Below are 57017 nucleotides of genomic sequence, written 5' to 3' on the forward strand. Positions count from 1 at the left end.
CGAGTTGTGCCAAATGTTCTGACGACGGACATAAAGGATCTGAGTATGTCAACCGCAATTGTAACAAACGTTAAGCATTTTGGGGGAATGGGGTCTGCACTTCGTCTCTCGGAAGCAGGACATACAGTGGCTTGCCACGATGAAAGCTTCAAACAAAAGGACGAACTTGAAGCCTTTGCCGAAACCTATCCACAACTCAAACCAATGTCGGAACAAGAACCAGCGGAACTCATCGAGGCAGTTACCTCCGCTTATGGTCAAGTTGATGTACTTGTGAGCAACGACATATTCGCACCAGAGTTCCAACCCATAGATAAATACGCTGTAGAGGACTATCGCGGTGCGGTCGAGGCGCTACAAATTAGACCATTTGCACTGGTCAACGCCGTTGCAAGTCAAATGAAGAAGCGCAAAAGCGGACATATTATCTTTATTACCTCTGCAACGCCCTTCGGGCCTTGGAAGGAACTTTCTACCTACACGTCAGCCCGAGCAGGTGCATGCACCTTGGCAAATGCCCTTTCGAAGGAACTCGGTGAATACAACATTCCGGTGTTCGCAATAGGACCCAATTATCTTCACAGTGAAGATAGTCCCTACTTCTACCCCACAGAACCGTGGAAAACGAATCCAGAACACGTTGCCCATGTCAAAAAAGTCACTGCGCTCCAGCGGTTAGGTACACAGAAAGAATTGGGAGAACTCGTCGCGTTTCTCGCGTCTGGTAGTTGTGACTATCTGACCGGCCAGGTGTTCTGGTTGGCCGGCGGATTCCCAATGATCGAGCGTTTTCCTGGTATGCCCGAGTAGGACCGGAGTGAGAACTCTCTTCAAGACTGCTTGCAGTTTTGGATTGCCGCGGGACAGACGTTTTGCGGTCGATCCGAGCTGAAACCACAACAAGTGAAATAGGGCCGTGTCTATCCGGTTACCATCCGAAGTCTCTGCAGCGGTGTTGATGGATCAGCGAATCCAAGAATTCTGCACTGTGGGTAGTGAATTAGGGCGCAAGCCGGATAGCCGTGGTTCGTGGGTACGTTGGGAACTTTTATAGGTAAAGGAGCTAACCCGCTATGGTAGTGGAGCCCAAGCCGTTTGTCATCGACATCCCGGATGAAGTCCTAGTAGATCTCGACAAACGTCTCGCCGCAACACGGTTTCCCTCGTCAATATCAGGGTCTGGATGGTCTTACGGCACGGATGTCGATTATCTTCGTGAACTCGTTAGCTACTGGCGGACCACCTAGGCCCAGTCGGCCCGAAGCTGCGATTTTGGTCATCTTGGAGAACACGTCGGGAACGGGCTGGTTGTTGTTGACGATCGCCCATGCGAGGAACGACGTTCCGCTCCGATAAGGGAGCGGCGTTATGAGCCTTGGCGTTTCGAGTGGGGATCTGATCGGCTCCTGGAGCCTGAGTTTTTCGGACATCGCGTTCGTGACCGGCAAAGCGGAGACGGCACGACTGGGATTGGCGGTTCAGCTTAGATTTTTCGCCGGGCATGGCTTCTTTGTGCCGGATCATGCGTCGATACCCTCCGACGGTGTCTTGTATCTGGCGGAGCAACTTGGTCTCGATGCCAAATCCGTGAACCACTATGATTTTTCCGGGCGCACCGCCCGCCGGCATTGCGCGGAGATTTTGCGGCATCTCGGGTTCCGCCGTATGACGCAGACGGATCGCAGGGCGTTGTCGAGGTGGATTTCCGACGATCTTTGTGCGGGCGGGCAGCCGATCAATGCCATGCTCGAGCATGTTTTCCTGTGGTGCCGCGACCGCCGTATCTATGGGCCGTCGCGCAAGGAGCTGGAACGCCTCGTCCGTTCGCAACGACACCTCTATCTGGAGGCCCTGTTGGCCCGAGTCCGCGATCGGCTTGCGCCGGATGCGGTCGCCTTGCTGGAAGCCTCGCTCGCCGATCCCGATGGCCCGACCGGCTTCAACACGATGAAGGGGGATGCAGGTCAGGCGACGCTCGAAAACATTCTTGGCGTGACCGCCAAACTCGCCTTTATCCAACGGCTTGCTCTTCCCCGAGATTTCCTATCGGTCACGGGCAAGGCATGGGTCGATCAGATCGTTCGCCGGGTTGCCGGCGAGAAAGCCTCGGAGATGCGCCGGCATGTACCGGCGCGCCAGCTCGGGCTCTATGCCGTTTATCTGATGGCGCGGGAAGCTCAGCTTACGGATGCGATGGTCGACCTGCTGATCGAGACGGTCCATAAGATCGGATCGCGCTCGAAACGCAAGGTGGTGGGCGATATCGCGAAAGACATCGAGCGGGTCTATGGCAAGGAGCGACTCCTGGTCGAGATTGCCAGCGCTTCGATCGACGATCCATCCGGGCGCATCTGCGATGTCATTTTCCCAATCGCCGGCAAGGACAAACTGGCGGCGATCATCAAGGAAAGCCAGGCAAAGGGCGCCTTGGATCGGCGGATCTACAAGGTGATGCGGAGGTCATGGGCCAATCATTATCGCCGTATGCTGCCAAGCCTGCTTTCGGCACTGGAGTTCCGGTCGAACAACGCCGTGTGGCGTCCGGTGCTGGCGGCCCTGGACTGGATCAGAAGCAAAGTGGATGATGGATGCCGCTACGTGCCGCCGCACGCAGTGCCGGTCGACGAGGTCATTCCGGCGAGATGGCGCAGTTCCGTCATTGATGAAGAGGGGCGCGTAAACCGGATCAGTTATGAGCTTTGTGTCCTCGCGCAACTGCGCGATCGCATCCGTTCTAAGGAAATCTGGGTTGTCGGGGCGGACCGATACCGCAATCCCGATGACGATCTTCCCAAGGACTTCGATGCGCGGCGAGAAGCATATTACACAGGATTGAACCTGACGGCGGATGCGCGTGCATTTTCAAGCGCCATCCGGGAAGAGCTTGCTCAGGAACTGTTGCTCCTCAATGCCAATATTCCCCGGAACGACAAGGTTCGGCTGCTGTGGCGCGGCGAGAACCGTATATCTCTCACCCCGTTCAAACCCTTGCCCGAACCCAGGGGTCTCGCCTCGATCAAGACCGAGATCGGCCAACGCTGGCCGATGACCGGGCTGCTCGACGTACTGAAGGAGGCTGCCCTTGATACGGGACTTCTCGAAGCGTTCGAAACATCGGCCTCGCGTGTTGCACTGCCGAAAACCGCGCTGGATCAACGTCTCCTGCTATGCCTCTACGGCCTGGGAACGAATGCCGGGCTCAAGCGGATCGCCGGCGCCACCCCCGATGTCAGCTATGAAGAGCTGCTGCATGTCCATCGCCGCTTCGTTCATGCCGCGGCGCTCAAGGAGGCGTGTGCCAGGGTTGCGAATGCGACCCTGGCAATCCGCAATGCTGCAGTCTGGGGGGACGCCGGCACGGCCTGTGCGTCAGATTCCACAAAGTTCGGAGCCTGGGATCGCAACCTGATGACGGAATGGCATGCGCGTTATGGTGGACGGGGCGTCATGATCTACTGGCATGTCGAACGACGCGCGACATGCGTCTATTCCCAGCTCAAGCGCTGCTCTTCCTCCGAGGTCGCCTCCATGATCGAGGGCGTGCTGCGCCATTGCACCGACATGGAAATCCAGCGACAATATGTTGATAGTCATGGCCAAAGCGCGGTTGGCTTTGCATTTTGCCGGCTTCTCGGATTTGAGCTTGCACCCCGCCTGAAAGCGATCGCTCGCCAGAAGCTGGCTCTTCCCGATGTCGGCATGCGAACGCGGCTTCCCCACTTGCAGCCGATCCTCTCCAGTCCGATCAACTGGGATGAGATCGAGCAGCAATATGACGAGATGGTCAAATATGCAGCCGCGATGCAGACAAAAACCGCCGACCCGGAGGCGATCCTGCGCCGGTTTAGCCGCTCCGAGGTGATGCACCCGACCTACAAGGCGTTGAGTGAGCTGGGCCGCGCGGTCAAGACGATCTTCCTGTGCCGGTATCTGCGCGAGGAGTCCTTCCGCCGCGAAATTCATGAAGGCCTGAATGTCGTTGAAAACTGGAACAGTGCCAATGGGTTCGTTTTCTTCGGCAAGGGCGGCGAGATCGCCACTAACCGCATCGATGAGCAGCAGCTCTCGGTCCTGGCGCTACATTTGCTGCAAGCGTCGCTTGTCTATGTGAACACCCGAATGCTTCAGAGCGTGCTGGTGGAACCGAAATGGACGGGCCGGATGACGCCGGATGATTATCGCGGCCTCACACCGCTGATTTACAGCCACGTCAATCCTTATGGCCGCTTCGACCTCGATCTGAATAGCCGGATCGATTTTGGGCGGCTTGCTGCCTGACCGGGGCCTTTCCGCTCGCACCATTTGGGTGCACCCGAACGTGACGATCGGAAGTGACATATACGACATGTCACAAAAGGGTGGTTCCGTCACCAATGTTACTGTACGAGGGCAAAGCCACCCTAATGTGACGGATTTGCCCATGACCCGCGTCGGCTACGCCCGCGTCAGCACCATCGACCAGGATCTCGACATCCAGGTTGCCCGGTTGAAGGCAGCGGGCTGTGAAATCCTCCGCTCCGAAACAGGCTCGGGCGCATCGCGCACTGGACGCACGGAGCTTGAGACGATCATGCAGTTCCTGCGCGCCGATGACGAACTCGTCGTCCTGCGTCTCGATCGGCTCGGTCGCTCCACACGCGATGTTCTCAATCTGGTTCATGAACTCGACCAGAAGGGAGCCTCATTGCGGGTGCTTGAGCCGGAGGTGACGACGGCCGGAAGCATGGGGCGGATGGTGATCACCATTCTGGGCATGGTCGCGGACATGGAACTGACGTTCATCAAGGACCGGCAGCGCGCCGGGATCGAGGCGGCGCGCGCCGAAGGCGTCTACAAAGGCCGGAAGAAAAACATCGATGACGATGAAATCCGACGCCGGATCACCGCCGGCGCGAGCAAGGCCAGCGTCGCGCGCGACCTCAAGATCTCAAGAATGACCGTCTATCGGGCGCTTGACGTCATTCCTTCAAGGATCGGGCTGCCGGAAAAGCCGCCTTCTGTCACCATCGCCCTGCATCTGACCATCGAGAACTTCAACAAGCATGGTCGTGGCAGAAAGCCCGCTCGCGAGCGCATTGAGGCGATGCTGGAGCGGGATTACCAGATGCAAAAGACCGGGAACTGCGATTACACGCTGACCGTCGCCTATGATCAGGGTGCCGATGGCGTCAGCCTCGATGATGAGATCGCATCTCTCCAGACAGAGATGTTCAACATCGCAGAGAGCTACAGGTGCTCGATCGAGACCGATGTTTACGAGATTGGAGGACAAGAGCGAGCCTGGTAGATCGCCATGTTCAATCTTTGTTCTTCAACATGGCCAAAATCGCAGCTTCGGGCCGACTGGGCCTTCTACCTGGGCGGGCCGGGCGAAGCCGGCGGAGCGGTCAACGCCCATTATGGTCGCGACCCAGTGGTCAAGATCTACACCACCATCACCGACCGCTACGCGCCGCTGCACCAGACGGTGATCGCCGGCACGGCAGGAGAAGCCATCCATGCGCTCGATGGGCTCCTCGGCCATGACAGCAACGCCGATCTGACCGCGCTGCACGTCGATGGAGGCGGCGTTTCCGACATCGTGTTCGCAACGATGCATCTCCTCGGGCTCGATTTCGAGCCGCGCATTCCTCGCCTGTCCGACCGGCGCCTCTACGCATTCGAACCTTCGAAGCGCTATGGCAGGCTTGCGCCACTGTTCGGTCACAGGCTCAACCGGGATCTGATCGTCAGCCACTGGCCGGATATCGAACGCGTCATCGGCGCGATGCGTGATCGCACCGTTACGCCCTCGCTGATCCTCAAAAAGCTATCCGCCTACCGCCAGCAGAACAGCCTCGCCGCGGCGCTCCGCGAGGTAGGACGGATCGAGCGCACGCTGTTCACGTTGCGCTGGTTCGACGATCCGGCGCTACGCCGCACGGTCACCGCCGAGTTGAACAAGGGCGAGGCGCGCAACAGCCTGGCGCGAGCGGTCGCCTTCCATCGGCTCGGTCGCTTTCGCGACCGTGGCTTGGAGAACCAGCAAACCCGCGCGGCTGCCCTCAACCTCGTCACCGCAGCGATCATCCTGTTCAACTGTCGCTATCTTGGGCACGCCGTCGAAGAAATGCGCCGCCGCGGAAGCCAGATCGATCCGGCTATGCTGTCTCGGCTCTCACCATTGGGTTGGGATCGCATCAATCTCACCGGCGATTATGTCTGGTCCGATCACCTCGATCTCGACGCCAATGGCCTCATGCCGCTGCTCATCAAACCGCTACCGTGAATCTGTGTCCGCATAATGCACAGGGGCCGAATTGCAGAAGATCGCGGCCATGCCCTGGCCGCCACCGGCCAACGGCGAGAGTTCTGGATGAACGCCCTGCGGCTAGCCGGGCACTGCCAATTTATGAACCTAGCACGAGAAGTCGCATGAAAGCTTCCGCAAGCCGACCACGACCGATCTGGACTATGCGATCCAAACGGTTGCCGAGCGGCCCGGGATTGATGCCAATGGGGCAAAGTCGCCAGCGCGCACCAGCGTAACCTTCCCAATCTTTCGCTGCTAACCCGGCCCGATTTGCGGAACCATCATCATCAATGTCGTCTCATTGTGATTGTGCACACCAAGAAGCGCAGCGAAGCACCGTCAACGTAGGATTACTCTAGTCCTGATTGCGCAGCTTCCGAAAGCCTCATACTGCGTCAATTCTTTCGCCTAACCGCACGCACAATTCGTCGAGCGATCTGACGACGAAATCTGCCTGCTCATCGGCATGTGCGCCAAAGTCGGTTGCATCTGAGAGACCAGTCGTCACACCAATGCTCGCGGCGGACGCGGCCCGCGCCATTCTCATTTCTAGCCCTGGGTCGTCACCCACGACGATCAATTTATGCGTCGCATCAGTCGGCAGACCCATCAAAGATCGGGCGCAATGCAGTGCTGCGAGCGATGGCTTGCCGAGTATGACAGGCTCGATCCCCGTCATCGCGGTGATGGCCGCATTAATCGCGAAGCTAGTTCCGATCTTGCGCCCGCCCTCCGAAGCGAAAAAGGGAACATTGGACGCCGTTGTGAGCTGCGCGCCGTCTTCGAGGTCCGCGAGCACCGCCTCCAGATCGTCGAACGTGAATGCGCGGTGATAGGCGACATAGACAGCCTCAACCGCGCAAGAAGGAGCGGCATTTTCGACGACTTCGATACCAGCGGCACGCAGCGGCACGAATGATTCGCTACGCCCCAGCGCCCTGACTTTGCGGATCCCCCGTTCAGAAAACCAATATGCAGCGGCCGTCGTCGGCGTCATCACAGCACTGTCAGGCACCTTCAACCCGGCAACGCGCAGGTTATACGCATATTGAGCCGGGGCTATGGCAGACCCATTGGTGAAAATCCTAAAGGGCATGCCGCGCGCTGTAAGTTCTTCCAGCAGCACTTCTGCGCCCGGAAGCGGGCGATATCCAGAACTGGCGCTGTCGCCAAGTACAAGCGTGCCGTCCATGTCGAAAATGAAACCCGATGCACCAGCAAGCCGGGCAGCCAAGCCGTCAAGCGATTCACTGACCATTACATTTTGCCCGCGGAAGCGCCAGAATGAAGTGCCAATCGTAAACCTTTTCTGTCGATTACGACATCTTTCAGGGTCGGGTTAGCAATAAGTTCTCGTAGCAATTTCATCAACGGCGCAGCCTCCGGAGTATAGGTTGCGCGGCTGGGTCCCATCGCAAGCATTGCGTCGACCTGATCCGCCGGCATCACGGCGCGCAACAGAAATTCCTCATCGTCCAGATGCGCGCCAAACTTGCGACGGAGATCCGAATAGTCAGGGAAATCCGGTTCACCAGCTATCTCCTTTGCCCGCGGTCGATCCATGATGACATCCAGGATCACCGGATCGATTGGGCTCGTCGGACGCCCAAGCTTGCCCATTGCATAGCGCAAAATCTGATCCGATACCTGAACGTACCGCTGGCCGCTGACGATATTTGTTGTCGCCTGCGTCATCACCATCTGGGGAAAGGGCGTTACCATGATAGGATATCCAAGTTCAGCACGAACACGCTCCGTCTCTTCGACTACCGCGCCAAAAAGGTGCTCGAGCTTCAGTTCACTCAGTTGTCGACGAGTGGTGGTCATCACCCCTCCCGCGATCTGGTGACGCAGAAAACTGGCATCGAAGGCTTGAGGCGTGCCCGGTTGGAGGCCTTCCGCCTTAGCCAGACGCCACCAATAATCGGTAACGTTTGCTAGAGCCCTGTCATCGATCGGCACACTATGGCCTGCTTCCCGCAAATTCGCGACAAGCCTACCGGCCTCGGGCAACGAACTGCCATCCCCGAGGGGGCCGATACCGACATGAATGCCATCGACAGCTCCGCAATCGGCGGCCGCCAAAGCGGTAAGTGGACCATAACCGATCGTGCAGTGCGGGTGGACTTCCAGCGATTTCCCGCCGATCACCGCCTTGATCGCCGGTGCGAGTGTCTTCACGCGATCTGGAGATAGCAGGCCGCCCGGATCTTTGATGTAGAACAGGTCGATATGGGGCGATCTGGCGAGTTTCGCTGCGAAATCTGCATAGAATGCATCATCGTGCACGGCAGAGAGGGTGAATGTCAGCGCCGCCATAACTTGCGCATCACCCTCTTCTTTGATGAGCTGAGCTGCTTCAAGAACCGCATCTATGTCATGCATGGGATCAAGAACAATGAAGCGGCCGATGCCATTATGTTGGAGCCGGCGATAGACGATTCGCATAAATTCGGGACCAGCCTGCTGCCAAGCAATGAATCGTAGGCCGGTGGTGATAAATTGAAGCGGTGTGTTGGGCATGGCAGCCCGGACACGCCTGATACGCTCCCAGGGATTGTTACGGAAATAACGCACTGCTACGGCCATGTGGGTCGATGATGTGAAATCGATTGCTCTAAAGCCTACGCGATCCATCTGGCCGGCGACCTGGAGGATCTTTGCTGTATCGAGGCCTGTCGCGCCCCACAGCGACTGGTTGCCATCGCGCACCGAAACGTCGACGAGATTTATTTCAGCCATTGTTCAAATTTCCGAAGAAGCGGGTGTCGACGTCGCCGGCACGGAATCGCGGATCAGCCGCGATAATGGCGTGAAGCCCAGCTGTTGAATCCATGCCTTCTAGCTCGAATACCGATAAGGCAGCAGTCAGGCGCTCAATAGCCTCGGCTCGGTCGTTGCCATGGACAATGAGCTTCCCGGCGAGGGAGTCGTAAAAGGGCGGGACGAGGCCGCCATTGAATATATGGGTATCGACGCGTATGCCTTCGCCCGCCGGCCACTTGGCCGATGCGGCGCGCCCGGGCGAGGGCTGGAAATCTTCGCGCCAGTTTTCGGCGTTGATGCGCACCTCAATGGCATGACCGCGAGGCCGTATCATCTCCTGTGTCAGCGCCAATTTGCTACCGGCTGCTACTAACAGCTGTTGCTCAATCAGATCGACGCCGGTGATCGCTTCCGTTACGGGATGCTCTACCTGGATACGCGCATTCATCTCTAGGAAATAAAAATCGAAAGTAACGGCATCTACCAGAAATTCGACCGTACCTGCTCCTCGATATGCCAGAAACTTGGCCAAATCGACCGCCGCCTGCTCGATAGCCGTGCGCTTGTCATCGGGAAGAAGGGCTGCTGGAGCTTCCTCGACCAGCTTCTGGAAGCGGCGCTGTATCGAACAGTCGCGCGTGCCCAGATGAATCGCATTCACACCATCGCCAAGCACCTGCACTTCGATATGCCGGCCGCTCGTGATAAAGCGCTCGACGTAGATGCGTGGATCCCCGAAGGAAGCCTGCGCTTCAGCCATGGCAAGATCGATCTGACCATCTAGCTGCGATTCATTATCGACTCTTTTCATTCCCTTACCGCCGCCCCCGGACACAGCTTTGAGCAATAGCGGATAGCCCGTTTCCTGCGCGCGCCTTCGCGCTTCCTCCTTATCGCCTGCCTCACCGCCCGGGACCACCGGGAGGCCCGCTTCGATGCCGACCTTACGCGCCATCAGCTTGTCACCCATTGCCTCGAGGCTGGATGAGGAAGGGCCGACGAAAGCGATCCCCGCTTCCGCGCAAGCACGGGCAAGGCCCACATTTTCGGAGAGAAAGCCATAGCCGGGGTGCAGCGCATCCGCCCCACTTAGTTTGGTCGCGGCGATCACCTTGGCAACGTCGAGATAGCTTTGCGCCGAGGGAGCCGGACCGACCTTTACGATATGATCCGCCAGCCATGCGGCCGCGCTATTCAGATCCGCTTCGGACGCCCCAAGGACAGTCTCGATGCCCAGACGCTTTGCTGTGCGAATAACTCTAAAAGCGATTTCGCCGCGATTGGCAATGAGGAGACGCCTGATCATTTGACGAGCATCAAAATGGCGCCGGCATCTACCATCGCGCCATTCTCGACTAAGATTTCCGCGATCTCGCCTGCACAAGCTGCGGGGACGGGATTGAAGAGCTTCATGGTCTCGATGATACCGACATTGGATTCTGCCTCGACGCTGCTGCCGACCTCAACGAAGTATGCAGTTCCAGGAGCTGGGGAGCGGTAAAAGACGCCAGGCAAAGGTGCGCGAATGGCATGCATGCCTTCGGGAACCGGGATTTCTTCCTGACCCGACTGGGCAGTCGCCCCGGCAGGCGACGCTTCGTCTTCGAGCGACCACGCCTGGCTCCAGCCTTCCCCTTGACCTTCTCCTGCATCGGCCCTGCTGACGCGAAGCCGATAGCGATCGGTTCGGATGTCCAACCGATCATATTGACTGCCTTTCAGGATTGTGACGATTTCGTTCACATCCTCAGGACTTAGAGGCAGATCACCTTTCACGCATGCACTCCGATCTTGAGATAATCGCGGGCCGCGAGAATGATGCGGTCAGCAAACACTTCATCATTAAAGTGAGCATCCACCGCTTCGACCGGAATAGCGCTGGGAATGACTTTGCGAAGATATTCGGCGAAGGGGCCGGGCACATTGATATCGTGGAGATGCCCTTCCGGGCTGTCATGGCTGGAAAAGCCGCCCAACGGTACGAAAAAGCGTACAGGTCCTTTCGCTTCAATGACCATTTTGGCATAGTGATCGGCCAGATTTCGTAGCTCCTGCATCTGTGTGCGAACAGCAGTCAGCGCAGCATTATGCATGTGATAGCGCGTGCCTGGGAACCGCTTCTTAGCCTCCGCTAACGGCCCGCCGATGATGAAATCGGCATTGCCGGGAGCCAAGATCGTCGGAATGCCCTTTCGCAGCGCCGCCATCGCACGCTCAGGACCACCATCTGTAAGGCCGCCGTGAAGATGGTCGACGATTTCTGTTGCCGACAAATCGAGCACTAGAGCGACATCACGTCCTTCAACGATCGCATCGAGGGTTCCGCCGCCGCCGCCAGCACAATGGAACACCATGACTTCGTTGCCGTCGTCCTGAAGCGCTTCCCTTACACGTCGAACTGATGCTTCGGTAGTACCCAATGTGGTCATAAGAACGAGAGGTCGATCTTCCCTCTGTGCGGCAGGGTCATAACCCTTCGCCATGCCAGCAATAGCGAGCGCGGCGTTGCGATAGACATCGCGGCTGATCGAATTGATGCCTGAGACATCCGTGACGGCATTGGACATTATGATGTCCTTCGCCCCTACGAATGGTGCAGTGAACCCCGACGCCATGGTGGAGACCATCAACTTGGGAAGACCATAGGGAAAGGCCTTCATGACCGCTGTGCCAAGCGTTGTTCCCATCGACCCGCCGATAGAGATAATGCCGGAGAAGGGTTGCGCCTCATGATGATGAAGGGCAACTCGGATAGCACCCTCGATCATCACAGCCTGGCATTTGCCCTCATGACCAAGCGCACGCACTCTCTCAATGCTCCACCCCGCCGCTTCAGCAACCTCTTCGGGTGGAATCTCGGGGCTTCCGACCGTACGCCGCACGCTTGGATCGAGATGGACTATTTCGCATCCAGCTTCTTCAAGGCAGGTTCTGAGAAAACGTCCCTCGAATTCTTTCGTGTCGTGGGTGACGATCATCAGAACAAGTGGCTTCTTTCCAACCATCCTCTTCTCCATTATAGCCCGCTGATTTGCGCACGCTGATAGACCGGCTCCATCATTCAAGAATTCGGGGTACTCAGGCCGAGGATCTCACGCGCCTCTGCGGAAGATGCGATGTCAATCCCCAGTTCCGTCGCGATGCGGCGGGTTCGAGCCACGAGCTGTTCATTGGTCGCTAACTGCCCGCGGCTATAGTAAAGATTGTCCTCTAGGCCGACGCGCACGTGTCCGCCCAACAGCATAGCCTGTGTGGTCGCGGGCAGCTGCGCCGCCCCAATCGCCGACACACAGAAAATCGACTGCGGCGGCAAAGCCGCGATCATTGCCGCTAGGATATCGTGACTATAGGGCATGGCGCCTTGAAAGCCCTTGTCTGCGCCCAGGACCATATTGATGTAGTAGGGAGGCTTGTCATAGCCTTTCTGAATGAGTCGTGTTACATCCTGCAATATATGGGTTGGTGAAAATACCTCCCATTCAGGCTTGATGCCCCTGTCCGTCATACGCTGCACCAGCGTTTCGCAGCGGCTGGGCGGCGTGATTACGCATATTTCCCGTCCGCCATGGACGTCGACGAAGGTCATGCCATCGAAGGTCGCCATCTCCGCACCGGCTTCGCAGCCCTTTAGTCGTTCCTCGAAGCTTGATTCGAACAATCCGTCCGGCCTCTCGACAAGCATGTCACCGCTTGATCCGCCCCCGGTGGAATTGTTTATAATGATGTCGCAGCAATCGCGAATACGTCCGTTAATATCACGGTAAATATCCGCGTTACAAGTTGCGCCATCATCCGGCCTACGAGCGTGAAGCGCAGCAACTGCTGCCCCTTCCTTGTAAGATGCGTATACGGAAGCTGCAATTTCATCGGGTTGCGTGGGAAGAAGCGAACTCTGCTTCTTGGATGCCATGCCGCCCGTAGGAGCAACGGTGATAATCAGCTTGCTCACGACGAAACACCTTCATGGATGGAGGGAGTGGAAAGCGCGGACACGATTTCAGGGGGCAATGGAATGCCTCGCAATCTTCCGCTCTCCTGGTCGATGGCAGACCAAACGCGCTTTTCGAATGCCTCGATCGCCAGATCCTCACCTCTGAAGACGCGATGTGACACCTCAAAACTACTACGGCCAATCTTGGGAACGGAGGTATGCACCTGAATTTCTTCACCAAACCGACTGGGAATATAAAAACGGGCTCCGGTATCCACCATCGGAAAACCAACAATCCCGTACCTCTCAATCATAGCGCGCTTGTCAATACCGGTCACCATGCGAAAAATCGCGGCGGTGCAGCTGTCAAACATTCGGAAATACTGGGGATAATAAACTATCCCGGCGGGATCGCAATCACCCCAACTTATCTCAACGGAGATTTTATTTACAAACATGAGGGCATGTCTCACGCTATGCCGGACGCCGGACGTGTCGGCGCCGAATTAAACCAGTTCGAATTGAGATATTAGACCGTTTTGCAGGCCTAGTCTCATCAGACGCCCGCCTGCATCTAGCAACAGTTCATCGTCCCTCGCGTCCTTCAACGTCGCCGTGGCCACGCCAGCCTCTCTAAGCGAGCCAATCGCGTCTTCATGCGAACTGGAACGCGTCCCACCGGTGCTGCCCATTTGCAATTGAGCGGCAAGATACTGCCTTGCATTTGCGCCATGCTCATGGGCCAGCGCTGCTTGGAAAGCCTGAAACGCGGCTCGCTGAGTAACGTGAGCGCCCAAGCGCGGTAATTTACTCGTTCCATAGTTGACAGGCCAAGTCGCTGCTTTCAGGCGACGAATCCGATTACCTTCACACTCATATATGATAAAGAACTTCACCGTCATCATGTCGCCTGGCGCCAACGGTCCAAACGGAAAGTCTGGCCGCGACTTTAGTGCATGAAAATCCATGTCGATCTCACGAAAATGACCCGACGGGCCATCAAAGCCTGTGATAGGCCGAAATATCTCACGGATACCATTTCGAACGAAATGGAACAAATTCAACCATTCATCGCGGCCCGTCACCGTTTGACCGCCATCCTCCCAGACCACATCCTCCGTAAACCATTGATCCACGAGATTAACGTAATCCCCGGAATTGAATGCATCTATATATGTGGTGAAATCCATTGTTTTAATTCCCAACTGGTAAGTTTGATTAGACTTGGTTTAAATCGGAAACTGTCCTGGCAGGGTTTCAACTGTAATCCAGCGAGTTTCAGTAAAACTATCGATCCCCTGTTTGCCTCCGAACCGGCCATAGCCAGACGCTCCGGTACCCCCGAAAGGCATCTGCGGCTCGTCATGAACCGTGGGCCCATTGATATGACAGATGCCTGATTTGATCCTCTTCGCGAGCATCAACCCCTTTGCGATATCGCGTGTGAAGATAGCCGCAGAAAGCCCGTATTGGCTGTCATTGGCAATCTCCACCGCTTGGTCGGCATCGCGAGCACGGATTAAGGCCACGACCGGGCCGAAGCTCTCGTCGCGATAGAGATCCATTGCGGGAGTTACGCCATCAAGCACGATGGCAGACATCACCACATTGTCCCCTTTTCCGCCCGTCAAGATCTTGGCACCTTTCTCGATCGCATCGTCAACCAACTCGTTGACGCGGTTCACAGTGCTCATGTCGACCACCGAACCCAGCGGCGCCTTCCCTTCACGCGGGTCGCTCGCGACAAGGGTCGCCGTCTTTGATGCAAACTTTTCCGCAAAAGCCTCTGCGACTGCGTCAACCACGATAATTCGCTCGGTGCTCATGCAAATTTGGCCTTGGTTCATAAACGCACCAAAAGCTGCCGCCTTGACGGCTTCGTCGAGATCGGCATCTTCCAGAATCAGGAGCGGCGCCTTACCGCCAAGCTCGAGCAGGCAAGGTTTAAGATTTTCCGCCGCCCGACGAGCGATAATCCGACCGACATGGGTGCTGCCAGTAAAGTTGATACGCTTGATCTCTGGCGCGTCGATCAGCGCGCCGACTACTTCTGCAGCATCTTCTGGCGCATTAGTCACGATATTTACTACCGACTCGGGAAACCCCGCGTCAGCGAAGGCCTCGACGATAAGCGCGTGGGTATTTGGACATAATTCACTAGCTTTGAGGATCACCGAGTTCCCACAGGCAAGCGGCACCGCGATAGCACGAACGCCGAGAATAATCGGTGCGTTCCAAGGTGCTATCCCAAGCACGACCCCGACAGGTTCCTTCATCACAAGGGCCAGACAGCCGGGCTTGTCCGAAGGAATTACTTCACCGCATATTTGAGTAGTCAGCGCTGCCGCTTCTCGGACTATACCGGCAGCAAGTTCCAGATTGAACAATGCCCAACCACGTGTGGACCCAGTCTCTTGCATCATCGAAGCAACAAACTGGTCCTTGCGGGCCTCCAAGGCCGATGCCGCCCGCAGCAGAACCATGCGACGAGTGTTGGGACCCAGCGCTGCCCAGACCTTTTGACCTTCGGCAGCCCTATTGCCTAAGTTCGGAATGTCAGCGGCCTGCATAGCCTCAGCCGAGGATGCTACTTCGCCAGTGAGTGGATTGATTCGTTCAAACCGCATGTTTCCACCTCTTTAGTGGTAAATAGAAGATCAATGGAGAAAGCAGGCCGTCCCTACGAATCAGAAATTAAATCTAGCTCGAATTCCGTAAGTCCGAGGAGCTTCAAGTGTAACTACAGGAAGACCGACGATTGGTTGTACAAACGAGGTCGCCTTTAACGTCTCGTTCTCGATATTATCGATATACACAGCAACAGAGTAGCGGTTTTCAGGGCCGCGCCATGTCAAACTCGCATTCGACATCATATATCCTTGCTGAGCGAGATCGTCCAGCGGGTAGGCGTCGTTATAGGCTGTCAGTCGTTCGTTTTCGGGACCAAAGAACCATTCGTTCCCGACGATCGCGGAAAATTCCGTGAGTGCTGCGCGCATTGACGCCTCAGTCACGCCGTTAGGCAATATCATGGTCATACTCCCGGAACCCAAGTCGTGTGAAAGGCGCTCCTGAGACGAATCGGCAATCGGGCCGTTGCAAGCGGCCCCTCGGAGATGGCGCGCGCGTCGAAGATCAGCAGATCGGAACGGTTTTGGTCATGTCGATCGGCGATATTGATATACCAACCTTCATCTTCGCCAGGCCCGCGCGGGATGAACGCGCCCTCCTGGAAGCTAGTCTCGTCAGTCCCGTGATAGGTTTGGACTTCGCCGGTCGTCAGATCGATTTTGCCGATCATGTTAGCGCCCATGTAGGTAGGGCCGGCCATCAATATCCGCCTCTCCGGATCCACCATTGAGATATAGGCGTAGCGATAATCCCGACCGACGCATCGCGGATCGATGAGCGGCAGCTCACCGCCATATGGGGCCAAACTCTTCGATGAGAATCCTCCATCGACGGCGTTCGACGTCATGTCGAAAGACCAACGCGTGGGATAGGGGACGCCATCCTGAGGATCCGCGGCCGATCCTGCGATGTCGCCGATGTAGGGGAAGCCATTCCGCTTGGAGATCATCATATCGAGATGGACTATTGTGCCTTCGTTAAAGCCGTTGATGACGTGAAAGCCACACGACGTAGGCACTTTGAACCATCGGATATCGGTCGTACTGCCGGCTCGCGGCATAATGCCAACCCAACTAGGCAAACTCCCGTCCCACTTCCAATGATCCCCACCTGCCTTCAAGCGCTCGGGATCCATTGTCGTCGGAAAGATTGGAAAGATCACGTAATCAGTCGTGATCGCGAAGTCATGGACCATCCCGACATATGGGGGATCGAACCACTCTTCTTTAACAAGATTCCCACTTTTGTCCTCGATCAGGAAGCACATTGGCGACGAACCATCACCTTCACATTCATAGCTAAACAGAAGAAGCTCACCCGTAACGGGGTCTATCTTCGGGTGGGCTGTAACTGTTTTACTTTTAAGCTGCCCATTCCAAGTGAAATCGCCCAAGGTGGCTAGAGTGTCCGGATCGACAGCCATCGGCACATGGTCCTCCTTGAGCACCAGGAGACGGCCAGCGTGCCAAATTGGCGCGGTATTTGCGGTCCCTCGGCTTTTCCCGGCGACTTCAGGTTTATCAGTCCACGGATTGCGATATTTCCCATAGAGAGAACGTCGGGCAGCCCGCTCAGCTTTCCATCTTTCGGTCTGAATATAGCGCATCTTGAAATCGACATGGCCGTTCTCGAAGTTAAACATCGAGATCATCCCGTCCCCATTCACGTAAATGTCGTCTCCCAGATATGGCGGATATTGGGGATCCGGGCCGGAGCGATACCATCTACCATTAAGATCCGGGGGAACATCACCCTCCACCTCAAGATCATATATATCGCATTCAATTCTACTTGGAGTGTTGTATCCACTGAAAGAGAGACCGTCAGGAAATAGCTTAGTCATGAACGCATGCCTTTTTAAGTGTTACGCGCCTGCGCTTTGCTGCAGGAACATATTCAGCGAATAAAACATTATGAAGTTTGACTAGCGGCGCGAATAATCGTGTATCGGTTGGGATTGAGGACTCGCCTATATTCGATGGCCGCCCGTCGCTCCCACTATGAGGCACCTTCAGACGAGATCGGCACGAGTCCGCCATTTCACGACGCGTACGCGTAGCGTTGCCGCGTTCGCATCGCGGCGCTCCTATCACCATACATCCTCTCCTAACTTCCCAAACCGCTGCGTCCCTTCATCGGGATCATGCAAGCTATGAGCGATGTTGTCGGCGCATACATTGCAGGCGAGATTTACGATGTCAAGTGGAGAAGCGAGGCGGGTAGCCGTAGTTCGTGAGACCTCAATCGAACGCGCCACCTTCGGCTTCCAGATTGGGGAAGGGCCTGAAATAAAGTTTCGCGCAGTTCAGCGGCCAACTAAGTCGTGATCTGTAATTTGCGATCGCTTGGCGGTTGTCCCTTGAGGGTCTCAAGGATCTGCCCGCACTCGCCGACCCTGAGGCCGGTGGTGCTGTATCGGGTCTCACAAGGCCGGACGTTGCATTGACTTGAAGCGAGCTCGGCGGCCCATCCCTCGACCTTCGCAGATCATCCGACCCTGCGTTCCCTCGCGGGACACCGAAGTCGACAAGCTTTCTCACCGCAATCGGGAGGCAGGGGCGCAGATGCTCGCGAATGTCCGACAGATCGACAAAACCGGTCAATCGAGCGCAGCAGATGATCCGCCGGCACATGCCGCTCCAGGCTGAAGGTGTAGAACAGCGCCTCCTGCGCCACTGTCAGCTCGCCCATCATCGACCCGTCTCCGCCACTCGCGCAGACTGAATCAGGACACCGGCGCTACTTCAAGGCCGAGTCTTTTTAACGGATAGGGACGATAGCCGAATGTGGCGCACAGGCCGCGGATCGTGTTGTCGAGAAGCCGGTGTACGCCAGTTGGGCAAGGCTGGCCGCATCATGCGGATCGGTCTTGTTCGCCTTCATCGCCTTCAGGCTCTGGTGGGCCTGACGCGCGTCGATGCAGATGATCGCGACACCAAGTTCGCGCAGCCCGAGCGCAACCGACGGACTCATCCGGCCCGTTTCGATCACAGCGCGCTCAATGGGACCATAGCGCTCCAGCACCGCGGCGATCGCCTCTGACGTGCTGTCTACGCATTGCATTCCAACCTTGCGCCCATCGGCATCGACGACGCAGACGTGCGACGTTTCCATCGACAGGTCCAATCCGGCATAATTTCGGATCGAACGGTTCCGCAGCATAGCCACCTACTACGACAGGTACCCCAAGAACAATCTCGTCGCCATCAAGCTCGTCTGTACCCACATCTGCGCTGTGAAATCCGCAGCCCAGGCGGAGATACGACCTTTGAAATTTATGAATATGCCTGCGCACCTCCAATCTGACCCATACACATTCGATCGGGTATTTGGCTGCTGCGGATTTATCGACCGCTTGTCCGTAATCATTGAGAATACCCGAGGTTTCTGCCAAACTCCTCGCATGAGCAAAGATCGTCCCTACCACCATGGAGAGCTTCAGAGTGCGCTCCTTGACCTTGCCGTTGTTGAAATCGAACGGGTTGGCTACGGTAACCTTTCCCTTCGGGAAATGGCCGCCGCAACCGGGGTGTCTCGGGGAGCGCCTTATCGACATTTTGCTAACAGACGCCGTTTCCTGGAAGCCCTGATCTCTCATGGATTAAGGATGATTAATGACGGCTTGGCCCAAGCAGCCGAGCCTTATGAAGCGCCTATCGAAAAGGTACGTTCCGTATTTGATAGATACCTTCGGTTTTCCGAGGAGCATCCGCAATTATATCAACTATGTTTTGCAGCAGATATATTTATAGATCTCCCGGCGAGCGACGATTATATGCGAGACGTACAGAATAAGTTTAATATATTTTCTAATTATATATCTCTTTTGGTGCCGAAACATGATGAGCATTATTTAGAGGCTCTTGCAATTTCTTGCTGGTCTCTCCTGCACGGATTTGCGATGCTTTCGACCACCCGCCGCCTTCAACACATTTTGCACGATAAAAAGTACGATACTCTATGCAGATCATTTGTGATTGAAAAATGCCTTTCTTTGCCAAATGTTATGCCACGAGTGCGGCATGGAACTATGGTTATCGGCGCCGATTAGACCCCGATTACGAAGTACGCCTAGAAAGTTATGTAGATTATATATGGTGAGTTCCGCTATTCGTGATTTGGATAATTAGGCGTGCAATTTTCGACTTGATCATCTGTCATCCAACTCTGGATAAGTCATAGGAATTTAATGACATACAAGTCATATGCATTTTTGAGGGGAATAAAACTGACGAAGCCGTGATGACGCGCTATGACGAACGAGAGCTACGGAAGTCCGTTGGAGACAGCCCCACATGGCGGCTAAAGAACCGGGAAAAATAGGCCGGGTCCGGAAACCCGAGCGAGTAGCCGACTTCAGCGACCGTTAGATTTGTATAAAGTAGCGAGCGCCGTGCTTCGAGCAGAGCGCGCTGATTAAGCACTTGGGTCGGGGACATGCCGGCAACTTTCGAGCAGGCCAGGCGTAGGGTCGTTTCGCTCACCCCCAGCGTTTCGGCGTAGACAGAGACGGGCTCTCGTTCCCGGAACCTGTGCTCGATCCTCTCCCTAAGACGCGCGACGATTCCGGCATAATAGCCTGGTCTTCTAATCGGCCTGTCGTCTAGCGTAGCGTTGCGCAGAACAACGACGAGAAGCGAGAGAAGAGTTGCATCGACGGCTGCCCGGTGGCCCGGTGCCGACCATGCCAGTTCGCGCATAAGTTCCTGCACAAGACGCTCAGCTGTCTCCTTTTCGAAATGCGACAACGTTAGCGCTCTTGCGGCGTCAAATATCCGTGCAAGCGCGTGATCATGGCGCGCGAGGTCGCTAATGTATCGCGTCGCCATCGTGACGACCGTTCCCGATGAATCCTCATCCCAGGAAAAGCCATGCACCACCGTCGCCGGTACGACCAGAAGGGATGGCGCTATAAAACGCAGCACCTGGCCATCGGCACGCATACTCCCTCCACCGGCCCAGATCAGGAAAATATGGCAAAGCTCGGCGTGAGCATGTGGCTTGATCGTCCACTCACTTGGCCGGGATCGATCGTCTAACGACTCGACATGTGTAAAGCAATCTTCGACGAGTCTATGTGGCTCCCCATAGAGGTAAAAGGTTGGGATCTGCTGCCGTGCGGTCATGGTCCGACTATAATTTTTGCCGTTGAATCGTCCAATCTTTTTATCGGCCGTGACATGGTGCGTAGCGTATTGCCAGCTAATTTGGGGCGTGGGGTGGCCATGCGAGCCCGCCGTACCAATAAGAGGATTAGATGCGAACCCAAGTCGCAATCATTGGCGCCGGTCCGGCCGGCATGCTCCTTGCACATCTGCTTGCCGCTGAAAACATTGAAGCGATAGTCCTCGAGCGGCGTGATCGCCATTATGTGGAAGGGCGCGTTCGCGCCGGCGTGCTGGAGCAGGTGACCGTGGACTTGATGCGTCGCCTCAAATTGTCGTCTCGACTGGACCAGGACGGCTTAGTTCATAGCGGGACCAATCTGTCATTGGACGGTCAAATCATTCATATCGATTTGGCGAATTTGACCGGTGGCTCCACCGTAACCGTCTACGGACAACAGGAGGTAATGCGGGATCTGTTCGACGCGGCCGAGCCACGCGGAGTGCATGTGATCTGGGATGCGGATGAGACCATGTTGCATGATGTCGATAGCGAACGGCCCTTCCTGACTTGGAAAAAGAATGGAACTGAGCATAGGCTCGATTGCGATTTTGTGGCGGGGTGCGATGGTTTTCACGGCCCTAGTCGGATGGCAATTCCCAACAACGTGCTTAAGACCTTTGAGCGCGTTTATCCCTTTGGGTGGCTGGGAATTCTGGCGGACGTACCGCCTGCCGGACATGAGCTGATTTATGCCAACCATGAGCGTGGTTTTGCACTCGCCTCCATGCGCTCGGCCACACGTAGCCGTTATTATATCCAATGTTCGCTGAACGACCGGGTAGAGGATTGGCCCGATGAGCGGTTCTGGGATGAAGCGTGCCTACGGCTCGGACGAGATGTTGCCACCAAAGTGACGCGAGGTCCATCATTCGAAAAAAGCATCGCGCCGCTGCGCTCCTTTGTATCCGAGCCGATGCGTTGGGGCCGTTTGTTTCTGGCGGGCGATGCAGCGCATATCGTGCCTCCCACCGGCGCCAAGGGCTTAAATCTGGCAGCGTCGGATGTGATCATGCTTAGTCAAGCCCTGCGCGAATTTTATCGCGACCATTCTTCCGCAGGCATCGACAGCTACTCTGAACGCGCACTGTCGAGGGTCTGGAAGGCGGAGCGCTTTTCGTGGTGGTTTACGTCTATCACGCACCGCTTTCCCAACATGGATGGGTTCGATCGTCGCATCCAGATGGCGGAGCTGGATTACATCCGCGGCTCGATAACAGCGCAGCGATCGTTGGCCGAAAATTATGTCGGCCTACCTTTGGAGACGATATAAGCACTAAGATTTACGATAACCGCACGTCGGCGCTAAGGGGCGAGTTGTTCGACAGAATGACTATTATGTGGGCGTCTTCGGTTTATCCGGCATGACGTGCTTCCCTGATTGTTACCAGTCCGAGGCAGCGTCCGGCTCCTTCATAAACTACACCCGATCATAATTGGAATTTTCCAGCTCAAAACGGTCCAGAATTCGGGATGCAGTCACCGCTCTCTTCTATCGCAGGGAAACGCCATCTCAAACGGGACTCAGCGCATCTGCCGTCACTCGAGGCGCCCGCAGCGCTGCCGTCCGCGCTCAGAAGCTTCGTACTGCCGGAGCCCGATGAAAAGGCTACCACTCGAGGCTGGCCTGCTCAATCGTCGTCGTGTTTTGGGCGACGAATGGGTGGACCGCTCGCTCGCCAATTGCACATCGTGCAATAGCGATTTCTAGGCGATGATTACACGTATCGCCTGGAATGAAATCCAGGCCGCACCGGGCTCGATGACCATATCCGGCGCCTACTTGTGCTGGCGTTTGCCGCCAGCCTCGGCCGTTGGGAAGAGTCTGCACTCCATGTCCGCGCCGGCTTGACCGGTGGCGGCTTCACGCGCGACGAGTTGACGTAAGTGCCCATGCAAATCGCTATCTAAGCCAGCGTGCCCGCCGCCAATACTGCCTTTGCAGAAGCCGGGAAAATCATTTCTGATATCGATGCAAACCAGTAATCGACGTGAAACGAACACCTTCCATAGCTCGCTATCCAGCGGCGCTCTGGTATCAAATATCTCCGATCGCCAGAATGAACCGAACCGTCATTCGGATAGTCCAGCTAGATGTGTCCAAACCCAACCAACACCCTGAGCATGGCGGATTTCTATGCAGTCGCAAAGCGCTTCGCCATGCGGGCGCCTGCTCCACCTTTTGCGGCAAGCTTCGCGCCATATCGCATGACGGTCTTGGGATCACGCCAGCGATAGGCCTGCATGATCGCCGGCAGACTTTCAGCGGCAGCAAAGTTGTCCTGTGCCACCCCGACCCGGATCGAATGCGACGACACCGCCGTCACCCAGCGCTCAAGCTCGGCGTTCGACATCTCGCCGAGCAGCTTCTTCGCATGGGCCGCGCGGATCAACCGCCTGTAAATGAGCGTGATGCTGTTGGGATGCAGCGCCCTGCGCCCGATCGCCGCGACCGTCCCGTCAAAATGCGTCTCGACGCGCCGGAACAACGGCCCCTTGTCGATATGCGCGGCCGCGCGCCAGCGCGCGATCGCCTGCATCGTCGGGGGCGCAAGATAGGCCCAGGCCCCCTCCCCTTCGCGATCTGTCTTGCTTGTCGGAATGAACAAGGCCCCTGCCCCGTCCGCATCCGGCCCGTGGATATGGTCGACGGCGATCGCCACCAACTCCGAGCGGCGCCCAGCGCTGTCATAGGCCACGCGCAGCAGCGCCGCGTCGCGATAGCCCAGCAGATCGCGCCGGACAGCCTTGAGAAGATGGGCGAGGCACACGCCGGAGGGCGGTGAATCAAAATCGGCAATGTCGCCCTTGAAGCGGATCGCGCGGGCCTGCTTCTGGCGCACGCCCACTGTCTTGCGCGCCGCTTTCATTTCGAGCGTGACCAGCTCCCCGGCGGTGGGATCGGGCAGGCCCGCCATACGATAGGCCCAGCCAATGTTGACGATGTAGCGTTCGATCGTCGCCATCGCGCGGACCTTTTCGGCCGAGGCGTCAATCCCGGCGATCTGGCGGATATAGGCCGCCACGGCGCTGACCTCCGCCTTCGGCGGATCGAGACGCCGGCGACGGCACCACGCTCCCCAAATTTTCAGATCCGAGCGGAAGGCGCGACGCGTGTTGTGCGACCAGGCCCGCACGGCCGCCTCGATCAGCTCAGCCTTGATCTCCCGCACGGTTCCGGCGAGCGCGCGCACATCGTCGACAACCTCCCCGACATCGGCCGAGGGGGGCGGCAAGGCCGCTGGCGGCCCGGAAGGAAGAGTTTCAGGCGGGAGCGCGCTCATGCGCCGAGGGATAGCGCGCCCACTTTCCAATGTATAGGGTGTTGATAACGATCCATTATCAACACTATGCGTCCGGGCATGCTTTACCGAGAGGTCGTTTCAGTTCACTATTGGCTATGGAAAACCGGCCCTCGCCCATCCGATACGGTCCCGACTATACCCCAAAAATGGTCACGGCGATAGCGGCCGCGACAGCCGCGATTGCCCGTCTCGATGCCCGGATTATCGTCAGTCCGGTGGCCAAAGCATGGTCCACGCGCGCCGCGTGGAGCGGCTATGCGCGGGCCTTGCAATTGCAGTCGGCCGAGGTTGAGGAAATTGACGTATTTTCGTGGGGCTGCGACCTCAAAATCCCTGGTCGTCCTCCCCTCCCCAGCCATCTCGACCTGTTCGACCGCTTCGCGGAATGGCGAGCAGCGTTGCAGGATGACGATCGGCTTCGCTGGCGCGACCGCCTGCCGACCGCGATCGGAGATCCAGCAACGGCGACCGAGCACGCCCCCCTTGTCCGCGCGCTCGATACCGTCCGCCAGCTCGCGCGGATCGACCACAGCATCATGGCCTGGCTGTCCTTGCCATTCGCGTTGCGCGACCGCGGCCTTGTGGCTAGCCCCCTCCCCTGCCTTGCCGGCGGCGCCAAGGCGTTCCGGCTGAAGCCCCGGCCCAATGACGATGATTGGCTGGCCGTGCTGCGCGCCCTCGAAAGCGCGGCGACGATCGCGCTGCAGCGGCTGCACAGCCTCGAGCGGCACTATCGCGACGCTCAGCGCGCGATCGCCGCCGAATACCGCCCTGGCGCCCTCCCTGCGCTGCTGGCGCTGATCCAATATCGCCCTTTGCTCTCCCCGCAATCGGCTGCAGAGTTACTTTGCATGAGTATCGCCGGAGCGAGCAAGCTGTTCGAGCGCGCCGCGACGGCCGGTCTGCTCGTGGAAATTACGCAGCGGCGAAGCTGGCGCCAATTTCTGACGCCGGACCTGGCCGCAGATTTTGGCTATGTGCGGCCAAAGCGGGGACGGCCTGCTAAAGAGCCCCCTCCCCTTCCCGTCGATCGCGATCTGGCTGCGGTATTCGATGCGTTCGACACCGAAATGGCTGCATTAGACAATCTCCTCGCTAGGAAATGCGAGCTCAATTAATTCCAAAGCGCGCTTCTCCCTTCCAGGAAATATGCGTTTTATCAGCCACTTATATTTGTGCAGCGTTATGTGCCGCATATCGTGCGGCGTCTTGTAGCGCAATGTATAACGCGCTGTGTGCTGCGCGGGCGTATTCGCATGTGCGTGCGACTGCGCGGCTACGCGCGCGCTCTAACGCGCCGCTACAGTGTGATGGTGATGTGCATGCAGCATCGCGTGGCCCAGCACGTTCGAGTGCGGACGCGCGGCATACTTGCACAGCGCCTATACCCGCGTTATCACATCCGCATACGGTTGGTGCTGCGCATCCTTACGCACGGTCGGCCTGTGCCGCGCAGGTGAACGCGCGGCCTTATATTAGAGGAGCTAACGAATGCCGGTCATCACCATCGCGCAGAGCAAAGGAGGCGCGGGTAAAACCACACTCGCTCTCGCGCTCGCGTCTGAATTCGAGGCACTAGGCGGCTCCGTATTCATGCTCGATGCTGACCGCCAGAACAGCCTGCTAAACTGGCACCGCGATCGCCGCGAAGAGGGAAGGGGAGGTGACTCCCTCATCACTGTGGAGGATGCCTCCCAGATCCGCGACGCCGAGATCGGCGCAGCTATCAAAAGGGCGAGGGAAAGTGCACAACTGGTGATCGTGGATTCTGAAGGGACGTCCAACTTCAAGACCGCATATGCCGCGATGGACTCTGACTTTGTCGTGATACCAACCCGCTCCTCGCGCCTCGACCTCGAAAGAACCGTGGAAACCAGCGAAATGCTGCAGAAGATGGGTGGCGGGGTGCCATACCGAGTCCTCATTACCCAAACCGGACAGGTCGCGCGCTCGCGCGCCGAGTGGGAAATCGATGCCCAAATCAGCAGTGCATTGCCGATATTCAAGGAGCAAATGCACACACTCGATGCATTCCGCGCCATGTCGAATTTCCGCATGACCCTCGCGGAAGTGGAGCAAGCTGGTCTCGCCAAAACGGAGAAAGCCCGGCGCATAGCCCAGAGCATCCTCGCCGACGTCCTCGGCGAAATTCAGAACAAGGAAGCATCCAATGGCTGAACCCAAACCCGCAACTCCGGCCATGGGTGACATCATCGGCAAAACCCGGCAGCGCCTCGAAACGAATGACGATCCAACCGCTCGCCTCAAAAGCCTGATCGCGTCTACACCGCCGGCGGGTGCCGCGGTCGACCCATCCCCAACCCGGGAACCGCTCCGGCCAACGCCCCCGGCGAATTATTTTCCGCAGGTCCAAGCCGAAACCGCCGCAATTCCCAAGCGCAAACCAATGCGCGGGCCAGCGCGGACCAAACATATCACTATGCGCCTGTCGCAGCCCGAGCGTGACCGACTAGTCCTCTGGTGCGAGGCCAGAAACCTCAGCCTACCCGACGGCATCATCGCCTTGCTCGATCTCGCCGAAGGGGAGGGGCCGGTCTGACGCCCAGGATGCGTTTATGTGAGTAATTGGGGGCAGGGGCCTATGCACGCCCACGTTGCTGCACGAAGGATTTACAAAACCCCTCCCACGACTTGTAAAGTGCATCCCCAACCAGGTTATCCAATCGAGACCCCATCGTCTTGCGATACCCGCTCGCAATGAGATCCTTGTCCCAACCACCGCCATAATCCGCAACGATCGTCAACAAACGCGTGTCGGGGCAGAAGTGCAGGGAATCGCGGGGAAACGGCTTACGCTCGATAATCTTCGGCCGATCCGCGATCGCGATCGTCTCCACCGTGCCCTCACGCCGCGCGCGCCGACCAACCCTAGGACGATCCAATTCGCGCGCGGTTTCCTTCTGATCCTCAAGATCCTTGGGGTGAAACATCAGTTTCACGGCCTCGACCGGCCGACCGCGGCCCGATCCCCGGATTTCCTCCCATTCAACCGTGAAATCCGCCAGTTGATCGATCTCCGCCTTCGACTTCGCCAGCACATCGCGCCGGAACTCGGCAAAGTTCTTAAAGCTGCCGTCAGGAACTCCAAGCTTCCGCCGCAGTTCATCGACCTTCATTTTGTACACCCGGTTCTGCCGATTGATGATCAGACACCCCAGATCGTAAAGGGAGAGAGCATAGCGAGACTGCAGCGCAAGCATCACACCGAGATTGACGCGCGCATAATAGTCCGAACGCTGCAACACCCGCTTGAAATTATCCGAGAACTGAAATTCGACGACGCTCATCCCGTCTTCGGAAATTTCCTCGACACAGCTCGCCAGCAACGCCTGGGACATCACCGCAGGTTTACCCTTCGACGTCGTCGTCCGAATACGAACAATGACCCGAAGCAATTCATCCATCACGGTCTGAATACGCTCATTACCCTTGTGGGAGCCTCGAAGCTCCTTCTTCGTAATAACGAACGTCTTGTCTTCATAGGCTTCCGGACCAGCCTTGCGCAGCATCAACGCAAAAGCTTTGCGCGCAGCAGCGCCAAGCGAGCCGGTCTCGAACTCGGACTCGACCAATTCGCCGGGTTTGCTTACAAAATCGAGATCACGGCGGCGAATCACATCCGCAACGCGCAGCGTCCGGCTCAGACTCTCCAGCCCTGATGTTACCTCGATTTCCGATATGTCCGAATCGAGCTTCATATGAGTTGCATACCATCAACGTGTCATAAAGAGAACCCGCCCCCGTTTACTCACATAGACGAACCCCCGCCGCCTCATGAAAGAGGGCAGGGCGCTCTGTCACCAGCCCCCTAGTCCTCACATGAACGCGCCGCGAAACCCGCAGAAATACACGGGTTTAGGAGCGCCCCCGATTCCTCACATAAACACGATCGGTTGGCCTAGATCATTCAGCTGCCGAAAGACCAAACAATGTGCGCCCCCAGCGACTCACAATAACGCGGCGCCAAGCTGCTGATCCGAATCGGTTTTCCGGGGCTCCCCCGTCCACTCATATAAACGCCGATCCAAAGGACTGACCGCTTACCACTGCAAGCCCAGACGCCCCCGATCACTCATATAAAGAACCGCACGACCGGCGTCAGCCAATCCCGACCGCCACCATCGCCCTCAAAATCGACCCCAAATCCAGCACAGTCGGCCAACAAAACGATTCATTGGGCTGAATCAAGCCCTTCCAAAGGCCACTTCATATCGAATCCCGGCCACCCCCAATCGCTCACATTAACCCCCGGACGCTCATTTAGTTGCCCCCTTCCGCTCGCATTAAAGCCCCCTCGCGCTCACGCTAAAGCCCCCACCGGCTCATATAGAGGCATATCAACGCATTGAGTTTCAACGACTAAATGGCCCTGAATCTTAGAATCCTGAATCTATAGAAGCTCCCGCGCTCCGCTTGGGCGTTTTTATAAGATGATTCTTTAAGAGGGATGCAACCGCGAGGTTCGTTCCAGACACCACCGGCCTGCCCAATCGGACACCGTAACCCACAGCGCATCAAACAACGGCCCTGGCACTTTGATTATGCTAGAGGCAGCAAACTGTCGACCATCGCAGCGTACATTGCCTCCACCTCCGTTTGCGACGTAACGCGGCTATCAGGGCTATCAGCTGGCGCTGTCCGCCACGGTATTCCTCTCATAACGCGCTTCGAGCGACGTCAAGGTCCAAGTAGGGGAGGGGGGAGGGCGATTCACTGCCCAACGCAGGGTTTGCGACAATCCCTCACCCCTTACTCTGATGAAAGGCCCCTGCTATGCCGACCACGTCGGAAACCTCCGCCGAGCGCAAACTCAACAGCTTCCAGCGCGCCTGGGAATATGCCTGCCGTCGGAGCGAGCGGGCCGGCTATCCCCAGACCATCGTACGAACCGGTCTTGTCGAACAGCCATTCCTGGTCACCGCAACCCCAGACAAAAACGCCGAGATTGCTGCACAGGTCATGCCGTGACAAAATACCCCGCCCGGAAACCCTCTATTCTCTCAACCAGCTGGCGCCCGAAATGTCCGCCACGATCGACCAAGTGGAAAAGACGGTGTGAACAGGCCGACCGGGCCATCCGGTTCCGGCGATACATAGGGTGAGATCGGATCGCTCACGGGATGGTGACGGGCTACACTGCCCCGTGTCTTGAGTATCCCGGCAAGCCAGTCGAGATCGTCGAGCATATGGGACGCACCGCGTCCGGCGAGCGCATAATAGATCGAACGCTGGTAATCATCGCCTCGCTCTCCCAGAATCCGGCCCAGCTTTCGCCGACCATCTGGATGGCGGGTACCGACAAGATGCACAGCCTCGAGCAGCTCCACCACAGAGTAATACGCGTCGTTCGCTTCGACACCGATCGACAGCGCCGCAATCGCCCGGCGCTCCGGACGCTGCACATGATCCAGCGACGCATCGACAAGCGTGATGTCGATATCGATCCGGCCAGGCAGTTTCTTCGGGCTGCTCATGTGACATCTCCTAGACAAGCAAAAATAGGAACATATCACGAACAGGGCCAATCGACCAGAGCAACTTCCTCCAGACCGTTATCAGGCGATACGCCATGTGCTATGCTCCTCACCGAACGCCAGTGGACAGGAGAATGTGCATGCTGACAGGATCAGCGGCATGCCCCCGATGTCGCCCTGGATCGTTCCATGTGGCTGGTTGATCGCGGGGGCAGGGGGCACCAACGTATCCCGATCGATCCGATCGTGCGCAACGCGCTCGTGCGATGGTACGTCGGAAAGGGCAATCACGACGACGAAGAAGCCGGCGTGGTGCTCGTCGAACAGGCTAGGCTCGGCGACATGTGGATCGCTTGCGACTGCCTGGGCGCGCAAGTCGCTCCGCCGCTGATGACCCCGGCCTATCTCAGCGAAGCGGAAACTTTCTACCTCAGACGTCTGACGGGTCCGGGAAGACCCGAACATCGCCTCGATTGTCCATTCTTCCATGCCCAGGCCGCTCCCGGACACATGGCGGCTGCCGATCCGGTTCGGCCAGTCGACCGTCTCGATGGCTATTTCTCGGTGCTGAAGAGGGCTCCGGTTCGTCTCGCGCGCGCACCCGACGACAGCGCGAGCGGACGTATTCGCCAACCACATATCCCGCGGCTTGCCCGGTTGATGTGGCGACTACTCGATCTTGCAGGTCGCAACCAGGCCATGCTGTCGCCCAGTGACGAACGGGGCATCGCCAGCGAATTTGCCGCAATCCAGCAGGTCGCCGCTCATATCGAAGTTGCCCCAGGCGTCGAGTTGGCGAGGGTGCTATGGACGCACGGTTCGGCCTTCCGGCACCGGCGCGTCTATGCCGGTATTCGCGCGCTTGCTCCCCGTTGGCCACGCGGACACGCGCCGCAAGGTTTCCTCCTGCTGTTTGCCAACAGCATCGAGGGCAATATCATCCATGCCGCCGGCTGCGATCCGATCGAGATCGCGACCCGCATCCAGCACCCATCGATCCATGGCACACCCGTCGCCGGCCCCTATCTGGCACTGATCGTCATCGGCGAGCTGCCGCAGGTGAAAGGCTACGCGCCGCTGCGCGCTTACGCCCAGCCCATCTATTCCGGCCAGCGCTTCATACCGGTCGATTCCGATTTCGAACGCACCGTCTTGCGCGATCTCCTGCGGATCCAGCACCGGCTCGACGAACATTATTACGACAGCGCGATCACCAAGCCCTTGTTCGATATCCAGACACCCGTTGGGAACTGCCGGCCCGACTTCATCATCGAAACATACTCTCGTGAAACCGGCGAGAACCGTATCGCCATAGTCGAGGCGATGGGCTTCGACACAGACGCCTACCGCGACGCCAAGGCGATCACGCATCCGCGCATGGAAAAGATCGGCCCAGTCATCGATATCAATGACGCTGAACTTCGCAACGGCTTACTGCACGCACGTCTGCTGGATTTGATCACCAGCGGCTGAAGCCGCGGCCTGGCTCGCCATCATTTTTTCCAAACACACGAAAACGACCAACCTGGCCTGAGGCCCGATGGGCCACGAAAGGCAAGGGGGAGGGGAGCGGAATGGACTCGCCGGAATGAAGGCGCACGGCCGTGAAGGACGGGTCCGCGACATTCCGCAAGGAGACGTGTCTTGGACGCACTAGAACCCAGTCCCGAAATCACCCTGCCGCTTTCCAAAATCGTCAAAGGAGATAATCCGCGCCGCTATTTCGACCGAGCCAAGCATGAGGAACTCGTGGCGTCGATCCGTCGGCGCGGCGTCTTGCAGCCCATCCTGCTCCGACCAAAGGAAGGGTTCTTCGCTATCGTTGCCGGCGAGCGGCGTTATCGGGCCTCACTCGAGGTTTACGGCCCGGAAGGCGAAATCCCGGTCGTCATTCGCGACATGACCGATCAGGAAGCCCTCGAAGCGGCAATCGCAGAGAACCACGATCGCGACAACGCATCGGAGACCGAACAGGCCGATGCCGCCGTGCGCGTCCTTGCCGCATGTCATGGTGACCGCGCGGAAGCCGCAAAGCGTCTGGGATGGTCACGCACCATGTTCGATCGCCGGCTTGCCCTCGCGGAACTATCCGAACCGGTCAAAACCGCGCTGGATGAACGCCGGATCAAGGTCGGCCATGCCGAACTGCTCGCCGCGGTGCCGAAGGACAAGCAGGACAAGGCTCTCGAAACCATCCTTACGGCCCAGCTCGACGTCGCCAAGACACAGGAGCTTCTCAAGCGTGTGACACAGGACCTTGCGTCCGCCTGTTTTGACAAAAGTGAATGCACCAGGTGCCCCTATAATTCCGCAACCCAGCGCGCGCTCTTCGAGACCCATGTCGACGACGGCTATTGCACCAATGCCGGATGCTTCCAGCTCAAGACCGAAGCCGCCGAGGTGATCCGGTTTGAGAAAGAAGCGCAGGCTGAAGCCGCGGCAAGGGCTGCGCTCGCAAGATCGCCTAATGATGACGGGGCGCCGCCCGCCGATACGGATACCGATACCGTGCCGTCCGCGACTTCGCAGCATGGGGAAGGGGAGGGCGAGCCACCTTCGGCACAGTCCGAAGCCAATCCATCGCCGACGCTTGCTCCGGCCACTCCGGTGAAAGCGACGCAAAGCTCCCCGAAGCCCGGTGTGACCGCCAAATCGATCGCCGCACGCACGAAGGAATTTCGAGAAGCGACATGGCGAACCGCCCTTGCGCGCGCGCTTGCCGGCAATACCGATCACGCCCGGACGACCATCCTTGTTGCGGCGATGTCGGGCAGCCTTGCACAGATCAAGGCCGAAACGCTGACATCGCGCGCAGGTTTCCTGGTCGGCGAGACTTTCCCGGATCTCGATTATGCGGAAAAGATCGCTCAGATCCAGGCGCTGAACGATGCCCGCTCGGCGAACGTCTTGTCCGTCATTGGCGCCGCTTATGCCAAGGACGTCCTCAGCTTCAGCCACGTCGCCGATCTCGCACGCGTGTTCCAGGTCGATCTGCGCGACAGCTGGCAGGCCGATCAATCCTTTCTCGAGCGGTACACCAAGGACGAACTCAGCTTCATCGCCCAGGAATGCGGCCTCGTTGCCCACATCGGCGCGAAGGCTTTCGCCAAGCTTCTCGCCTCCAAGAAGACCGAACTCATCACCGGTATGCTCAACCGCAGTGGGTTCGACTGGGCCGGACGACTGCCCGGCGCAATGACTCTCGACAGCATCTATGGCCCGCCGCCGGCCCCAACACCCGTTCCCGAGGAAGCCCCCGCGCGCGTCGCCGAATTCGTCGCCTGATTACCCTCCCGATCCCCACACGAAAGGACTGAACACCATGCTTGTCACAAGCCTGCTGCCGCTGCTCGCCCGCTATTCGCTCAGCTTCGATCTTGTCGCAGGACCTGACGACACCGTCACCCTGACCATCATCCCCCGCAAGGCTGAAGGCGCCAGCGACACTCTCGACAAAAGCGAGACACGCCCGATCGCCATTACGGCAAGCGCGACCGAGATCGATGCCGAACTCGCCAGGGGATCCGAAGGAGCACTCGGTCAGCTCATCGCCGCGCGCAAGACGCTCGCTGACCAGCTGGCAGGACAGCGCGAGGTCGCCGAAGCCGCCAAGACGGCCGCGATCGAAGCAGCGAAGGCGAAATCAGCCTCGACCCCCAAGATCCCGGCATCCAGCCCCGCGGCCAAAGCCCCGGCTCCGGCCTCTCCGCCCGCGGACGCGAAAGCGGACGAGCCTGCGAGCCTGTTCTGATCCCTCACCATCCGTTTCGACAACCAGCAGTCAGGAGACCCTAATGCAGATCAATCATCTCGAACGCGCCTACCGCTACGATGGCATTGACCTCCCCGTGCCTCCGCACCTCGCGGCCGAGCCGAACGCCCTGCGCACCTACCATGCGACACTCTATCCCGCGATTATCAACGCAGAGATCGTCGATGCCGGCGTGGTCGGAGGCGTCCATGTCACCGAATATCGCCGCGCCGTCGGGACAAAGGGCTGAGTATGGCGCGCCGCAAGCCCGCACCCATACCGCCCGCGCCCCGCAAATCCCTGCTCGAATGGATCGAATGCGATGACGGCAATCCTCCTGGAACCCAGCTCCCCGCCTGCAGCATCAAGGCCCAGACCCTCCATGCGCGGGTCGCCACCAATCCAGCCCTGGCCGGGCATGGTATCTCCGAACCGATCCCCGCCCCCACGGGACTTGCACTCCCGCCGCTCGGCTAATCTTGTCGGGCGGTCACCCGCGGTGTCGAACAATATCCCCGTCCTGTTCGATGGACCGCTGGCGCCGCACCACAAGCTGATCGGTCAATGGGTCGCGGCGCGCACTGCGGAGACGCAAAGCTTCACGCGTCCGGAAGCGCGCCGCCATATCGAACGGGTCTTCAGCAAGGCGGTTCACGAAATCCTCGGCCCCGTCGACATGGTCGAGCTACGCACGGTTGTTCTTCACGGTGACGATCACGGACCGCCTGCAATCGCAGTCGTCTGCGATAGCCTGGGCCAGATTGACCTTGGCTGGATCGAAACCGGTGATGCCCCGATCCGTTGGCGCGCCACTGTCTACAAGGCGCTTGGGCAGACGCTGGGCCGCGCTCTTCCGATCTTCGGATACGACGACCTCTTCGAAGAAGTCTCGATGTACTATTGGGAAGGCGAGACCGACGATGAAGCCGCCCGCCAGAGCATGATCGACATGTACGGCGCCGACGAAATCGAAAACAGCGAGATGACATTGCCGTCGACGATGAACGCGCGGCGCCCCGAATGGATGATCGCGGACAATGCCGCGCGGCCCTCACGTCTCCCGGCACGCTTGCGCCAGCTCCTCGCCGAACTTCACGACGCCCATGCAGCGCTCGGCAAATGCGATCCGAAACGCAGCGCCTGGCATTTCGACTTCGAGACGGTCTGCGAATATGTCCCCGGCATCGAGGAATGCGCAACCCTGCCGCCGCTGACCCTCGTACCCTTCGACCAGTTCGCGCGAGAACTCGACGATATCGGCCGCCATGGCATGGAAATGGGCTTCATGGACTTTTGCGGCCTGTGCCCTCTGCCGGACGCCAAGCGTATCGACGACTGGTTCGCCACTTTGCGCGCCGGCGCGCGCTTCCTCGACTGCGCCCAGGCCCTGCTCAAATACGACCCGACAAGAAGGTGAGACTTTCATGTCCGATTATTCGACCCATTTCGAAGCCGTTGACGGCCGTCTCGTCCTGGCCAACGCGATCCTGCTCTACCGCAGCGATACACGGGGATTGTCCCGTTCCTCTGGCGATGACAGCTTCGCCTTCGCCAGCATGCACCCGGTCACGCTCGACAGCGAGGATCGCCCCACTATCGAAGCGGGAACACCGCTGACCCGCGCGCATCTGCGCCAGTGGACCGAGGCACTCGGCCGCACCGCCATCCCCCATATCCTCCCCGAGAATGTGCTTGTCTCGAACCCTGACGTCCTCGTCTGGTGGGTGGCCGAGCAGGTACGTCCTGCCTATTTCGCCTTATCCTCCCCACCGGACGACCTGCGGGTACTTGGCGCACGGACCATCGTCCCCGTTCCCTATCCGGCACACCTCTTCGTCGCCACCCGGTCAGGCCTCGGAATCTTCGCCCTGCCGGCCAACCAAAGGCCCACGGCGGATACCAGGCTGCTGCATTCGCCGATCCTCAACGTCTTTGTCGAAGGACATTTGTGCTGGGGTAACATCGCGCGGCCCAAACAACTCTCTCCCGCCGCCATCCCCGAGTTCGAGCGCGCCGTGTTCGACAGCTGGTCCACCCATCCCAATCCCGGTCAGGAGTTTACGGTGAAGGGGAAGGGCGGTCTGATCGCGCTTTGGGACGATCTCGCCGCACGTCGGGCACGCCGGTTTCCGGTGAGCCGCCTCAAGCCGTTCATCGCCGGCGCCCGCCGAAGGACCGGACAAAAGCAGCGCGCCAACCCAGGCGATCCGTTCACCCTCGAGCGCCTGATCGCCGCAATCGCAAGGAAATGACCATGATCGCAGACGATCCGACGGCCGCGGCTATTCTCGCCGCCGTGCCTTGTTACCCCATTCCGCCATCCGGCAAGTCGCCCGCAATCGATGCTCTGCGATCCGCGCCTGCCGGTCATGGCATCGCGGTGGGATGCGACGCTGTCATGCTGATCCTGCGCCGGCCTTGGCTCGCGCTCGATGTTCCAATCACTTCCGCGATCGCCGGCTATCTTCCCTATGGCTCTGCAGGAGTGCCCCGTGCCGACCTCCTTTGCGGCCTGATTCCGCAAGAATTTCGAACCTCCATGCTCGATCACTTTCGCGCCGCACTCCCCAATGAGGCAGCGGTATTCGTGCTATGGAACGAGGTCACCCGGCAATTCTCGCTCAGTTACCCGACGATCGACGAAGCGACGCCCTCGCGCCTCGTCTACCGTACACCCGTCCTCCCGCCTGGCTGCTATATGGTCGCGGATGTTCACAGCCATGGGCGAGCGCGCGCCTTCTTCAGCGCCACCGATGATGCGGACGATGCCGATACGACCAAACTGGCGCTCGTGTTCGGCAGGATCGATGATCCCACCGGCCCCGAAATGGTCTCGCGCCTGTGCGCCGGCGGCATGTTCCTCCCCCTGCCACGCAGCCCATTCGCAGGAGAACGTCATGCACAATGACATGCCACAGCGCCATTTCCTCCCCGCCGCCTTCAGCCATCGACCAATCCGGATCCTCCTTGTCGGGTGCGGCGGCTCAGGCTCGCAGATGCTCATGGGATTGACGGCTCTCGATACCGCCCTACGCGCCATCTCCTCGCGCTCTCTCGATGTGACGACGGTCGATGACGACATCGTCACCCAGGCCAATCTTGGCCGTCAACCCTTCTACCCATGCGATGTCGGAACCTCGAAGGCGCGCACGCTAACCGAACGGATCAATCTCGCGCACGGCCTCGACTGGAAGGCCATCCATGGCCGCGCTCCTGACGCCGCTAGGCTTGATGCCACCGATCTCCTCATCACCTGTGTCGACACCGCGTCCGCGCGTCGCGCGATCGGCGCGGCGATGGAAGAGGAACGCAACAAGCCCGACTATTGGATGGACCTTGGAAACCGCGCAAATGACGGGCAGTTCATCATCGGCTGCCCAGCGCCTGAGCGAGGCGAGGAAGAAGCACGCCTGCCCACCGTTCTCGAAGCCTTTCCCGAACTCAGCCATGAAACACTGCCCGATAACGACGCGCCCTCCTGCTCGATCGCCGAGGCGCTGGAACGGCAATCGCTGTTCATCAACCGCGTCGTCGCGAGCCACGCACTCGCGCTTCTGTTCGACCTCTTTGGCCGCGGTTCCATCGGCCACGCTGGTGCGTTCATCAACCTTGGCTCGGGTCAGACCGTGCCAATCCCGCTCCCACGAATCTGCTGAAACTTGCAAAAATTGCCATATTTGCTATTTTGGGAGGATCATTTAGCCAAAGAGAGTCGCATGGCCGATCCCGCAATCGCCGCACCCCCGAAAAAGAAGGTTCCGCTGACCACCTTCCACAACCACACGGGACAATATCTCGATCTCGGGCGCCGGACACCTGTCACCATCACCAAGCATGGAAGACCTGACATCACGTTGGCCGAAGCTTCCTACTTCGAGCGGCTTGAACGAATTGCGGCCGGTCAAATTCTCTCGGTTCTGGATCTGGTTGCCGTCGACGCCGCCGACATGACCAGTGAGCATGCGGCCCTCTTCGAAGCGGCCCGTCCGACGAGAGAGGAAATCGCGTCAGATCGTTGGAACGATGACCCCGCTTCCTAAGGTCGGTGACATACTCCACTACGTCTACCTGTTCACCCACGAACAGCAAGCTGGTCGCGACGAGGGCGTCAAAACACGCCCTGTCATGGTAATCGCCACACAGGGACAGCGGGTGTTTACAGTCGCGATCACGACGAAGGCCGACAGGCAAGCCTCAACCCTGGCAATACCCGATCAGGTAGCGGACGCTGCGGGGATCGCCCGCGGCACCTCAGTCGTCGTCGACCAGTATAATCACTTCACCTGGATTGGTTACGATATCCGACCTGTGTCACCGGAACCTTCCTATGTTGCCGGTCGCATGCCTCCAGGCTTCACCAATGCAGTTATTTCCGCTCTCAAAGCCAACGCGACCGGAATCAATCGAGATTGAGTCCTCACATTACTCACGCTCAAGCATAAGCATTTGAGGTGATCAATGCCTCCAAATCAGCAAACCCAGACGGTTCTCAGGCCCTACGGGCCGCGTTAGGGAAGGGGGAGGGGCAATGGTGATCCAAAGGAGATCACCATCATGCTCACCACACGCAGCCAGCGCTGGCGCGACCGGCGCTGCCACTGGATACCAGACGCGACGGAAATCGATCCGAAACAGCTTGCCGTCGATGTCATAAGCACGAAGAACCAGGCGGCCCCATTCGTGCGGGCACATCACTACACCGCCTCGATGCCTGTCGCGCGCCTGTCGGCCGGCCTTTTCGCCAATGCGGGAGGCGGCCGCTCGGAACTGGTCGGCGTTTGCGTCTTCTCGCACCCGGTCAACAACGCCAGCGTTCCCAAGAGCGCGGGCCTTGCCGATCCGCGCACCGCCTGCGATCTCGGTCGTCTTGTCATAGACGATTCTCAGGGTGGCAATGCCGAGACCTTCCTGATCGCCCGCGCGTTTCGGCTCCTGCGCCGCGAGAAACCCGAAATCCTCTCCGTCATCTCCTATGCCGATCCGGTCCGCCGCGTTGATCCCGACGGGCGGGTGATACTCCCCGGACATTGCGGCCTCATTTATCGCGCCGCAAACAGCCAATATTCCGGCAGATCGAGCCCGCGCACCGACCTCATCCTGCCCGACGGGCAGCCGATCTCTTCACGCGCGCTGTCCAAGATCCGCAACGCCGAATGCGGACAACGCTATGCGATCGATGCGCTCCTCAGTGCCGGGGCACGCCCACCCCGCTTCGGCGAAGACCGCGCGGACTGGCTCGCCGATCTTGAGCGCACGGGCTTCCTGCGCCGACGACGCCATCCCGGATGTCATACCTATCTCTTCCCCCTCACAAAAGCGGCACGGATCGCGGCGCGCAAGGTTCCGAGCCTGCCCTATCCGGTACTCGATCGAAGCGCGACGCTGGGCGATGTAACCGCATTGCCGCTGCTCCACCATGCAGCGTGAGCCCTCGCGCGAGGACCAGTCGACATGACCGACGCCTTCGATCCCGCCGATGCGGCGTGCTGGATAGCGCATGGCCGTGCCCCGCATCATGCTCATGCCATAGCCAATGCCTGGCGCGCCTTTCCTGACCTGCCAAACGATACGCCGCTCGAAGCGCGCATGGCCCGCACCCGCGAGCGCACCGCGATGCTCAAGCCACTCCACGAACGAATAGTGCAAGAAGGCGAGCAACAACGCCAGGCGGCAAACTTCGCCCATGTCGAGCGGAAGGTTGCCGGGGGCAGCACCGACAGCCGGGATAGGGGCATTCTCCATGCCCGTGCCGTCTATGGCTATGACTGGGACGAAGCGGTAGCCTGGGCCGATGGCAATTACGCAGCGAAGGCAGGATGGGAGGCCCGGCCACCATCCCTTACTCGCCAGGGCAAACCCGATCGCCGCCGCGGCGCCTACGACCAGGGATTTCTCGATGGGGGAGGGCGGCCCGATGACATTTTCGACGTCGCCCGCCGATCCCTTGCCGCAGTCACCCCCGAACCTGCCACAGCCACCAGCCCGCCCTCCTCACGGCCTCTGCCTAGCCAGTGGCCCGCGCCCACCGATCTGCCGACACCCGTCTCATGGCACCGGCGTTTACTGCTTCTCGGCGCGACTGAACACGCCGCGGGGACAATCGGCATCCTCGCCATGCTCCATGAGCGGATAGGCCATGACGAAACCACAGTTTGTCTGATCGACGCCCAGACCGGCCTTTACGCCCTTTCTGGCGCGACCGGGCTGCCACCCGGGGATGACGAAGCACTCCGGGCGCATCTTCGTCAGCGTGATTATGCCGACATACTCGCGGTTGCGGAAGAAGCTGAACTCGCACGACTCGATACCGACTCTCATATCTTGCCACTTGCGCGAACAATGGAGCGCACGCGCAACTCGCTGCTCCAACAACGGACGCAGTTTCGTCTCTGGCTTGCCCGCGGTCGGGCTCGAGGCGAGCAGTTTGCAGCCGGCCATATTCGCTGGAGCAAAATGGCAGCAGGGCTCTCCGGACGTCTCGGCGATTTCACTGTCCGCTACGCCGGCCCCGCGCATCCGCGGGGACACCGGATCATCGTCGAAGACGCCTATGGCGAGACCGCAACAGGTTACCGCACTGCGCGCGGCCATGATCTCAATCCCGAAATCGTTATCGGCAACAAGAGCCATCTGCGATCCGCGATGACCGAGCTGCTGCGCCAATATGCCGCGGCCCTGCGCCTGGGATGATCCGATGCGCGATCAGCTCCAATCCGACCGCCCCGCTTCGCGCTGACAGGAAAGGGAAGGGGGAGAGGGGCGGGTGCTTGCCATTGGAGCATCACAGGAGTCCCCCTATGAAAATCGAACTGCGACGTATCACCCACAGCGCCGCGCTATCCCAAGAAACCACTGCCTATCGCGCGGAAATCTGGATCGATGGCGAATTGGCCTTCCATGCCCATAACCAGGGGCACGGGTCCGCCGATTTCTTCGACAAGGTCGGTTGCTGGGATCTGGCTGAGGTCGATACGTGGCTGAAGGCCAACCGGGCGCCAACCGTTCTGGGCGACATAACCCTCGATCATGATCTCGAAGCCGAAGTGAGCGATCTGCTGACACGCGCACTCGAAGGCCGACGGCTGAAACGTCTGCTGCGCACCAATCTGGTCACCATCGAGAAGGACCAGATCTTCCAACATCCACTGCGCAAGCGCCCGATCGCTACCATCTCTAGCGCCGTGCTCGCCACCAATCCCAAGGCTGTCGTCGTCAATGGCGCCGGAGACGAGGTCTTCGAGCACGCCCTCGACCTGCTGATGACCCGTTAGTGACGCTCCAGGTCGGGCCGTGGGCCTGACCGCGATCTTTGCCATGCCCGCGCTGCGACGCCCTTAGCGTCACTCCCGTTCCCGCATGGACTGCTCGCCCCGACGTGCCCCGCACCCCCAGGGCAGGCCGAGCCCTCAACATCGCCTGAAAAGGAAGCTTCCATGCGAAACAGTGCATCCGCGCTGGCGCTCCAGCTGTGCCTGGACTTCGACCAGCCCATCAAGCCCTCGCCAGAACCGCCGAAGACATCCCCTATCGCCTCCGACCTGTTCGAGGTGAAGGCAAAGCCGCCGCACGTGCTGCCGGTCGATTTCTCGTTCGCTGGCGGAAGGACACTCGCCCCGTCGTGGAAGGGCCGCGCCCATGACAATATCGAGGCGATCCGCCTGCTGAACCTGATCGATCGCGAAAATCGAACTGCGACGCGTGCGGAACAGGAAGCGATCGCGAAGTTCATCGGCTTCGGCGCGTCCGAGCTTGCCAACAACATCTTCGCCCGCCGTGGCGATGAATACCGGCAGGGCTGGGAAGAACTCGGGCAAAGCCTTGTCGCTGAAACCACCGAAACCGAACTTCAGTCGCTCAAGCGTGCCACGCAATATGCGCACTATACGCCTGAATACATCATCCGGGCCATGTGGGAGGCCGCCCGCATCCTCGGCTTCACCGGCGGCCAGATCCTCGAACCCGGTTGCGGCAGCGGGTTGTTCATGGGGCTGCGGCCGGACTTCCTCTCCAGCGACACGCTCTTCGTCGGTATCGAGAACGACCCAGTCACCGCACGCGTTACCGGTGCCCTCTATCCCAGCCAGCTCATCCGTTGCATCGATTTCGACAAGGCATCGCTGCCCGGCGATTTCGATCTCGCGATCGGGAATCCGCCCTTCTCGAACGTAACGGTGCAGAACCGTTCGGCTCCCGGACGCCTGGGACTCTCGCTCCATGATTTCTTCATCGCCCGGTCCATCGAGCAGCTTCGCCCCGGCGGCATCGCCATGTTCGTCACGTCGCGATATTCACTCGACAAGAGCGATCCTAAAGCGCGGCAACATATTGATGCCATGGCCGATTTCCTCGGAGCGGTGCGCCTGCCGGGGAAAGCCATGCGCGACGAGGCGGGCACCGACGTCGTCGTCGACATCCTCCTCTTCCAGAAACATCAGCCCGATGCCTCCCGTCCCCGGCGCCACTGGCTCGACCTTGCCGACATAGAAGGCAGCGACGAGGGTAGTGGTCCGCTGCGGATCAACAGCTACTTCCTCGATCATCCCGATCATGTGCTCGGCACTCATGAATGGCGCAGCGGCCAATATGGCATGGAATATGGCTGCGCCGCCGCACCTGACGCCGACATTCCCGCCCTGCTGGCTGCTACGCTGACGGAAATCGCGTCCCGCGAGGCCGGTTCCTTCAGGCCAATCGAGCGGACGACTTCGCTCCGCGACAGAACGGACGTCTCGCTTGACCTCTCGATCGGCACTGCGGCCGACGAGGCCGATTTCAAGGAAGGCAGCTATCTCGTATCCGGCGGCGCACTGCACCAGATCGTCGATGGCATACCCACGACCGTCGCGGTCAAATCCGGCCGGGGCGAACCGGGTCTCTTCGCCAAACATGCCAACGTCATCCGCGCGCTCATCCCGATCCGAGACACCGTCCGGACCATTCTGCGCGCCCAGCTAAACGACGAACCCTACACCATCCTGCAGGAGCGGCTGCTCACGCACTACCGGGCCTTCGTCAAGAAGAACGGCCCGATCAACCGCACCGTCACCACGATCCGTACCGACCCGGACACGGGAGCCGAGAAGGAATATCAGCGGCGCCCCAATCTTCAGCCCTTCCTCGACGACCCCGATGTCTGGCTGGTCGCCTCGATCGAAACCTATGACGAGGCGAACGACGTCGGCACGCCGGGTCCGATCTTCACCGAGCGCGTCGTCAAGCCCCCCGTTACTCATGAAATCCACTCCGCGCAGGATGCCCTCGCGCTCTCCCTCCATGAACGCGGACGGGTCGATATAACCCTGATAGCCGAGTTGCTCGGCACCAGCGAGGCACAGGCGCTGAGCGACCTGGCTGAAGACGTCTATCTCGACCCCATCCGCAGCACGCCGCATTTCAACAACTGGGTTCCCGCAGACGAGGCGCTTTCCGGCCCGGTCCGCACCAAGCTCGCCCTAGCGCGAGAAAAGGCCGATCTCGATCCCCGTTTCCTCGCCACCGCCGCGGCGCTGGAGGACGTGCAGCCGGTCGATCTCAAGCCGAGCGAGATCACCGCGCGGCTGGGAGCTCCCTGGATACCGACCGATGTCATCGAGACCTTCATCGCCGAAACGATGGAGATCGAGACCCGCATCTTTCACACCGTGAACATCGCGAGCTGGACCGTCGACAAGTCTCCCTTCGAGGGACATGTTAGCTCGACCTCGACCTGGGGAACCCCGCGCCGCAGCGCCGCCGACCTCATCGAGGACGCGCTCAACTCCCACATTCCCAAAATTTACGACGTCATCCGTGAGGCCGACGGATCAGAGCGGCGCGAACTCAACACGATCGACACCGAGGCTGCCAAGGAGAAGCTGACGGCCATCAAATCGACCTTCGAGACATGGGTCTGGCAGGAAAGCGACCGCGCTGACCGCCTCGTTCGCATCTATAACGACGCCTACAACAATCTCGTGCCCCGCGCCTTCAACGGCAAGCACCTGAAGCTGCCGGGCGCATCGGACGCCATCCGGATGCGCGATCACCAGAAGCGTGTCGTCTGGCGGATCATCGCGGCCGGCTCCACCTACGTCGCGCACTCGGTCGGCGCCGGCAAGACGTTCAGCCTCTGCGCCGCCGTGATGGAGCAGCGCCGGCTCGGTCTCGCCAACAAGCCAATGGTCGCAGTGCCCAATCACTGCCTCGCCCAGATCGCCCGCGAGTTCCTGATGCTCTACCCGACCGCACGGATCCTCGTCGCCGACGACACCAACTTCGTGAAGGAAAAACGCCAGCGATTCCTCGCGCGCGCGGCCACCGGCAACTGGGATGCGATCATCATCACCCATGATGCCTTCAAGTTCATCCCGACTCCGGCGACGTTCGAGAAGGAGTTCATCGAAGACCAACTCGCGAGCTACGAAGCCCTCGTCGACAACATCGACAGTAATGACCGCGTCTCCCGCAAACGCGTCGAGCGCCTCAAGGAAGGGCTTCAGCGTCGCCTCGAGAACCTGCGTTCCCGCAAGGACGATCTCGTCCATATCGGCGAGATCGGCATCGATCAGATCATCGTCGATGAAGCCCAGCAGTTCCGCAAGCTCACTTTCGCGACGAACCTCGGCGACCTCAAGGGCGTCGATCCTGTCGGTTCACAGCGCGCGTGGGATCTCTATGTCAAATCCCGCTACCTTTCCGGTATCAATCCCGGACGCGAACTGATCCTCTCATCCGGCACGCCAATCACCAACACGCTCGGCGAAATGTACACGCTGCAGCGGTTCATGCAGCACGACGAGCTTTACTCGAAGGGTTTGCACGAGTTCGACGCCTGGGCCGCCAATTTCGGCGACACGCGCACCGAACTCGAACTGCAGCCCAGCGGTAGCTACAAGCCGGTCACCCGCTTCTGCGAATTCGTCAACGTCGCCGACCTGATGGCGATGTACCGCAGCGTCGCCGATGTCGTGCTGAAGGACGACCTGCGCCAATATGTGCAGCTCCCCACCATCCGGGGCGGCAAGCGGCAGATCGTTGTCGCCCAGTCCGCCGCGCCCTTCAAAGCCTATCAGCGGGTGCTCGCCAAGCGCATCAAAGCCATCGAAAGCCGTAGCGGTCGCCCGCAGAAGGGCGATGACATCATCCTGTCGGTCATCACCGACGGCAGGCACTCGGCGATCGACCTGCGCTTCGTCGATGCCGGGATCGGCAACGAAGAGGGCAACAAGCTCAATCTCCTGATCGAGAACGTCCACCGCATCTGGCGGGAGACCAGCGAGAACCGCTACACCGACCCGGAAACCGGCAAGCCCTATCAGCTGCCCGGCGCCGTACAGATGATCTTTTCGGATCTCGGAACCGAGGCCGCCATCGAGACGCGCGGCTTCTCCGCCTATGTCTGGATTCGTGACCGGCTGATCGCGATGGGCATCCCTGCCGATCAGATCGCCTTCATGCAGCATTACAAGAAGAACAGCGCCAAGCAGCGCCTGTTCAATGACCTCAACCAGGGGCGCAAGCGGATCGTCCTCGGTTCGACAGCGACAATGGGAACCGGCGTCAACGCACAGCAGCGCCTGAAAGCCCTGCATCATCTCGATGTGCCGTGGATTCCCTCCGATATCGAGCAGCGCGAAGGCCGGATCGAGCGCCAGGGCAACCAGAACGACGAAATCGAACTCTATGGCTATGCCACAAGCGGCTCGATGGACGCGACCAACTGGCAGATGCTCGAGCGCAAGGCCCGCTTTATCGCCATGGCCATGTCGGGCGACCGCTCCATTCGCCGGATCGAAGATGTCGGTTCGAACGTCAGCCAGTTCGCCCTCGCGAAAGCCCTTGCGTCCGGCGATGACCGTTTGATGAGAAAAGCCGGGCTGGATGCCGAAGTCGCCCGGCTGGAGCGGCTGCGCGATGCCCATGTCGACGACCAGTTCAATATCCGCAGAACCATCAGGCGCACGATCGACGCGATCGATGAGGGCAGGGCGCGGATCGTCAGGCTCGAACAGGATATAGCCCAGCGTATACCAGCGAGGGAGGATGAGGTCATATTGGCGTTGGAAGGCCAAATCATCTCCGACCGCAAGGCTGCCGGCGAGCGGATCATCCGGAAAGCCCTCGACCTGCGCAAGAGTGGCGCCGACACCCTTATCATCGGATCACTGAGCGGCATCGACCTCAAGGTCACCAGCCACCCCGCCCTGAGTGACGACGGCAGGCGCTACCTGCGCGTGATGATCGCACCGGTACATCACGGCCAGGACCGTGCGTTCGAGATCAGCGAGAAGACCCGGTGGAGCACAGCACTTGGCCGACTGGAATCCTCTCTCGCCAATCTCGATGCCGACCTGGCCGAAGCGAGAGGAAGTCTTGAAGCCAATGAGCGGCGCCTGCCCGCGTTCCAGGCACGCCTTGGTCAGGAATTCCCCGAAACCGCGTTGCTGGAGGAAAAACAGCGCGAACTGGCAGAACTCGAAGCCGAACTGGCCGCGACCAGGGGTGAGTTCGATTCCGACAATGACGATGAGGCACGGGCTGACCGGGGCGATGGCGAGGCTCTCGATTGCGTGGAGCCGGTGCTGGACATGGTCGTGGGTGAGTGAACCGCAGAGAATGGAGCAGACCGTTAGGGCAATACATGACCTGAGTTGGTAGATGCGTCGCCGAGATCATCCTTGTAAATCTTCCATGTGCCGGAAGATTTACAAGGATGACACCAGCCCCACGGGCTGTCACCATTCGAGCGTGAGCGCAAAGGCTGCGACAATTGCCAGAATTACCGGCGTTCCGGTCAGATAGAGCTTCTGCCAGCGCCACCATGTTCCCGGCACGAACAGCAGGACCGCGCGCACCGATCCAAGGCCGCGCCAAAACCGTTCGCGCCACAGCTGAACCGCGACCATTGTCCCCGAAAGAAAGAGCGTGAGCATGCAGACAAGCGTGGTCGCCGCATACAGCGCCGTCCAGTTCATGATCTCGGCTTGCGACATCTCGCCTTCACCTTTCGCATCTGGATCCCGAACCCCATGAGCCTACAGCACGCTGCCTGATTCTCCTAAATCACAGGGGTAGACAATCGGATCTCCACCAGATCACCGCCAGACCCCGGCCCACGCTCTCCGAGATCGCGGCCATATCGCGCACGCGCGAGCCTCATGGCCCAAAGCTGAGAGGGGTGGGGAAGGGGGGCGGCAAGGCGGATCGCGCAACGCAGTCCCGCCGTTTGCCCGCCCATCCCGGAGATAGATATGCACAAAAACCCGCAGGCCGGTTCCCGCACCGAGCGCATCGCCATCCTCAACGACCGCTGCCGGCAGGGCCTCGATCGCGGTTCGCGCACTGTTATCACCAGAAACTGCCTTGCCCGCCTGGCTGGTGAAGGTGGCCTCGTTGCCGAGCTGCTCGCGCAAGCGGCGATCATGGCGGCCGTGCGCGGTGCGAGCTTCGATCGCGACAGCCCTGAACGCGACATGGGTTCAATCACCGTCCGCGAGGTCAAAATCCTTTTCAAGATCGATTACTATGACGAGAATCTGGAATTCGGCTCCGAAGATCCAGCCGACGCGGCGAAAACCACCCGCGTCCTCACCATCATGCTGCCCGAGGATTACTGATTCTCGGCGGTCCGGAGCACCGTTCTCCGCAGAGTAGTGACCTCAGCGGTCGAACGACCGCAATCGCCACCATTGCCCCCAATCACTCACAGAAAGGAGCTTCCCGATGGGCTCCGCCGACCGCCACATCAAGGCGATCTGCAAGCTGTTCGACGCCTGCCAGTATCGTCACGATCGCTACACGCTGTTTTCGGATTTCATCGAAGCCGCAGCGATCAGCCTGTCCAACAGTGTCGATCTCACCCAGAGCCAAGCCCGCGAGACGCGCTACATGGAGATTATCGGGCGGTACGACCGCGACGTCATCGACACTTTCCCGCGCATCTTCGCAGAAGTCACCTTCGCGATGGAGGCCGAGACGTGCGACGTGCTGGGCCGCGTGTTCGGCGAGCTCGGTCTCGCCAATGCCGCCCGCGGCCAGTTCTTCACCCCCTACAGCATCTGCCGGATGATGGCGACCATGACCGCGGACTCGTGTCCTGAGGACAGAATCGCAAAGGAGGGATTTCTGACCCTTTGCGAGCCTGCCTGCGGGGCAGGCGCCATGGTGATCGCGACCTGCGAAACGCTGCGCGACGCCGGGATCAACTATCAGCGGCACCTCCATGTGACCGCGATCGATATCGATCCACGCGCGGTCCATATGGCCTACATCCAGTTCACGCTGCTCCATGTGCCGGCAATCGTCATCATCGGCGACTCACTCGCCGGCACAACACGCGAACTCTGGTACACGCCCGCCCATATTCTCGGCGGCTGGAATGCAAAGCTCGCCGCGCGCGCCAAGTGCCATGCCGCAGATGCTCCATCGGATGGTGAGGCACCGGCCTCACTCCAGAACCGACAACCATTCCTTCCACCGCCTGACGGTTCCGCCAGTCTGCATACCCCTATTCAGCTGTCGCTCTTCCCGAGCGCGGGCAAGCCGCCGCAGCGCTGAGACCACTCGCATCGGCCGCTGCCGTCCCACGCCGCTTGATCCGGTTCCCGGACCCGCAAATTCGAAGAGTGGAGGGAGAGAAGGCGGGGTGGACCCAAGCCAAACAAGGAGACACGCTATGTCCGCTCAGTCGATCTACACCCACGCCCCGCTCGGAGCGCTTGTTCGATACAGCAATGGCCAGCCGATGCCGCCCGAATGCCATCGCAAAAAGCTTGCCGCATGGAAGAGCAGCAACGGGTCGGGCCGTGTCGTTCGCAAGACACACGAAGCGGTACGCCCGACCTACACCCACCCGGCCGGTTTCACGCTCCACGAAGGCAATTTCGGGAGCGAAGGCGTTATCGTCCTGGTGGTTCACAAAAGCTTTTCCGTCACCAGCACGCTCACCTTCGAGATCGTCGAAGAACCTGCGCCGGGTTCGGTCCGTATTCTCACCAGCTTCCAGGGCGAAGACGAGCTGCGCCATCTCGCTCCGGACATGGCTACCGCCGAGGACTGGCTTTCCAGCCATCACTATACCGGCGCGCGGCTCGAAATCGTAGGCGAGCATGAAGCCAGCGCTGAGACCCTAGGCCAGGCAGCGTGAACAGGGCAGGGGGTCACAGACCTTCCGACGAAGCACGCATGTGGCTTCTCGTGCGGATTCACGACCTCCTCTCCGCCTATCTTCTCGACCACTGCCCGGAAGAGCAGAACTGGGAAGACTTCGACGTAGACATCGACGCCCTGCGCACCGATGTGGCGACCCTACGCGACCAGCATTTGACGCAGATCGCCAGCCAGAACGAAGCGCACCCCTCACACCCGGTCAATCGGGTGTGAGGGCACGCCGGCACGACCGTTCCCCTTTTTTGATGAGGAAACTGACCGTGACCATCACACACCATGTCCATGTCTATGCCATCGTTCGCATCAAGCTTGCCGTGACCGCGACCGATCATTTCGACGCGATGAAACACGCCGACAGCATCATGACGGAGTCCAGTTATCCCGTGCGCCTCGTCCCCGGCGGATCATAAGTTCTCGACGCCGAACCCGCCGATGAAATCAGCGGCTACCTGGTCGACGAGACCGGCGACCCGCAGTTCGAGAAATCCCGTTTCTACGGATGCGACCACAAACCTTGCGACCTCGCTCAACCCGGCGCGTCGCCGGCGCAAGGGGAGGGGGAGGGAGAAGGGCGGAGCGTCGGCTGATCGTGTGATGTCCACCGGTTTCGGCGCCCTTTCGCCCCAAGCCGTCTTCCGAAAGGACCGCCGATGACCCAGCCATTCTCCAGCACCGAACCCCGCTTATGGAGCCAGACCCACTGCGATGACCGCGGCAATTTCGCCTATAGCGGGGACCTCTATATCGCGGGCGAGCATCTTCCTGATCTCTGCCGCAGGATCGATCTCCATCTGACACGAACTATCGTGGGCGCACGGTTTTCCGTTACCGGCGAGCGCTTCTCCGGCGGGCGCAGCATCCGCGTTGAGCTTCTCGATGCGCCCGGGGATCTTTCCGACGAGGACGCGCGCCGCGCCTTCGAAACCCTCATCAGCGACCAGGCGGAACGTTTCAATGTCGCGAATGGCAATCTTCTGCAGGACTATATGATCTGCTCATTCTTCCTGCGCGTGAGCATCGGCACAACCTATTGGTCAGCGCTATCCGCCAGACGCGGCCATGCCAATCCTGTCGAGGCTCGCATCCCACTCGCGCGGTTCAAGCGCCAGCTCAGGCCGGGCCACAAACTGAAACTGATTGCCGCGCGTGCCGGCCACCGGGCCCTCGGGACTATCCGGACCGTCACAGCAGTCCGCTCGGGCGACCTCATTCTCGAAGACCGGTCCTATCTCTCCTTCCCCCGTGCATCCGCTTTCGCCTGCGACGGCAAGCTCATCCGCATCGCGAACGGACGTGACGAGGATCCCGATGATCACCTGCTCTACGAGTGGATTCAGGACGCCGCCTGACCGATCGCTTTCAATCCCGCGCGCCTGCGGCGCACAAAGCGAAGAGGGATGGTGCGATTTGATCATGCAGATCTTCGGCGCACCCCACAACTCCGCCCTCTGATCCGCACGATCACATCACCGACAACCGCAACCACAGCCCGCGCTTTCGCGGGCTTTTTTGCATTTGGGAGGACCATATGCCTCGCCGACTTCATCAGCTGGCAGATCCGAATGCCGACGACAATCAATTCAGCAAGCTCCTGGTATTGCTCCGCGCCCTTCAGATCACCGAAGTGTCTTTCTCGCTTAACGGCGGCGGCGACCAGGGCGAAACCGACCTCGATCACGTGCGCTACCACGACGGCACCGAGAATATGTCTATCCCGGAAGTTCCGGTCGGGATCGACGCGGTCGGACGCCCTGCCATGCTCTGCTATGCCCTCAGCGAATTCGCGGCCGATCTTCCTGAAGGCGATTGGTGCAACAATGAGGGCGGCTATGGCACCGTCACCATCCAGCCCTTCGCTGACTGCCCCTGCGACTGCGACATGACCTATCGCCAGGATGGGGACTGGGAAGACGACGACGAACTTGATGACGACCTGGAGGCATTCGTCCTCGACCCCGAGACCGCGCCTGCCGGCCCGCCCGCCATCATCATCGGGGAGGCACAGGCATGAGGCACAACAACCCATCCTTCGAACGCTGTCTCGCGCGCGCCGCAACCACCCTGCATCGCATCGTCCCTCAAACCACACGGCTGCGATCGGACCCACTCGACCTTGCGGCGACCCTGATCGCGCTATCCCGCTGCGAAATCCGCTTCACGCGGCGTGAAGGCGCGCTCGCACCCATGATTACAATCCATCCTGATCCAGCCCACTCTCCCAAAGCGATGATGCTTATCGACCAGTTCAGCACCGCCATCCTCCAGACAATCCATAGTCCCAATACCCACTTCTCCATCAGCCTCGAACAGACCGTCAACGACAGCGGATATCTCGATCTCGTCACCGATCTCGTTCTGTCCGGCGCCGACCACCGCCGGATCACGGACATGACGCAGACGATCGGAACCGCGATCCTGCAACTGCGCGAGCGCTTGGTCGAACTTATGCAGGCCCATCTGCGCGCCATCTTGTTTCGTGACCTTGGTTATCGCTCCGGCAACAAGATCCTTTCGCTCGGTCGCATCATCCACTGGGCGCTCGCAACCGATCTCGAAGGTGACCCGGGTCGCAAGACCGTGATACGCAACCGCGGCCAGGCGCTAAGCCTCTACGGCGCCGTCGCCACCATCCTGCTCAAGCCGGAGGTCACGGCCGCGATCGATGCCGCGCAGCCCCTCAAGCCGGTGCTAGCCGCCGCGGTCGGCATCAGCGAAGCGCAATTGCGCCGCCTGCGCCGTGCAACGCCCAAAGACGCTGCATACAACGCCCTCTATGACCATATGCCCGCCGTGCGCGCTCTGGTCCGCCACGACATCCCCCTCGAACAATGGCCGGACAGCAGTGAATGGGGCCGCCGTGTCTGGGAGCAAAGTAACTGCGATCCTCTTTTCCGGCCTGACTACCTCGATAGCTCGGTCGAAACCCGCGATACGCTCCAGGCGCTGCGCGAGGATCTCCTCTACCCACTCGCGGGCGCACGTCTCGAAGCATTGGGCCTATCTCGGCGAATCCACGCGCTCGACAATTTCGTGGCGACCCTGGGCGTTCCACTGAAACTCTGCGACACCGCTGCCCATCGCAAACTCCTGCAAAGCTTGCATCGTGGGATCATCGGACCCCGCAGGCCGCGCTCGTTCCAGAAGGCCATCGCGAAATGGCACCGCCGCGCAGCCAGCGCCGCCGCGCTGCGCCATGAGAACAATGCCGATCGGCCCGGTTGGCCGGCGCTCTGCCCGACCTGGCAGTCCCCCTGCGGGCCGCATAGCTTCATACCGCTCACCAGCGCGCAAGCCCTTGTCGATGAGGGCAATGCGCTCAACCACTGCGTTGGTGGATATTATTCCCAATGCCGGCGGGGCGACACCCAGATCCTGTCGCTGCGGTCCGGCTCCAACCATGTGGCGACCCTCGAACTGCTGATTACCGACTTGCCGGGCAATTCCCTCAATATCAACGTCGGCCAGTTCAAGGCCCGTGGAAATGTCAGGCCCAACCCCGAAGCCTTCGCAGTGCTACGCGACTTCCTCGCCGACCTGCGCGACGGGCTTCACCCGGTGGCGATCAAGGAACTTGCCGCGCATCGCGATGCCGTAGCCGATGCCGATGACTACTATTATCGGCGTAGCAGGCTCACCCTCGACCATGCCCGCCGCGCCTGGCCACTCTACCGCGTTCTGCTCCCGCGTGGCGCGCCGGAGACCTACGACGAATGGTGCGAGCATTCCGGACTCACCGCCGCGCTCGATGATATTCTCAGCGCGCTCGCTCGATCGCTCTGCACCTCCGATCAAAGAGAACTCGGCTCTGTTGCAAAAATCGTGAAGCTTGAGCATGCTTGGCGGAGATTGGACGGACGGAACGATGACGGATTTCAAGTGGCGCCATTTCCAGGGTGATGTGATCCTGTGGGCGGTGCGCTGGTATTGTCGCTATCCGATCAGCTATCGCGACCTTGAGGAAATGCTGGCGGAACGCGGCATTTCGGTCGACCATACGACGATCTATCGCTGGGTCCAGTGCTACGCCCCGGAGATGGAGAAGCGGCTGCGCTGGTTCTGGCGGCGTGGCTTTGATCCGAGCTGGCGCCTGGATGAAACCTACGTCAAGGTGCGGGGCAAGTGGACCTACCTGTACCGGGCAGTCGACAAGCGGGGCGACACGATCGATTTCTACCTGTCGCCGACCCGCAGCGCCAAGGCAGCGAAGCGGTTCCTGGGCAAGGCCCTGCGAGGCCTGAAGCACTGGGAAAAGCCTGCCACGCTCAATACCGACAAAGCGCCGAGCTATGGTGCAGCGATCACCGAATTGAAGCGCGAAGGAAAGCTGGACCGGGAGACGGCCCACCGGCAGGTGAAGTATCTCAATAACGTGATCGAGGCCGATCACGGAAAGCTCAAGATACTGATCAAGCCGGTGCGCGGTTTCAAATCGATCCCCACGGCCTATGCCACGATCAAGGGATTCGAAGTCATGCGAGCCCTGCGCAAAGGACAGGCTCGCCCCTGGTGCCTGCAGCCCGGCATCAGGGGCGAGGTGCGCCTTGTGGAGAGAGCTTTTGGCATTGGGCCCTCGGCGCTGACGGAGGCCATGGGCATGCTCAACCACCATTTCGCAGCAGCCGCCTGATCGGCGCAGAGCGACAGCCTACCTCTGACTGCCGCCAATCTTTGCAACAGAGCCCCGAAGCGGTCGAAATTGCCCTCTTCCTCATAGCGAGCGAGCGGGATGGTGCGGGCGGCGTTGATCCGAAGAATTGTTGCCAGCGGAATGTCGGTCATGTGCTGTTTTCCCTGCCTAGAATGGAGCCGAAGGCGATGACGGGTCATCGACTTCTGCCCAGCGGCGAGCAGGGCCGGGGAATGCCGCAAATCAGGGCCGATCAGGGGGGAGGGGGATCACCCGTCCTGCACGGAGCGTAGCGAAGGAAGGGCGGGGAAACCCGCCTGATCGCCAAGCGAGGCCGCATAGCGGCCGAGACGGTCCAGCCCTTGCGGCAGGGGGCAGGAACAGGCCCCGAAGTCGAACAGCGGGCACGGCGGCATTGCCGCCTCAATCTAGGGAAAAGCGCCCGCCAGGTCATAGCGTAGCGGCGACCTAGCGGGCGCTGCGGCATGTCGCCGGCGACATGCCCAACGGATAGCGCCGGAAGCATCCGAGTAATCGGATCCTCCGTCAGTTTAATTGCCCGAGCGGTTGCGCGACACGTCCGCATAAGGTTTGCGGCGGCACTGGCTGCACCGAAGCCGCGCGATGAGTTCGTATATGCGGGTATCGAAAGAAATGCGGCGTGAGCGGGCGAAGTCGCCCAGCGGGGCGACGACGCGGCGACCGCAAGCGCACTGGATGCGCAGATAGCAGCCTTGCCGATACCAGATAGGATCAATGGGCTTGGGGCGGTTGTAGTTCGCGGCCATTGGGCGCTTATGCGCCAAACGGAACAGGAGGGGAACGCGCCGCGCGCACGCCGGTTATTGGATTGGCAAGGGAAAAGGGCTATATAGGCAATGCTTCGTGTGCTGATTCATTTCACGCACCTACCTGAACCCGCCGTGCTGTCACACGGCGGGTTCAAACTTTTAGGGCGGGCGGCCCTGTCAGACCACCCGCCCCGCTGGATCAGCCCTTATCGGACTTCCCCAGCTTCACAATTGCAATCACGAGCGCGACGGCTGCGATCGTCAATTGAGCTGCTTCATATGCTGTCAAATCACATCACCTCCTTTGAGCGAGAGGATTTGCGAAAGGCCGCTGTCACAGTCCTTCGCCCTCGCTCGATGAAGGCTATACAACGGATTGACGACAATGCGCGCGAAACGCTCTTCACATTTTCGTGAAGCCATTGGATGATCGCCGGCGACCGTTGATGAAAAGGGGAAGCTATGGGCCTCGTATCGCAGGTTAGCGCCGATGACCGGGAAAGCGCATGGCGAATAGTCCGTCATCGCGAAATCATGGAACGACTGATTCCGCTTTGGGCCGTGCTCGGCGTTGCGCTGGTGTTGATGGGCGTGGACCTGGGCGGGCGTCTGCTGTGGACGCTGCCGATGATCGGATATGTCTTTGGGGTGATGGCGGTCGATCACGGCCCTGATTACCGCGCCGCGAATTATTGGGTGCCGGTCCTGGGAAGCCAAGCGGCGGCGCTGCTGCCTCTCATCACCAAATTCTAGATCTCTCTGGAGCGGTGGCAGCTGCCACCGCTCCACGCGCGTCAAGCTCTGCCCTCGAAGCGGGCGATCAGCTGCTCCGCTACGGAAGCAATTTCGGCGGGGTCGGCGGTTTGAGTGCAATCGCCGCCTACAACAGCGCCGAGCGTGCCGCCGTCCAGTTGGACAACGTGGACACGCCACACGTCGCGCCGGAGTTCGTATTGATCGGGAAGCGGCCTCTGCATGATTTCATGAAACACTAGGTCAACCCATTGGCGCGCGTCCGGATCGGAAGACGCATCGGCGTAGTCGGCGCGGCTCGCCATGACGCTGTATCGGTCGCCTAGCATGAATTGGCGTTCGCGCGCGCGCCGGTCCTGCTCGATCCGCGTTACGCGATCTTTTTCCGCCCGCTTCATCGCCTGTTTCATCCGAACATCGTCGGCGCTGCGCGTCAGCGCCGCCATGATGTTGGGGACGCGCGCGGGCATATAATGCCCCGCGCGCTCGGCCGCCTCGATCACAAATTGCAAATCGCTGATCTCGGTAGGCGAGAGGGTGACGCGAACGGCGCTCGCCGTGTTGCTGATTTTCATGGCTGCGGCTCCGGCTCTTCTTTCGCCTTGTAGGCGGCAAGGCCGATCCATGATCCGTTGTCGCCGCGAAACTGGCGCACAACATCGCCGCCGTCCCAATGGCCGGTGAAGATGCCGCGCCGGTTGATGCCGCCGACGGGGCGCGTGCGCGCCGCCAGAAGGCGGGCGCGGCGCGTGTCTCGATCTAGGTGGCGCATGGGTTGCATGGTCAATCCTTCCTATTCGCTGGCGGTGTCGAGGTTTGTGCCGATCTCGTCGGCGTCGAAGTCTTCAAGGGCTGAAATCGCGCTTTCCAGTTCGGAAACTGCGGCGTCCATCGCCTGCGCACGTTCGCTGTCCTCAAGGCTGGGTGGTAGATTCTCGCGGGCGGCCTGTTCGTCATCCTTGACGGTTTCAAGCATGTCGCGCGCCTCATCCAACAGGGCTTTGCCCTTGTCGATCAGCACGCGGGCGGCGGCGATCTGCTTGCGGCGTTCGCGGTTCATGCCTCTGCCCTCACGTCGCCGCTGTCGATCTGGAATCCTGCGCGGGCCAGCTCGTCACAAAGGGCGTGCTGCCTCTCTTCGCGGGTGCCGCTGGTGGCGATATAGCTGCATCGCCCCCAATGGAACGCGAAGCCTGCACGTTTCAGGCATCCGCGAAACCGCTGGTGGGTGCGGTCGCTCCAATCCAGTGTGCCCGCATAGTTGCGGAAAGCGGCGACGGCGCAGACGGAACCATAATTCTCATCACGCCAGCTAAGCTCGATAACCGGGGGCGATTTGGTCATGATGGCCTCCCTCAATATTCACTGGTTAGGAGAATGGTGAGCACGCGGGTTGTGGCATCGGGATTCCACGGTTCGGCGCTGCCAAATTCAAGATCGCGGTCGTAATAGTCGAACTTCCACATGACCGAGAGGGCTGGGCGCGTGCTGTCGTCAGTCCAGCGGGTATGCCATTGGCCGATCACATCACGATAAAGGAAACCGGCGTCATGCTCGCCGTGCGGGTCGTTGTCGGGTGTGAAATCCTCAAAGCCCTCGATCATCTTGAGAATGTCGGACTGCGTGTTCTCGTCCAGCGCCGCGATGCCTTGCGTAATCACGGTGCGACAAGTCACACCCATCGTTCGCCGCGCAATGTCGTTCAGCGCCGCGATGGTGGCGATCTGGTCAGTTGTCGCTTCCATTTTCCTCACTCCTTTAGGCGAAGCCGCTGCCTGCGGCCTGCGGCTCTGACCCGCTGGCGAAGCGCGGGATGGGGAGGGGGAAGCAAAATCGATGGGAGTGGTGCGGGCGGCGCGTCTAGGGAGGCCCCGGCGCGCGTGAGCGCGCCGGAACTGGCCGAACTTGTCGAGCAACCCGGTCCTGTCGATTATGCTTCGGGAACGAAAGGGCGGGTGCCCTTGGTGTTCCCCCCGGTGGCAACTGCCACCACTGACGGGGCGCGGCCCTGGGCCGCTCGATCCTATGTGGCAGCTGACAGACTACTAGGCGCGCGGCCCTGGCCGCTCATTTTCAGCGCTCGCGGTCCTTTGATTTCTCGGCCGCCTGTGTCGGTGATTTGCCTTCGCGCAATGTTGCGGCGACATGCGCCTTTGCGCTTTCGACGATCTGCGCCAGCTGTTCCTTCGATGCGCCGCGCTCGGTAGCTGTCGCGACGCGCTTATCAATGGCGAGCTGGAATTGCGCGAACCTGGCATCGGCCCGGTTCTGCTCAGGCGAGTTTTTCTCGAATTGCGCGGCAAGGCGTAGATCAACCTGACTGACGCCGGGAGGCATGACTTGCAGACGTAGCGCGCGATCG

59 protein-coding genes and 1 pseudogene (1 of these 60 running past the window's edge) are annotated in these 57017 nt (G+C 59.7%); 35 read left to right on the top strand and 25 right to left on the bottom strand.

The annotated features are described in order from the left end of the window. From A7A77_RS14815 to A7A77_RS14830, 5 genes and pseudogenes are all read left to right on the top strand, one after another. The coding region (locus tag A7A77_RS14815; RefSeq protein WP_082836173.1) for a haloalcohol dehalogenase at positions 1–810 on the top strand (810 nt) is incomplete at its 5' end. Between the two features lie 263 nt (positions 811–1073). After that, complete coding sequence (locus A7A77_RS18595; protein ID WP_082836174.1) at positions 1074–1247, top strand: epoxide hydrolase N-terminal domain-containing protein; 174 nt, start codon at positions 1074–1076, stop codon at positions 1245–1247. 121 nt (positions 1248–1368) lie between these two features. Next, complete coding sequence (locus A7A77_RS14820; RefSeq protein WP_006961814.1) at positions 1369–4278, top strand: Tn3 family transposase; 2910 nt, start codon at positions 1369–1371, stop codon at positions 4276–4278. A gap of 142 nt (positions 4279–4420) precedes the next feature. Then, entirely contained in the window at positions 4421–5287 is an 867-nt protein-coding gene (locus A7A77_RS14825) for a recombinase family protein (protein WP_006961816.1), read from the top strand. Positions 5288–5347: 60 nt separating this feature from the next. Continuing rightward, positions 5348–6268: pseudogene (locus A7A77_RS14830) on the top strand (Tn3 family transposase); the annotation flags it as partial. A gap of 409 nt (positions 6269–6677) precedes the next feature. On the opposite strand, the gene A7A77_RS14835 reads toward A7A77_RS14830, so the two are convergent. From A7A77_RS14835 to A7A77_RS14890, 12 genes are all read right to left on the bottom strand, one after another. After that, on the bottom strand, positions 6678–7550 hold the full coding sequence (locus A7A77_RS14835; RefSeq protein WP_006961053.1) for an HAD-IIA family hydrolase: 873 nt from the start codon (positions 7548–7550) through the stop codon (positions 6678–6680). After that, positions 7550–9034, bottom strand: coding sequence for a biotin carboxyl carrier protein (locus A7A77_RS14840; RefSeq protein ID WP_006961055.1), 1485 nt, complete (start codon positions 9032–9034; stop codon positions 7550–7552). Before A7A77_RS14840 ends, A7A77_RS14835 begins: the two co-directional genes overlap by 1 nt. Beyond that, a complete protein-coding gene (locus A7A77_RS14845) occupies positions 9027–10364 on the bottom strand; it encodes an acetyl-CoA carboxylase biotin carboxylase subunit (RefSeq protein ID WP_006961056.1) in 1338 nt (445 codons plus the stop codon). The genes A7A77_RS14840 and A7A77_RS14845 overlap by 8 nt, the downstream gene beginning before the upstream one ends. Beyond that, positions 10361–10834, bottom strand: coding sequence for an acetyl-CoA carboxylase (locus A7A77_RS14850; RefSeq protein WP_006961057.1), 474 nt, complete (start codon positions 10832–10834; stop codon positions 10361–10363). The genes A7A77_RS14845 and A7A77_RS14850 overlap by 4 nt, the downstream gene beginning before the upstream one ends. Further along, positions 10831–12063 (bottom strand): Tm-1-like ATP-binding domain-containing protein, encoded by a 1233-nt coding sequence (locus tag A7A77_RS14855; RefSeq protein ID WP_022684416.1) that lies wholly within the window; start codon positions 12061–12063, stop codon positions 10831–10833. The genes A7A77_RS14850 and A7A77_RS14855 overlap by 4 nt, the downstream gene beginning before the upstream one ends. A gap of 56 nt (positions 12064–12119) precedes the next feature. Continuing rightward, on the bottom strand, positions 12120–13007 hold the full coding sequence (locus tag A7A77_RS14860; protein WP_022684417.1) for a beta-keto acid cleavage family enzyme: 888 nt from the start codon (positions 13005–13007) through the stop codon (positions 12120–12122). Continuing rightward, positions 13004–13447, bottom strand: coding sequence for an acyl-CoA thioesterase (locus A7A77_RS14865; protein WP_022684418.1), 444 nt, complete (start codon positions 13445–13447; stop codon positions 13004–13006). The genes A7A77_RS14860 and A7A77_RS14865 overlap by 4 nt, the downstream gene beginning before the upstream one ends. Before the next feature lie 48 nt (positions 13448–13495). Then, positions 13496–14179 (bottom strand): nuclear transport factor 2 family protein, encoded by a 684-nt coding sequence (locus A7A77_RS14870; RefSeq protein ID WP_022684419.1) that lies wholly within the window; start codon positions 14177–14179, stop codon positions 13496–13498. Between the two features lie 39 nt (positions 14180–14218). Further along, positions 14219–15616: an aldehyde dehydrogenase gene (locus A7A77_RS14875; protein WP_022684420.1), complete on the bottom strand. Its 1398-nt coding sequence runs from the start codon at positions 15614–15616 to the stop codon at positions 14219–14221. A 60-nt stretch (positions 15617–15676) separates the two neighbouring features. Continuing rightward, the gene (locus tag A7A77_RS14880; protein ID WP_022684421.1) at positions 15677–16027 is read right to left on the bottom strand and encodes a hypothetical protein; all 351 of its coding nucleotides are present in this window, start codon (positions 16025–16027) and stop codon (positions 15677–15679) included. Next, positions 16024–17463 carry a carotenoid oxygenase family protein gene (locus tag A7A77_RS14885; RefSeq protein ID WP_022684422.1) on the bottom strand — a complete coding sequence of 480 codons (1440 nt, stop codon included), beginning with the start codon at positions 17461–17463 and terminating at the stop codon, positions 16024–16026. Before A7A77_RS14885 ends, A7A77_RS14880 begins: the two co-directional genes overlap by 4 nt. Before the next feature lie 917 nt (positions 17464–18380). Further along, positions 18381–18746, bottom strand: a complete 366-nt coding sequence (locus tag A7A77_RS14890; RefSeq protein WP_216635596.1) for an IS110 family transposase — start codon at positions 18744–18746, stop codon at positions 18381–18383. 277 nt (positions 18747–19023) lie between these two features. Here A7A77_RS14890 and A7A77_RS17590 point away from each other — a divergent pair, with 277 nt between their 5' ends. Beyond that, complete coding sequence (locus A7A77_RS17590; RefSeq protein ID WP_159368312.1) at positions 19024–19671, top strand: TetR/AcrR family transcriptional regulator; 648 nt, start codon at positions 19024–19026, stop codon at positions 19669–19671. A gap of 199 nt (positions 19672–19870) precedes the next feature. On the opposite strand, the gene A7A77_RS14900 is transcribed toward A7A77_RS17590, so the two are convergent. Further along, positions 19871–20563 (bottom strand): helix-turn-helix domain-containing protein, encoded by a 693-nt coding sequence (locus A7A77_RS14900; RefSeq protein ID WP_337770945.1) that lies wholly within the window; start codon positions 20561–20563, stop codon positions 19871–19873. Between the two features lie 314 nt (positions 20564–20877). On the opposite strand from A7A77_RS14900, the gene pobA reads away from it, so the two are divergent. After that, positions 20878–22059 carry a 4-hydroxybenzoate 3-monooxygenase gene (pobA, locus tag A7A77_RS14905; protein ID WP_022684426.1) on the top strand — a complete coding sequence of 394 codons (1182 nt, stop codon included), beginning with the start codon at positions 20878–20880 and terminating at the stop codon, positions 22057–22059. Positions 22060–22921: 862 nt separating this feature from the next. On the opposite strand, the gene A7A77_RS14910 is transcribed toward pobA, so the two are convergent. Then, entirely contained in the window at positions 22922–24070 is a 1149-nt protein-coding gene (locus A7A77_RS14910; protein WP_022684427.1) for a site-specific integrase, read from the bottom strand. 116 nt (positions 24071–24186) lie between these two features. Between A7A77_RS14910 and A7A77_RS14915 the strand changes: the two genes are divergently transcribed. From A7A77_RS14915 to A7A77_RS14925, 3 genes are all read left to right on the top strand, one after another. Beyond that, a complete protein-coding gene (locus A7A77_RS14915) occupies positions 24187–25209 on the top strand; it encodes a hypothetical protein (RefSeq protein ID WP_022684428.1) in 1023 nt (340 codons plus the stop codon). A 373-nt stretch (positions 25210–25582) separates the two neighbouring features. Further along, positions 25583–26269 carry a ParA family protein gene (locus tag A7A77_RS14920; RefSeq protein ID WP_022684429.1) on the top strand — a complete coding sequence of 229 codons (687 nt, stop codon included), beginning with the start codon at positions 25583–25585 and terminating at the stop codon, positions 26267–26269. After that, positions 26262–26651, top strand: coding sequence for a hypothetical protein (locus tag A7A77_RS14925; protein WP_022684430.1), 390 nt, complete (start codon positions 26262–26264; stop codon positions 26649–26651). The genes A7A77_RS14920 and A7A77_RS14925 overlap by 8 nt, the downstream gene beginning before the upstream one ends. Positions 26652–26691: 40 nt before the next feature. Here A7A77_RS14925 and A7A77_RS14930 read toward each other — a convergent pair whose 3' ends face one another. Beyond that, complete coding sequence (locus A7A77_RS14930) at positions 26692–27810, bottom strand: replication initiation protein (protein WP_022684431.1); 1119 nt, start codon at positions 27808–27810, stop codon at positions 26692–26694. 1075 nt (positions 27811–28885) lie between these two features. Between A7A77_RS14930 and A7A77_RS14935 the strand changes: the two genes are divergently transcribed. Beyond that, positions 28886–29080 (top strand): hypothetical protein, encoded by a 195-nt coding sequence (locus A7A77_RS14935; RefSeq protein ID WP_022684432.1) that lies wholly within the window; start codon positions 28886–28888, stop codon positions 29078–29080. A 32-nt stretch (positions 29081–29112) separates the two neighbouring features. On the opposite strand, the gene A7A77_RS14940 is transcribed toward A7A77_RS14935, so the two are convergent. Next, positions 29113–29586, bottom strand: a complete 474-nt coding sequence (locus A7A77_RS14940; protein WP_022684433.1) for a hypothetical protein — start codon at positions 29584–29586, stop codon at positions 29113–29115. A 189-nt stretch (positions 29587–29775) separates the two neighbouring features. Between A7A77_RS14940 and A7A77_RS14945 the strand changes: the two genes are divergently transcribed. The 14 genes from A7A77_RS14945 to A7A77_RS15015 all read left to right on the top strand — a co-directional run bounded on the left by A7A77_RS14945 (position 29776) and on the right by A7A77_RS15015 (position 45921). After that, a complete protein-coding gene (locus A7A77_RS14945; RefSeq protein WP_022684434.1) occupies positions 29776–31059 on the top strand; it encodes a hypothetical protein in 1284 nt (427 codons plus the stop codon). Positions 31060–31230: 171 nt separating this feature from the next. Continuing rightward, positions 31231–32871 (top strand): PRTRC system ParB family protein, encoded by a 1641-nt coding sequence (locus A7A77_RS14950; RefSeq protein ID WP_066560124.1) that lies wholly within the window; start codon positions 31231–31233, stop codon positions 32869–32871. 37 nt (positions 32872–32908) lie between these two features. Then, positions 32909–33337 (top strand): PRTRC system protein E, encoded by a 429-nt coding sequence (locus A7A77_RS14955; RefSeq protein WP_022684437.1) that lies wholly within the window; start codon positions 32909–32911, stop codon positions 33335–33337. Between the two features lie 43 nt (positions 33338–33380). Then, a complete protein-coding gene (locus A7A77_RS14960) occupies positions 33381–33587 on the top strand; it encodes a PRTRC system protein C (RefSeq protein ID WP_022684438.1) in 207 nt (68 codons plus the stop codon). A gap of 249 nt (positions 33588–33836) precedes the next feature. Continuing rightward, complete coding sequence (locus tag A7A77_RS14970) at positions 33837–34754, top strand: hypothetical protein (RefSeq protein WP_238564993.1); 918 nt, start codon at positions 33837–33839, stop codon at positions 34752–34754. Positions 34755–34761: 7 nt separating this feature from the next. Next, a complete protein-coding gene (locus A7A77_RS14975) occupies positions 34762–35589 on the top strand; it encodes a PRTRC system protein B (RefSeq protein ID WP_022684441.1) in 828 nt (275 codons plus the stop codon). Between the two features lie 2 nt (positions 35590–35591). Then, complete coding sequence (locus A7A77_RS14980; protein ID WP_081643391.1) at positions 35592–36245, top strand: PRTRC system protein A; 654 nt, start codon at positions 35592–35594, stop codon at positions 36243–36245. Further along, positions 36235–36993 carry a PRTRC system ThiF family protein gene (locus A7A77_RS14985; RefSeq protein WP_022684443.1) on the top strand — a complete coding sequence of 253 codons (759 nt, stop codon included), beginning with the start codon at positions 36235–36237 and terminating at the stop codon, positions 36991–36993. Before A7A77_RS14980 ends, A7A77_RS14985 begins: the two co-directional genes overlap by 11 nt. A 60-nt stretch (positions 36994–37053) precedes the next feature. Next, positions 37054–37377, top strand: a complete 324-nt coding sequence (locus tag A7A77_RS14990; protein ID WP_022684444.1) for a type II toxin-antitoxin system prevent-host-death family antitoxin — start codon at positions 37054–37056, stop codon at positions 37375–37377. After that, on the top strand, positions 37361–37750 hold the full coding sequence (locus tag A7A77_RS18270; protein ID WP_022684445.1) for a hypothetical protein: 390 nt from the start codon (positions 37361–37363) through the stop codon (positions 37748–37750). Before A7A77_RS14990 ends, A7A77_RS18270 begins: the two co-directional genes overlap by 17 nt. 141 nt (positions 37751–37891) lie before the next feature. Then, entirely contained in the window at positions 37892–38764 is an 873-nt protein-coding gene (locus tag A7A77_RS15000; RefSeq protein WP_022684446.1) for a Mom family adenine methylcarbamoylation protein, read from the top strand. A gap of 24 nt (positions 38765–38788) precedes the next feature. Continuing rightward, entirely contained in the window at positions 38789–40027 is a 1239-nt protein-coding gene (locus A7A77_RS15005; RefSeq protein ID WP_022684447.1) for a hypothetical protein, read from the top strand. A gap of 107 nt (positions 40028–40134) precedes the next feature. After that, positions 40135–40608, top strand: coding sequence for a hypothetical protein (locus tag A7A77_RS15010; protein WP_022684448.1), 474 nt, complete (start codon positions 40135–40137; stop codon positions 40606–40608). 162 nt (positions 40609–40770) lie between these two features. Beyond that, positions 40771–45921 (top strand): helicase-related protein, encoded by a 5151-nt coding sequence (locus tag A7A77_RS15015; protein WP_022684449.1) that lies wholly within the window; start codon positions 40771–40773, stop codon positions 45919–45921. 129 nt (positions 45922–46050) lie between these two features. Here A7A77_RS15015 and A7A77_RS15020 read toward each other — a convergent pair whose 3' ends face one another. Next, positions 46051–46308 carry a hypothetical protein gene (locus A7A77_RS15020; RefSeq protein ID WP_022684450.1) on the bottom strand — a complete coding sequence of 86 codons (258 nt, stop codon included), beginning with the start codon at positions 46306–46308 and terminating at the stop codon, positions 46051–46053. A 258-nt stretch (positions 46309–46566) separates the two neighbouring features. On the opposite strand from A7A77_RS15020, the gene A7A77_RS15025 reads away from it, so the two are divergent. The 9 genes from A7A77_RS15025 (at position 46567) to A7A77_RS15065 (ending at position 53111) form a co-directional block, all read left to right on the top strand. Continuing rightward, positions 46567–46932 (top strand): DUF3768 domain-containing protein, encoded by a 366-nt coding sequence (locus A7A77_RS15025; RefSeq protein WP_066560130.1) that lies wholly within the window; start codon positions 46567–46569, stop codon positions 46930–46932. Positions 46933–47038: 106 nt separating this feature from the next. Then, the gene (locus tag A7A77_RS15030) at positions 47039–47872 is read left to right on the top strand and encodes an N-6 DNA methylase (protein WP_022684105.1); all 834 of its coding nucleotides are present in this window, start codon (positions 47039–47041) and stop codon (positions 47870–47872) included. A 118-nt stretch (positions 47873–47990) separates the two neighbouring features. Then, entirely contained in the window at positions 47991–48461 is a 471-nt protein-coding gene (locus A7A77_RS15035) for a hypothetical protein (RefSeq protein ID WP_022684104.1), read from the top strand. 38 nt (positions 48462–48499) lie between these two features. Next, on the top strand, positions 48500–48697 hold the full coding sequence (locus tag A7A77_RS15040; protein ID WP_022684103.1) for a hypothetical protein: 198 nt from the start codon (positions 48500–48502) through the stop codon (positions 48695–48697). Positions 48698–48744: 47 nt separating this feature from the next. Further along, entirely contained in the window at positions 48745–48894 is a 150-nt protein-coding gene (locus A7A77_RS18545) for a hypothetical protein (RefSeq protein WP_338010741.1), read from the top strand. 240 nt (positions 48895–49134) lie between these two features. Beyond that, a complete protein-coding gene (locus A7A77_RS15050) occupies positions 49135–49833 on the top strand; it encodes a hypothetical protein (protein WP_022684100.1) in 699 nt (232 codons plus the stop codon). 179 nt (positions 49834–50012) lie between these two features. After that, complete coding sequence (locus A7A77_RS15055; RefSeq protein ID WP_022684099.1) at positions 50013–50495, top strand: hypothetical protein; 483 nt, start codon at positions 50013–50015, stop codon at positions 50493–50495. Then, positions 50492–52381, top strand: a complete 1890-nt coding sequence (locus tag A7A77_RS17980; RefSeq protein ID WP_066560132.1) for a PcfJ domain-containing protein — start codon at positions 50492–50494, stop codon at positions 52379–52381. Before A7A77_RS15055 ends, A7A77_RS17980 begins: the two co-directional genes overlap by 4 nt. Beyond that, positions 52347–53111, top strand: coding sequence for an IS6-like element IS6100 family transposase (locus tag A7A77_RS15065; RefSeq protein WP_001389365.1), 765 nt, complete (start codon positions 52347–52349; stop codon positions 53109–53111). The genes A7A77_RS17980 and A7A77_RS15065 overlap by 35 nt, the downstream gene beginning before the upstream one ends. Positions 53112–53380: 269 nt before the next feature. Here the strand turns inward: A7A77_RS15065 and A7A77_RS18180 are convergent, their stop codons facing one another. Both A7A77_RS18180 and A7A77_RS15070 read right to left on the bottom strand, forming a co-directional pair. Beyond that, the gene (locus A7A77_RS18180; protein WP_172799925.1) at positions 53381–53527 is read right to left on the bottom strand and encodes a hypothetical protein; all 147 of its coding nucleotides are present in this window, start codon (positions 53525–53527) and stop codon (positions 53381–53383) included. Positions 53528–53662: 135 nt separating this feature from the next. Further along, positions 53663–53899 carry a hypothetical protein gene (locus A7A77_RS15070; protein WP_008831822.1) on the bottom strand — a complete coding sequence of 79 codons (237 nt, stop codon included), beginning with the start codon at positions 53897–53899 and terminating at the stop codon, positions 53663–53665. 465 nt (positions 53900–54364) lie between these two features. On the opposite strand from A7A77_RS15070, the gene A7A77_RS15075 reads away from it, so the two are divergent. Beyond that, positions 54365–54655: a hypothetical protein gene (locus A7A77_RS15075; RefSeq protein WP_008831821.1), complete on the top strand. Its 291-nt coding sequence runs from the start codon at positions 54365–54367 to the stop codon at positions 54653–54655. Positions 54656–54696: 41 nt separating this feature from the next. Here the strand turns inward: A7A77_RS15075 and A7A77_RS15080 are convergent, their stop codons facing one another. From A7A77_RS15080 to A7A77_RS15105, 6 genes are all read right to left on the bottom strand, one after another. Further along, complete coding sequence (locus tag A7A77_RS15080; RefSeq protein WP_037520606.1) at positions 54697–55230, bottom strand: hypothetical protein; 534 nt, start codon at positions 55228–55230, stop codon at positions 54697–54699. After that, the gene (locus A7A77_RS15085) at positions 55227–55436 is read right to left on the bottom strand and encodes a hypothetical protein (protein WP_004213310.1); all 210 of its coding nucleotides are present in this window, start codon (positions 55434–55436) and stop codon (positions 55227–55229) included. Before A7A77_RS15085 ends, A7A77_RS15080 begins: the two co-directional genes overlap by 4 nt. A gap of 12 nt (positions 55437–55448) precedes the next feature. Continuing rightward, positions 55449–55715, bottom strand: a complete 267-nt coding sequence (locus A7A77_RS15090; RefSeq protein WP_008831641.1) for a hypothetical protein — start codon at positions 55713–55715, stop codon at positions 55449–55451. Next, positions 55712–55999 carry a hypothetical protein gene (locus A7A77_RS15095; protein ID WP_030541545.1) on the bottom strand — a complete coding sequence of 96 codons (288 nt, stop codon included), beginning with the start codon at positions 55997–55999 and terminating at the stop codon, positions 55712–55714. Before A7A77_RS15095 ends, A7A77_RS15090 begins: the two co-directional genes overlap by 4 nt. 11 nt (positions 56000–56010) lie before the next feature. Then, on the bottom strand, positions 56011–56400 hold the full coding sequence (locus A7A77_RS15100) for a DUF3768 domain-containing protein (RefSeq protein WP_008831643.1): 390 nt from the start codon (positions 56398–56400) through the stop codon (positions 56011–56013). 328 nt (positions 56401–56728) lie between these two features. Beyond that, positions 56729–57017: the final stretch of a Fic/DOC family protein gene (locus tag A7A77_RS15105; protein ID WP_066560134.1), read on the bottom strand. The gene runs 992 nt beyond the window's last position; only the last 289 of its 1281 coding nucleotides appear in the window; its start codon lies off the right edge, out of view; the stop codon is at positions 56729–56731.

Source organism: Croceicoccus bisphenolivorans (assembly GCF_001634625.1).
GTDB classification, from domain to species: Bacteria; Pseudomonadota; Alphaproteobacteria; order Sphingomonadales; family Sphingomonadaceae; genus Croceicoccus; species Croceicoccus bisphenolivorans.

Bases quoted from the DNA above. Each gene is read 5' to 3' on its own strand.
- A7A77_RS14975 (WP_022684441.1), top strand. From the start codon at position 34,762: ATGTCCGATTATTCGACCCATTTCGAAGCCGTTGACGGCCGTCTCGTC.
- A7A77_RS14845 (WP_006961056.1), bottom strand. From the start codon at position 10,364: ATGATCAGGCGTCTCCTCATTGCCAATCGCGGCGAAATCGCTTTTAGA.
- A7A77_RS14940 (WP_022684433.1), bottom strand. From the start codon at position 29,586: ATGAGCAGCCCGAAGAAACTGCCTGGCCGGATCGATATCGACATCACG.
- A7A77_RS14875 (WP_022684420.1), bottom strand. From the start codon at position 15,616: ATGCGGTTTGAACGAATCAATCCACTCACTGGCGAAGTAGCATCCTCG.
- A7A77_RS14835 (WP_006961053.1), bottom strand. From the start codon at position 7,550: ATGGTCAGTGAATCGCTTGACGGCTTGGCTGCCCGGCTTGCTGGTGCA.
- A7A77_RS15065 (WP_001389365.1), top strand. From the start codon at position 52,347: ATGACGGATTTCAAGTGGCGCCATTTCCAGGGTGATGTGATCCTGTGG.
- A7A77_RS14980 (WP_081643391.1), top strand. From the start codon at position 35,592: ATGATCGCAGACGATCCGACGGCCGCGGCTATTCTCGCCGCCGTGCCT.
- A7A77_RS14840 (WP_006961055.1), bottom strand. From the start codon at position 9,034: ATGGCTGAAATAAATCTCGTCGACGTTTCGGTGCGCGATGGCAACCAG.
- A7A77_RS14870 (WP_022684419.1), bottom strand. From the start codon at position 14,179: ATGGATTTCACCACATATATAGATGCATTCAATTCCGGGGATTACGTT.
- A7A77_RS15025 (WP_066560130.1), top strand. From the start codon at position 46,567: ATGCACAAAAACCCGCAGGCCGGTTCCCGCACCGAGCGCATCGCCATC.
- A7A77_RS15005 (WP_022684447.1), top strand. From the start codon at position 38,789: ATGACCGACGCCTTCGATCCCGCCGATGCGGCGTGCTGGATAGCGCAT.
- A7A77_RS17590 (WP_159368312.1), top strand. From the start codon at position 19,024: ATGAGCAAAGATCGTCCCTACCACCATGGAGAGCTTCAGAGTGCGCTC.
- A7A77_RS15040 (WP_022684103.1), top strand. From the start codon at position 48,500: ATGTGGCTTCTCGTGCGGATTCACGACCTCCTCTCCGCCTATCTTCTC.
- A7A77_RS15085 (WP_004213310.1), bottom strand. From the start codon at position 55,436: ATGCAACCCATGCGCCACCTAGATCGAGACACGCGCCGCGCCCGCCTT.
- A7A77_RS15070 (WP_008831822.1), bottom strand. From the start codon at position 53,899: ATGGCCGCGAACTACAACCGCCCCAAGCCCATTGATCCTATCTGGTAT.
- A7A77_RS15000 (WP_022684446.1), top strand. From the start codon at position 37,892: ATGCTCACCACACGCAGCCAGCGCTGGCGCGACCGGCGCTGCCACTGG.
- A7A77_RS14985 (WP_022684443.1), top strand. From the start codon at position 36,235: ATGCACAATGACATGCCACAGCGCCATTTCCTCCCCGCCGCCTTCAGC.
- A7A77_RS18595 (WP_082836174.1), top strand. From the start codon at position 1,074: ATGGTAGTGGAGCCCAAGCCGTTTGTCATCGACATCCCGGATGAAGTC.
- A7A77_RS14900 (WP_337770945.1), bottom strand. From the start codon at position 20,563: ATGCGTGCCGATGGCCAGGTGCTGCGTTTTATAGCGCCATCCCTTCTG.
- A7A77_RS15030 (WP_022684105.1), top strand. From the start codon at position 47,039: ATGGGCTCCGCCGACCGCCACATCAAGGCGATCTGCAAGCTGTTCGAC.
- A7A77_RS15080 (WP_037520606.1), bottom strand. From the start codon at position 55,230: ATGAAAATCAGCAACACGGCGAGCGCCGTTCGCGTCACCCTCTCGCCT.
- A7A77_RS14910 (WP_022684427.1), bottom strand. From the start codon at position 24,070: ATGAGCGCGCTCCCGCCTGAAACTCTTCCTTCCGGGCCGCCAGCGGCC.
- A7A77_RS14885 (WP_022684422.1), bottom strand. From the start codon at position 17,463: ATGACTAAGCTATTTCCTGACGGTCTCTCTTTCAGTGGATACAACACT.
- A7A77_RS15035 (WP_022684104.1), top strand. From the start codon at position 47,991: ATGTCCGCTCAGTCGATCTACACCCACGCCCCGCTCGGAGCGCTTGTT.
- A7A77_RS14955 (WP_022684437.1), top strand. From the start codon at position 32,909: ATGCTTGTCACAAGCCTGCTGCCGCTGCTCGCCCGCTATTCGCTCAGC.
- pobA (WP_022684426.1), top strand. From the start codon at position 20,878: ATGCGAACCCAAGTCGCAATCATTGGCGCCGGTCCGGCCGGCATGCTC.
- A7A77_RS15100 (WP_008831643.1), bottom strand. From the start codon at position 56,400: ATGGAAGCGACAACTGACCAGATCGCCACCATCGCGGCGCTGAACGAC.
- A7A77_RS14945 (WP_022684434.1), top strand. From the start codon at position 29,776: ATGTGGCTGGTTGATCGCGGGGGCAGGGGGCACCAACGTATCCCGATC.
- A7A77_RS15050 (WP_022684100.1), top strand. From the start codon at position 49,135: ATGACCCAGCCATTCTCCAGCACCGAACCCCGCTTATGGAGCCAGACC.
- A7A77_RS15020 (WP_022684450.1), bottom strand. From the start codon at position 46,308: ATGTCGCAAGCCGAGATCATGAACTGGACGGCGCTGTATGCGGCGACC.
- A7A77_RS14990 (WP_022684444.1), top strand. From the start codon at position 37,054: ATGGCCGATCCCGCAATCGCCGCACCCCCGAAAAAGAAGGTTCCGCTG.
- A7A77_RS14865 (WP_022684418.1), bottom strand. From the start codon at position 13,447: ATGTTTGTAAATAAAATCTCCGTTGAGATAAGTTGGGGTGATTGCGAT.
- A7A77_RS15010 (WP_022684448.1), top strand. From the start codon at position 40,135: ATGAAAATCGAACTGCGACGTATCACCCACAGCGCCGCGCTATCCCAA.
- A7A77_RS18180 (WP_172799925.1), bottom strand. From the start codon at position 53,527: ATGCCGCCGTGCCCGCTGTTCGACTTCGGGGCCTGTTCCTGCCCCCTG.
- A7A77_RS15055 (WP_022684099.1), top strand. From the start codon at position 50,013: ATGCCTCGCCGACTTCATCAGCTGGCAGATCCGAATGCCGACGACAAT.
- A7A77_RS14915 (WP_022684428.1), top strand. From the start codon at position 24,187: ATGGAAAACCGGCCCTCGCCCATCCGATACGGTCCCGACTATACCCCA.
- A7A77_RS15095 (WP_030541545.1), bottom strand. From the start codon at position 55,999: ATGACCAAATCGCCCCCGGTTATCGAGCTTAGCTGGCGTGATGAGAAT.
- A7A77_RS14920 (WP_022684429.1), top strand. From the start codon at position 25,583: ATGCCGGTCATCACCATCGCGCAGAGCAAAGGAGGCGCGGGTAAAACC.
- A7A77_RS14925 (WP_022684430.1), top strand. From the start codon at position 26,262: ATGGCTGAACCCAAACCCGCAACTCCGGCCATGGGTGACATCATCGGC.
- A7A77_RS17980 (WP_066560132.1), top strand. From the start codon at position 50,492: ATGAGGCACAACAACCCATCCTTCGAACGCTGTCTCGCGCGCGCCGCA.
- A7A77_RS18270 (WP_022684445.1), top strand. From the start codon at position 37,361: ATGACCCCGCTTCCTAAGGTCGGTGACATACTCCACTACGTCTACCTG.
- A7A77_RS15075 (WP_008831821.1), top strand. From the start codon at position 54,365: ATGGGCCTCGTATCGCAGGTTAGCGCCGATGACCGGGAAAGCGCATGG.
- A7A77_RS14820 (WP_006961814.1), top strand. From the start codon at position 1,369: ATGAGCCTTGGCGTTTCGAGTGGGGATCTGATCGGCTCCTGGAGCCTG.
- A7A77_RS15015 (WP_022684449.1), top strand. From the start codon at position 40,771: ATGCGAAACAGTGCATCCGCGCTGGCGCTCCAGCTGTGCCTGGACTTC.
- A7A77_RS14880 (WP_022684421.1), bottom strand. From the start codon at position 16,027: ATGACCATGATATTGCCTAACGGCGTGACTGAGGCGTCAATGCGCGCA.
- A7A77_RS14935 (WP_022684432.1), top strand. From the start codon at position 28,886: ATGCCGACCACGTCGGAAACCTCCGCCGAGCGCAAACTCAACAGCTTC.
- A7A77_RS14825 (WP_006961816.1), top strand. From the start codon at position 4,421: ATGACCCGCGTCGGCTACGCCCGCGTCAGCACCATCGACCAGGATCTC.
- A7A77_RS15090 (WP_008831641.1), bottom strand. From the start codon at position 55,715: ATGAACCGCGAACGCCGCAAGCAGATCGCCGCCGCCCGCGTGCTGATC.
- A7A77_RS14930 (WP_022684431.1), bottom strand. From the start codon at position 27,810: ATGAAGCTCGATTCGGACATATCGGAAATCGAGGTAACATCAGGGCTG.
- A7A77_RS14960 (WP_022684438.1), top strand. From the start codon at position 33,381: ATGCAGATCAATCATCTCGAACGCGCCTACCGCTACGATGGCATTGAC.
- A7A77_RS14855 (WP_022684416.1), bottom strand. From the start codon at position 12,063: ATGGTTGGAAAGAAGCCACTTGTTCTGATGATCGTCACCCACGACACG.